Source organism: Pseudomonas sp. FSL W7-0098 (assembly GCF_005930585.1).
Classification (GTDB): domain Bacteria; phylum Pseudomonadota; class Gammaproteobacteria; order Pseudomonadales; family Pseudomonadaceae; genus Aquipseudomonas; species Aquipseudomonas bubulae.
Window position 1 is genome coordinate 171,255 of record NZ_RXHW01000010.1, and the last position, 56,258, is coordinate 227,512.

The following is a 56,258-nucleotide window of genomic DNA, read 5'->3' on the forward strand; positions in this document are numbered from 1 at the left end:
CACGGCTCGATCAAAAGCGCAGAACCGGTCAGACTTCAACCCCTGTAAGTTGTCCAATGATTCTAGAGGCGTTCTGTATGAGCACACTGGTTCCCTGCATCATCGCCGGTGGCGCTGGCACCCGGCTATGGCCAGTGTCGCGCGAGGCCATGCCCAAGCCCTTTATGTGCCTGCCCGATGGTCAGAGCCTGCTGCAAAAGACCTTTGCCCGCGCAACCGGCCTGCGTGACGTTGGCCCGTTGCTGACCGTAACCAACAGGGAGGTGTTTTTTCGCACGCTTGATGATTACCGCGCACAGAGCATGGACGACATCGAACTGGACTTTATCCTCGAGCCATTTGGCCGCAATACTGCCCCGGCGATTGCCGCAGCCGCCTTGCAGATTGCGCAGCGCTACGGCGGTGATACGCAGTTGCTGGTGCTCCCCGCCGACCATCTGATCACCGATATTGCCGCCTTCGGCCGGGCCGTCGACAACGCCCGCAAACTGGCCGACGAGGGCTGGCTGGTGACCTTTGGCATACTGCCAACCCGGGCCGAAATCGGCTTTGGTTATATAGAAAAAGGCCAGAAGCTGAACCAGGATGGCTTTGAAGTGGCGCAGTTTGTTGAAAAACCGGACGCCAAAACGGCCCAGGGCTACCTCGACGGCGGCCTGCATCTGTGGAACAGCGGCATGTTCTGCATGCGCGCCGACAGCGTACTGCAAGAATTCAGGGCCCATGCGCCTCTGGTACTGGATGCCGTGACCCACTGCCTTGATCACAGCCAGATGTTTGAGGGCAAACAACAACGCCACCTCGAACTGGACAGCCAGAGTTTCGCCCTGGTGCCCGATATCTCCATAGACTACGCCGTGATGGAGCGCTCGCAAAAAGTTGCCGTGGTGCCCTGCCAGCTGGGCTGGAGTGACATAGGCTCATGGCAGGCGGTGCGCGAGCTGACCCCGGCCGACGCCAATGGCAACCAGTGTACTGGCGAAAACGTACTGCACGATGTACACAACTGCTACATCGATTCGCCGAAACGGTTGGTGGGCGGGGTCGGACTAAACGACCTGATCATTATCGATACGCCGGATGCTCTGCTCGTGGCCGACGCCCGACGCAGCCAGGACGTCAGGCACATCGCCCGAACACTCAGACTCCAGGGCCACGACGCCTATCGCCTGCACCGCACTGTGACCCGCCCGTGGGGCACCTACACCGTGCTGGAGGAAGGTCCGGGGTTCAAGATCAAACGCATCGTGGTCAAGCCCGGAGCCGCGCTGTCCCTGCAGGTGCACCAACGGCGCAGCGAACACTGGATCGTGGTCAGTGGCAGGGCCGAAGTGAACAATGATGGCCTGGACTTCACCCTCGAAACCAACGAGTCCACCTTTATCAAACCCGGCAGCCCACACCGGCTGGGCAACACCGGGGAGGCTGAACTGGTCATGATCGAAGTGCAAAGCGGCGAGTATGTGGGCGAAGACGACATCGTGCGCCTGACTGATATCTATGGGCGCGCGCCTGCCTGAGATCATTGTGGGAGCGGGCTTGCTCGCGATGGCGATCACCACGATGGACCTGAAATACCGCAGCGACGCAATCGCGAGCAAGCCCGCTCCCACGGGTAACGCAACAGTGCTAGCCCAGCACTTCACTCAACGGGATAAACCCCACCCGGTCGCCTTCGGCCAGGGTGCAATCCTCAAGGACTTCCACCAGCCCTTCAGCCCATGCCGCGCTGCGCAACACGCCTGAACTCTGGTTTTTGTAAATCACCGCACGCCCTTGCTCCAAACGCCCGCGCAGGTACTCGCGACGATTGCCCGGCTTGGGCCAGACAAATCCTGCAGGCACCTGGAACTTCAGCGGTTCGACAGCCTGCACGCCTTGCAGGCGCAGCAGATAAGGCCGTGCCAGCAACGCGAACGTCACCAGAGTCGAGGCAGGGTTACCTGGCAGGCCGATCACCGGCACACCGCGAAAATGCCCGCAGGTCAGGGGTTTGCCCGGCTTGATTGCCAACTTCCACAGCGCCAGCTCGCCCTCTTCGCGCAACGCAATGCCCAAAAAGTCTGCCTCACCAACCGACACTCCGCCGGTGGATAAAATCAGGTCAACCGTTCCCAACTCACCCAACCGCTGGCGGGTGGCGGGCAAGTCATCAGGCAGAATCCCCCCATCGACCACTTCACAGCCCATGCGCGCTAACCAGCTGCACAGCACTATGCGGTTGCTGTTGTAGATTTTCCCCGGGCCCAACGGCTGCCCGGGCTCGATCAGTTCATCGCCAGTGGATAACACTGCCACCTTGACCCGTCGCATCACTCGCAGCTCGGCGCAGCCCAGGGATGCTGCCAGACCCTGCTCGATCGGCCCCAAGCGCGTCCCCGCAGTAAGGACTACCTCACCAATGGTGGTTTCCTGCCCTTTAGGACGAATGTTCTGACCTGCACGCAAGGCATGGGTAAATACCACTCGTCCGTCGACCTGCACCACGGCATTTTCCTGCATTTCGACGCAGTCCGCGCCCGCAGGTACCGGGGCACCAGTAAAAATGCGTGCACAGGTACCTGGCGCCAGTGGCTCCGGGGCAGTACCGGCAAAAATTCGCTGGCTAACGGTTAGCGGTTGCCCGGACCAGTCGCCCAGGTTCAACGCATAACCGTCCATTGCACTGTTGGGCCAAGGGGGAAGATCAAGGCTTGCAATCAAGTCGTGGGCCAGTACGCGGCCATCACCTGCACCCACCGGAACCGATTCGGTGTCAAGGATCGGCGCCGACTCAGCCAGTGCCAGCAAACGCTCAAGTGCCACCTCGACGGGCATCAGCGCGCCAGTTCGGCCCGGCTTATCCACGGGTTTCACAGGCCGGTGCCTGCTTCAAGTGGGCGACGAAGTTGCAGGGGCGATGACGGGAATCCAGTTGCTCGGCCAATATCCCGTCCCAACCGGTGCGTACAGCGTTGGTCGAACCCGGCAGGCAGCACACCAGCGTACCGTTGGCCAAGCCGGCAAGAGCCCGGGACTGCACGGTCGAAGTGCCGATATCGGCCACGGAGATCTGGCGGAACAGTTCACCAAAGCCATCTACTTGCTTGTCCAGCAGACAACTGACGGCTTCTGGCGTGCTGTCCCGTGCAGTAAAACCTGTGCCGCCGGTAATCAGCACCACCTGCACCCCATCGTCGGCGATCCAGGTCGCGACCTGGGCGCGGATTTTATACAGGTCATCCTTGAGCAACACCCGTGCCGCCAGGTTGTGCCCGGCATCACGCAGGCGATCGACAAAAACCTGACCCGAAGTGTCCGTTTCCAGGGTTCGAGTGTCACTGACGGTAAGAACGGCGATATTCAAAGGTACGAAAGGTGCATCAACCTTGGCTTTCATAGACGAGGTCCAGTTGTAGGAGAAACAGCCCGGTGTTATATCACAGCGCTTCTTTTGCCTGGTTGCGCGGAGTTCCATATGAACCGGTTTCAATGCTCCATCTTGCTGCTGGCAGGTGGCCGTGGCCAGCGCATGGGCGGTCAGGACAAGGGGCTGGTGAGATGGCAGGGTCAGCCGCTGATCGCGTATGCCCAGCGCGTCACCCGCCCGCTGACCGATGACCTGATCATTTCCTGCAATCGCAACCACGAACAGTACACCCGCCTGGCCGATCAACTGGTCAGTGATGGCAATGATGACTTTGCCGGGCCGTTGGCGGGGATCCGCGCCGGGCTGGCCGTGGCCCGCCACTCACACTTGCTGGTGTTGCCCTGCGATGTACCGAAAATCGACCGCGGGTTGCTCGATGCCCTGCTGGACGCAGCCGCTCAACATCCCGATCAGCCGCTGATGGTGCGCCACGGGGAGCACTGGGAACCGCTGTTGTGCGTGATCCCCACAGCCCTGAAAGATGCATTCGAGGCAGCCTGGCAGGCAGGTGAACGCAGCCCGCGCAAAATCATGCTCCAGCTCAATGCACGGGCCTGGCAATGCGCCGAAAATGACCCGCGGCTGGCCAATTTCAATACCCCGGACTGGCTGAAATAATCCGCGCCAGTGTCTGCCTGGGGCTAGCAATGGAACTTGCAGACGATGTATACGTCTCAAGGACAGTAATCATTAACAGCACATTCACTTGTTGGAGATACACAATGACTCACCGGACTCTCGCCGCCCTGATGCTCGCTGCTGGCATGGCCGCCCTTGCCGGCTGCTCCTCGCCTTCGGTGATCACCCTGAACGACGGTCGCGAAATCCAGACTGTCGACGCGCCAAAATACGATGACGACTCAGGCTTCTACCAGTTCAAGCAACTGGACGGTAAAGAAACCCGCATCAACAAAGACCAGATTCGTACCGTTAAAGAGCTGTAATACCGCTCTCTGGTCTTAAAACAAAACCCGCCTAGTGCGGGTTTTGTTTTACCAGTCCAGATGAATCCTGCTCTCGAAAAAGCGTGCTTCTCCCGTGAGCGGATCAACAAAGCGCAAACTCTGGGCCAGCAGTTTCAGCGGCTCGGCGTAGTCATCGACAGCGTCCCTGATCACGTCCGGGTAGAACGGGTCATTGCATATCCCTGCCCCCAGCGCCGCCATATGCACCCGCAACTGATGCTTTTTTCCGGTGACGGGGTACAACGCATAACGCCACAACTCACCGTTTTTCTCACAAACGTCGACCAGGGTCTCGGTATTGCTGACGCCCGGCCCTTCTTTCATGCGGAAAAAAGGCTCGCCCTCCACCAGGCGGCTTTTATGCACCAGCGGCAGCTCAAGTTCAGGCAATGCGCGAGCAATGGCCTCATAGCGTTTGTCGATCTTGCGCGCGGGAAACAACGACTGATACGCCGAACGAGTGTCCGGATTGGCAGAAAACAGCACGAGGCCCGCCGTGTGCCGGTCGATACGGTGCAGGGGCACCAGATGGGGGTTGCCCAGGGTGCGGATCAAGCGCCGCAGCAGTGTTTGCTCGACATACTCACCGCCCGGGGTCACCGGCAGGAAGTGCGGTTTGTCCGCCACCACCAGATGCTCATCGGCATACAGGATGGTTTCCTGCACCGGAATGGGCGTTTCGTTGGGCACTTCGCGAAAGTAATGAATGCGCAGGCCTTCCCGGTACGCCAGCTGCGGGCTGATAGGCGCACCGTCGGCATCCAGCACCCGGCCACGGGCGATACGGTCAAGCCACTGTTCGCGGCTGATGGCACTGAAGTGTTCACTCAGGCAGTCGAGCACCGTCAACCATCTGCCTGGCGGCAGGTGCAAGGTACTGGCTTGATGCTCGGCGGCGATGAAAGGCTGGGACGACATAAAGGGTCTCGAGCGGAAAATGCAGCCGGTGATTATGCAGGTTTATCCAAGAAAATTGACCACCTGCGCAGTATCAAACGGCCAGCCCAACTCCTGGCCCGTATCGACCCGGCGCAATACCGGAATACGCAAGCCGTAGCTTTCAAACAACGAGTCGCTGTCAGCAATATCGACCAGCTCGACCATCAACCCATGCTCGACCAAGGGCATTAAAACCGCTTCGGCCAGTTCACACAGGTGACAACCCAGGGTGCCGAACAATTGGCATTCGGGAGGCATAAATAACGACCTTAGAAATAAAGTGTTTATCTTAAGAGCCTGGCCCGGTGACGTCGACCCGTAGCAGATAGCCGCAGCCGTATGCCTGATTTGCCAATACAATCGCTCTATTCCCCTGCTTGCGACTACGCTTGACCCACATCAGCGACAGACCTTCGTATTTGCCGGATGCTCGCGACCTTTTTCCCGACCTGCCAAGGAAGCCTTTCGTGTTTGCCAATCTGTTAATCATCCTTGCCTCGTCACTGGTGGTCATTGCCCTGTTCCGGCGCCTGAAGCTGCCGCCGGTGCTGGGTTACCTGTGTGTCGGCCTGTTTGTAGGTCCCACCGCCCTCGACTGGATCAATGACAGCCCCGATCTGCCTGACCTGGCAGAGCTTGGAGTGGTGTTTTTGCTGTTTTCCCTGGGGCTGGAGTTCTCGCTGCCCAAGATGCTCAAGCTGCGTCGGGTGGTATTTGGCCTGGGCAGCCTGCAAGTGCTGTGTTCGGCAGTGGCGCTGGGCGGCCTGCTGTATGCCTTTGGCATGAGCCTTAACGGCGCGTTCCTGCTCGGTGCCGGACTCGCCCTGTCATCCACGGCGATCGTAAGTAAAGAGCTGACTAGCCTGGGGGAAATCTTCAGCCGTCACGGTCAGAATGCCATTGGCGTACTGCTGTTTCAGGACGTGGTCGCGGTACTGTTGCTGACCCTGGTGCCGGTGTTCGCCGGCAGCAGCGACCAGGCCTGGTATTGGGCCTTGCCGGTTACCTTGGGCAAGACTGTGATCCTGTTTCTGGGGCTGCTGTTTGCCAGTCGCTTCCTGCTGCCGCGCCTGTTCCACGAGGTGGCCGCGTCGCGCTCGGCAGAGCTGTTTGTGTTGCTGGCGCTGGTGATCGTGCTGCTCACCGCCTGGCTCACCCACCTGCTGGGCCTGTCCCCTGCGCTCGGCGCCTTCCTGGCCGGCATGCTACTGGGTGAAAGCCACTATCGACACCAGATTGAAGCCGATATCCGACCTTTCCGGGACATTCTGCTGGGTCTGTTTTTCGTCAGCATCGGCATGCTGATCGACCTGCAGCTTTTCATTCACCACGGTTTCCTGATTTTAGGCCTGACCCTGGTCCTGATGCTGATCAAGGGTGCCGTGGTCGCGATTCTGGTCAAGTTGCGTGGCAGCGACGGAGAAACCGCCTGGCGCAGTGGCCTGGCCCTGGCCCAGGGCGGTGAGTTCTGCTTTGCCCTGATGGCGCAGATGCAGAGCAACTCGCTGATCCCGGCGGATATGGCTGCCTATCTGCTGGCCGCCACGTTCTGCTCGATGCTGCTGACACCCCTGCTGCTGCGCGCCGCGCCACTTATCGCAGCCAGCCTGCACCGGCAATCCTATGAAGAGGCGGAGCTGGAAGAAATCGCCAGCCAAAACGCCGAACTGCACGGGCACGTGGTGATGTGCGGCTATGGCCGCGTGGGCCAGTCCATTGGCCGTTTCCTGCGCAGCGAACACAAGGACTTTGTCGCGCTGGACTACGACCCCGATCGCATTGAGGAAGCAGCTAAAGCGGACAGCTGCGTGCACTACGGCGACGCCCGCCGGGGTGATCTGCTGCGCGCTGTAGGCCTGGATCGTGCGCGACTGCTGGTGATTGCCGTGGACAACACCGAGGTGGCCATGAGCGTACTCAAGGAAGCCCGGCTGATTACCCTCGAAGTGCCTATCCTGGTCAGGACCCGCGATGACAGCCAGCTCACCGAGCTGAAGGCCGCCGGGGCAACTGAAGTGGTACCGGAATTGCTCGAGTCGAGCCTGATGCTCGCCTCCCATGCCTTGATTTTGCTGGGCCTGTCAGAAAAAATCGTGCAACGCCGGGTCGACCAGGTACGCCATGACCGCTATCACCTGCTCGAAGGCTGTTTTGAAAGCGAAGACGCGCGGGAAGCTGCAATCCCCCGCGAAAACGACTGATTTAAGGTAAGGTTTTGCCTCTGTACACAAAAGACATCTCTGGCATTGCCCATCCAACAGCGTAAGCAATGCCAAGGAAACGAGTGAACCTTCACCGAAGGCCTACACTCGAACGATTATCAAGCCACTAATGGAGTGAATCATGGCCCGTAAAACAGCAAAGAATGCTCAAGAAATCCTGATGGCCGATTTCCAGACGCTGGTACTCGATGCCGAAAAGTTGCTGGAACACACCGCGTCCCTGGCCGGTGACCAGGCTGAAGAACTGCGCGCCCAGATAAAGGACAGCCTGTTCAAGGCCCGCGCAACCCTGGAAGAAACCAAGGAATCGTTGAAAGACCGCAGTCAGGCGGCTGTGGTGGCCACCGAAGATTATGTGCAGGCAAACCCTTGGCAGTCTGTGGGCATCGCGGCCGGTATCGGCTTTGTTCTGGGCCTGCTGGCAACCCGGCGCTGATATGACAGACGAATCCGGTTCCCCCCGTTCCTCACCGCGGCGCTTGGGTGCCGCATTCCTGGGTCTGTTGCACAGCCATGTCGAATTGCTGGGCATCGAACTGCAAGAGCAGAAGGCACGCACCGTCAGCCTGTTGTTGTTTGCCGGGCTGGCACTGGTGTTCGCGCTGTTGCTGCTGATCGGACTGTCGGCGCTGGTGATGATCCTGCTCTGGGACAGCTACCGCATCCCCGGCATTATCGGGCTTTGTGTGTTTTATACACTGGCCGCGGTGTTCTGCGGGCTGCGCCTCAACGCCGCGATATTCGATGAATCCTCTCCTTTCAATGCCACGCTTGAAGAGCTGGCCAAAGACCGCGAGCGTTTGTTGCCATGAGCCTGCCTGAATTGCCGAAAAATGCTTCACGCCAGGAGTTGCGCAAAACCTTGATCCGCCTGCGCATGGAAATGCACCGTCAGGAGATTCGTCATGAGTCGCAACAACTACTGCAACCCCTGCAAAAAATGCGCGGGATGACCAGCAACTGGCAGGAAACCCTGGGGATCAAGCATGCACCCTTGTGGGGTGTGGGGATTGTCACCCTGCTCGGGTTCCTGACCGGCAGAGGCGCCAAAAGCAAAAACACCGGGGGCACGTCACGCTGGATCAGCTTGACCACTGGCTTGATACCACTGATCAAGATGGTGATCCAGGCCTCGCGCAAGCCCTGAACAGAAAGCCTCCCCCCCTCCTTCTGTGGGAGCGGGCTTGCTCGCGATGGCATCGACGCGGTTTGACTGAAACACCGCGCTGCCTGCATCGTGAGCAAGCCCGCTGCCACATATGGCGCCCCTGATCATGCCTCCACTTGCGTCATCCGTTCTGAAACGAGAAGCTGCTGGGGCGCAAAACACAGGTCCATCCGGTCAACAGCAACGACCATATCCACACCCGCCTCACCCACTCCCTCGAAGTCAGTTGCGTCGGCCGCTCCCTGGGTGACAAGAAGCACCGGTTCGGCTGCTACCGAGCGAACTGTATTTAGGCTCCGCAGCCAGAAACGACCTTATTACAGTGTCAACAGCCAACTAGTTACAAATAAGAATATATAAGAACAAGAAGACGAAATTGTACCACTTAGGAATAACCTCTGTTTTTGTCAGGACAATTATAGAGCCGATACACCACCCTTCGAACAGCCCGTTCGAACTGACTAGGGATTTACGGTTGTTTGCATCACCAGCAAAACAAAGACACTAGCCATCGCCTGCCTATAAGTCACCTGCTCTACGCCTCTGGCGCAGCAGCGAAACCCTATCCTGTTAGCCTCTAACGAACGCATAAAAGAATGAAGCCTCTACAGCCGCTTGATCAGGCTTTGGAAATTTGATAAGTTCCTGGCCCTCATCAAATAATGGCATTATGCCAGCCTCCCGCTTAATTTTTTGAGTTAGTCGTTTTTATTGTTAGCAAGCTAAGGAATAGCCATGAGTAGAAGGCCCGCGTTCGATTGTGCAGCAGTCATTTTAAGGGACAAAACAGTCACCTCCCACACAAGCGGCTCAGTTACAACCACTAAGCAAGGCAACAACGTTTCAGTTAGTAACAATATAGGAACTCATGTCAAGCTTGAGGCATTGCTTGAGTTTCAGAACGGTGACTTGCTGCCAGCGATCCTCATTGACGAGAGTTTACATGCTCCTGTTGGCAAAAAAATTCTAATGGCTTTTAAAAGTGGTGAACCAGTCGCCTATCAAGTGACCCCGAATGGAGAGATTTACACACTCGGGTATATTAGCGAAAGAGAAACTTTTACTTTTCAAGACTTTATAATGTTTGCATTGCCGGGCGTAGGCACATTTTTTAGCCTGGCCTCACTTGCAGTTACGCAAACGTATTACGAGCACGGGGAATTCAAAACCTATAACGGCAACAAAATTGTTGTCGCCGCCGGACTCGCAGTGACTGCCCTTAGCGTATACATTGCCAAAGGATGGTTTGGCTATGTAGTAGGAACAGCCCTTACTGCCGTTGGATTTTCCATCTCTGCCATTATTGGAAACTCCAAAGCAAATGAGGGACGCAAGTTAATGCTTCGTGAAATAAAAAATGAATTCGACAAATTAAAAGCTGAATTGTGATACAAAAGGCCACTTAGGTGGCCTTTTCAATGAGAAGCACATTTGCAATCACATAATAAAACAGCTGCCTAATATGTACACGCAGGCTCAACGCTCCCCGCCCATACCATTAAACTGTCGAGCCAAGTGCATGGCATAGTTATCGGTCATGCCACTCACGTAATCCAGAACCTGCATCATTGCACCGTACTCCTTGGAAACACCCCCACTGGCGTCTAAATTATTCAAGTCCAGCCCAAGAAGCTCTACCACCCTTCTCGTCTTCGAATCAGCTACACCGCCCTTTCTGACATATTCCAAAGCAGCAGAGCAGCTAACGTTTAGCAGCGTAGATATAGTGCTATAAGCCCCTATTTCTAACTCAACCTTCCTGGGATGCTGGAAGATTTCATCGCGAGCAAGACCTTTGGCGGCGGCTACACACTCACGGACATTCTTATCACAAAGTTCTAAAATACCTAGAACCTTGCCAGTCATGATTTCATTATGGTTATTCATGAAAGCAGTCGCTCCAGCGTCTACAAAAGCTGAAATAACTTTCCCACGAATCATAGAGAGCCTACGGCCAACCTTCATGCCTTGAATTTCTTTGACTAACTGATTCTTCTGGTGATCATCAAGGACAAGGCACAGTATTTCAAAGACCTTATCCCACTCAAGGATACCCATCTCTACACCATCTTCTAAATCAAGAATGGCGTAGCAAAAATCATCAGACACCTCCATCAAGTTAGCCAGTGGATGGCGACACCGCCAACCATCACCCAGCTTTAACAAGCCAGTAGCGTCCGCCACTTCATTGAACAAACCCAATTCAGAACAGTAAATACCATATTTGTTCTGAATAGGTCTTTGCCCATTAACAGCATCACCAGCAAGCCAAGGATACTTAATGAAAGCGCCAAGCGACGCATAAGTAAGACGCATCCCCCCTTCATAGGGATGATATTCCGAGGTCGTTAAAACCCTAAACCCTTGTGCATTGCCTTCAAATCTACGTAAATCAGTAGCTTCATTAAAAGGCAATTGTTCTATTATCTTCGCCCCAACATCATTGGTGAACCAGTGACGAATAGCTTCTTCACCTGTATGCCCAAAGGGAGGGTTGCCAATGTCATGAGCGAGACAAGCAGTCTGGACAATATCACCAATATCAGAAGCTGAATGTTGCTCAGGAATAAGTCTTTCATTCAGAAGTTCCTGGCCTACTCTCACCCCCAGGGTACGGCCTACACAAGCCACTTCCAAGCTATGTGTGAGACGGTTATGAACGTGGTCATTAGTGGCAAGAGGATGAACCTGAGTCTTTCTGGCAAGGCGTCTGAAAGCTCCGGAGAAAATAACCTTGTCGTGGTCTGAGTGGAAAGGTGAACGGCCTAGCTCAGATTTAGGAGGACGACCGCCAAGACGGGTATTATTCAGCAACTTGTCCCAACTCATGCTTTCCATGCGTGCTCCCCAGTAATTGATATAACACCTAAGACCGTTGATTTATACCACGGTTCAAAACACACTTTAAGCTGATCAATTCAACCCTCCAACCTGGACCAAGCCCCCTACTTCAAAAAAACCCCAAACCATAAAAATAAAAAAGACCTCCAAGGCAGCCTTTTCTCTAGACGCCGTCACTAAAAAACAGTTCCATCATCAAGTGCAGACTTCAACTTGCTCTCATAGTTACTCTTATTAAATTGTTCAACCTTTTTATATTCCATTAACTTTTCCGGCCTACGATATTCGTCTGCACTTGAAAAAGCTTGGAATGCATTATCATCAGCCATCCTCACGTGCAATTGTAGCTCTCTTGATTCGTACCCGTAAAACTCAACAAAACCCGGAATCTCGCTTTGACGAGCAATCATCAGAGCCTCTTTAACTGGCTTATCATAAAGATAGAATGTGGCGGCCACCATGATTGCACCCCCCGTTTCAGTGTCATTTTTACCAAAATCAGGGTTTGCATACGGCTCAAAAACCACGCCACCATTCATGTCATCTGATTGACCAAGCCACTTATAACCTTCAAGCGATTTAGTGACTGACTTAATAGGGCCAGCGTACTGAACACTGGTACTATCTTTATCAAGCTCTACTCGCTCAAAGGTTTCTGCTGATGCTGCAAACGACGAAACCGCAATCAACGACGCAAATACAACACTTATAATTTTATCCATTTCTTCCTTTTCCATTTAATAGATTGCATAAACCAATCAACGCTAGAACGGACAAATCCTATCACAAAACGATTGATTGTAAAATGCCACTACCCCCTACACAAAAATAAGTTCACAACCTGCTAACAACTTCTCCACTGCTATACCTGACAGTCAATCAGCAACAGAAAATTTAACATCCCCTTACAGCTAGCATCCCCCCTGACTAAAGCGCAGATTACAAACACCCCAGCTCACTCGACAAGCTATAATAGGTAGAGAAAGATCACGACTTATAAACACCTTCCCTAATAGCCCAACCTGACCACACAAAAGGAACTGGGTATTTTGCCGCCTATAGCCAGTCAACAGGAAGCAAATAGAGTTCACCGCACATAAAAAACACTTATTACTTAAGGAAAACCTTACATAAACCAACCCATCAAACACATATATACTCTAAACCTGAAGACCCTCAACGGCAGATCATGCCCTCTTCAAAATATCCAAAACTGCAATGATGTAACTAGCCTTGTCCATTTATCACCAAGAGAGGTTCCCAAACGCAAACGCAGCTTCTCCATGTGTCGAGTCCCTGCTGCTGAACCTGGTGGGCGATGATTTGCCTGAAACTTTTCGCCTGCTTGGCCCCAACGACTCACGACGGCGAAAACGGGCAATACTGCGCGGCAAGGCCATCGAACATCTGACCAACGCCGCTGCCCGGGCTTTTGTCGAACAACAGCAAGCACTGCCGGCACCAGGGGATCTGGTCGAGCATATGCACGGCACGGCCACGTTGCGTGCTGGACAACAAAGACATGGCACGCAAAAAATCTTCCAGGACAAATGCAAAACCTTGCATGAAACGGGTGCCTATACGTCCCTGGAAATCCTCCTCAATGCATTCTGTGGCGCCGCACTTGGGCAGCATGGCGGTCGTACCCCATCGTTCAAAACCGTCGGATCCTCGATTTGCTGGGCAACAATGCTCCCGACCCACAGTGGCCATTACATCGATCGTTTATGCGCATCAACGACTTTATTGCCGGCATGACCGACAGTTATGCCACTGAAATGACCAGAGCAATGACAGGTCACTCCACCCCCCGCCTGACAACCGCTGCCCTCCCCTGCCAAACAGGGAGGGCACGCAGCTCCACTTGATCAAACACTATGTTTACAACATGAAGTAGCAAGTAAGACTTTTCCATACACAAGAAAGAAATATACTCGCGCGCCCAGCGTTAAACTCAAAAAATCTTTAAACGCGCATTTAAATACGCCTCTCCCCTTGTGTATTTAGTGAGCCATCGCCTTATTTTGCGTAGGATAATTCCCATACTACGTTTGTAGGCTCCCCGGTTCCTGCCCCAGCTCTTACATCTGAGCTAAGGTCGCGCTTTCTATTCAGCACCTTATGGGGAATCAATATGAACACCGTATTTATTGTCGACGACCATCCTGTAATCCGGCTCGCAATTCGCATGTTGTTAGAACATGAAGGTTATGAAATAGTCGGAGAAACCGACAATGGAGTAGACGCCATGCAGATGATCCGCGAGTGCACTCCTGATCTGGTAATTCTTGATATCAGCATCCCCAAACTCGATGGCCTGGAAGTGCTGTCACGCTTCAGCTCAATAAGCCCAGCCCTCAAGACGCTGGTTCTCACATCGCAGTCACCGACACTTTTCGCCATGCGCTGCATGCAATCCGGTGCAGCCGGGTATGTGTGCAAACAAGAAGAACTGAGTGAGCTTACCAGTGCAATAAAAGCGGTATTTTCTGGCTACAACTATTTTCCAAGCCAGGCATTGACTTCTGAAACAAACGATCACAACAACTCATCTGAAATCGAGTTATTCAAACTTGTCAACGACAGGGAACTTATGGTTCTGAAGCTGTTCGCACAAGGCAAAACAAACAAGGACATTGCAGCCGGCATGTTTTTAAGCAACAAAACCGTGAGCACTTACAAAAAGCGCCTCATGCAAAAACTGAAAGCCCATTCGCTGGTGGAACTTATCGAGCTGGCAAAACGTAATGGTCTTGTATGAAAAACAGGATGCCCGCACGATTAATCAAGTACCTGTCACTTTTTGCGGGGTTAGTTCTGTGCGTGCCCGTGCTGGCCGCCCCGGTCCGCAGTGAAACCCTTACGTTGCTCAGCCGCTCGAGTTCCGGCCACATTGAAGTCCCCCTGGACAACACTCAACGATACTGGCTGCAAAATAAGCGCGAACTCGTGATCGGCACCTCTGCTGCCGACTATCCACCGTTCGACATGACCGATAGCGGTCGGGACTACGAAGGCCTCACCGCAGATTACGCCGGCCTTCTGCGCAAAGCCCTCAAGCTGTCGATCAGGATCCAGCGCTTTGCCTCCAGAGAAGCAGCCATCAAGGCACTCGAGGACGGCCAGATTGACCTGCTGGGTACTTCCAACGGCTTTGAGGCCGCGAACCAGCACCTTGTACTTTCCATTCCCTATGCCATCGACCAACCCGTACTGGTGACCCGAGAGGGAGAAACACGCTCACTCTCCCAAGGCCTCGCCGGTTTGCGCTTGAGTATGGTGTACCACTATCTGCCCCAGGAGGAAGTAAAGGCGCTTTATCCCCAGGCAATCATCCAGTCTTATCCGTCCTATCAAAATGCCATTAATGCCGTGGCTTTCGATCAGGCGGATATTTTTCTGGGGGACACTGTGTCGACCCATTACATGATCAACAAGGGGTACCTGAAAAACATCAAGATGGCCAATTTTGGCAAACACGAAGCCCATGGATTCAGCTTTGCAGTGCGTCGGGACAACTCGCCCCTGCTAGGCATCATCAACGCCACACTCAAGGCCGTACCCAACAGTGAACAAGAAAGCATTGCCAAACGCTGGAGCGCTGGCAGTGACATTCTACTGTCCGATCAGAAGCTGCAGCTTACTCAGCGAGAAGCCCGTTGGCTGCTCAAGCATCCTGTGGTCAACGTAGTGGTCAACGAAACCATGGCACCCCTGACATTTTTTGATGCCAGCGGGGATTTCCGAGGCATTACTGCCGACCTGCTGGAGATGATCCGTCTGCGCACGGGGCTGCGCTTCGAAATACAACGCGCGAACAGCCTCGACACCATGACCCGAATGATCAGTCGGCACGAAACCGACATTATCTCGGCCATCAATCCTTCAGCCTCACGAGAAAGCGCCCTCAGTTTCACCCGTCCCTATCTGGTGAACTCCTTTGTCCTGCTTACGGCAAAAGGTGATGGGCAACCTGCGAGCCTTGAACAACTTGCGGGTAAAAAACTGGCCTTGACCCGAGGCAATCCCCTGACCGATTACCTGCGCAGTCAATACCCGCAGATAACACTGGTAGAAACCGGGGATATCTATCGCGCCACAGAACTGCTGGCCGAAGAGAAAGTGCAAGGTGCAGTCAGTACGCTGGTCATCGCCAACTACCTGCTGGCCTCGGGGTTGTTTCAGGACCGGTTACAAATCAGTGCCACCATCGGCACCCAACCCGCCATGTTTTCCCTCGCCACTGCCCGGGATGCCAGCGAGTTGTCCTCAATCCTCAACAAGGCGTTGTTGAGTATCGCGCCTGATGAGCTGGGCATTATCAACAGCCGCTGGCGGGGCTATGTGCCGGCATCTGATAGTTACTGGCACAATTACCATCGCCTGTTCTACCAGTTCATCATTGGCACCAGCCTTTTACTGTTGCTGTCCCTGATCTGGAATGCCTATATGCGGCGCCAGATCCGGCAACGAAAATCGGCCGAACGTGCACTCAGCGATCAGTTCGAGTTCATGCGTGCGCTCGTCAACGGTACGCCTCATCCTATTTATGTGCGTGATCGCGAAGGTGTTCTGAAAACCTGCAATGACAGCTACTTGAATGCCTTTTCAGCCAGGCGCGAAGAAGTCATCGGCAAGACCGTGATGCAAACCTGCGACCTCCTGAGCAACGAATGTGAAGCCCGTGACTATCAGGCCGACTACCTGCGTGTCATGCGTGAAGGTACTCCGCTGGTGACTGATCGCCCGCTGAGAATCGGCGAAAAAACGCTCACTATCTATCACTGGATTCTTCCCTATCGGGACTCCCTGGGCGAAGTACAGGGCATCATCGGTGGCTGGATTGATATCAGTGAACGTCATCAGCTACTGGATGAGCTGCGTACGGCCAAGGAGCTGGCAGATGATGCCAACCGGGCCAAAAGCACCTTCCTGGCAACCATGAGCCATGAAATCCGTACACCGATGAACGCAGTGATCGGTTTGCTTGAACTGACGCTCAAGCGCGCCGACCATGGGCATCTCGACCGCCCGTCCATTGAAGTTGCTTATAACTCGGCCAAAGACCTGCTGGAGCAGATAGGCGATATTCTTGATATTGCCCGTATAGAGTCCGGCCGCCTGAACCTGTCCCCGGAACGCGTCAATCTGCACCAACTGGCACACTCCGTGATGCGGATTTTTGATGGCCTGGCGCGGCAAAAAAACCTCACGCTCGACCTGCGTTTCGATGCAACAGACGATCTACCCGACGTACTGATCGATCCGCTTCGTCTCAAGCAAATCCTGACCAACCTGATCAGCAATGCGATCAAGTTCACCCAACAAGGCCGGGTGACGCTTGAAATCAACTTGCTGCCAGCCGGCACCCCTGAGCGGACTGAACTGCACTTGAGCGTCAAAGACACTGGCATCGGCATCAGCGAGCGTGATCAGGCACGCCTGTTTGAGCCCTTCGCCCAGGCACAGAACAGCGGGCAACTGGCGCTCAATGGTGCCGGTCTTGGCCTTGTCATCTGCCGTAGCCTGTGCGAAATGATGGGCGGCACCCTGGTACTGAGCAGCCAGGAAAGTGCAGGTACCCAGGTTCAGATAAAACTTGAAGTGCCAACCCTGACGCCGTCCCAGTGCCCCCCCGCACAAGAACCCTCAATCAACCCTGCCGCTCATCCGCTTAACGTACTGGTGGTGGATGATCACCCGGCCAACCGCTTGCTGATGTGCCAGCAACTTGGATTTTTAGGGCACAGGTTTACCACCGAGCACGACGGCGCCGCAGGTTTGAAAACCTGGAAGACAGGCAAATTCGACCTGGTCATTGCAGACTGCAACATGCCTGTCCTGAATGGCTATGAACTGACTCGAGCCATACGCAAGCATGAGCTGGCCTCCAGCCAACGGCCATGTACCGTGCTGGGGTTTACTGCAAATGCCCAACCGGAAGAGCGGCAACGCTGCAAGCAGGCAGGAATGGACGACTGCCTGTTCAAACCCATCAGCCTGACCCTGTTGAGTCAACGACTGGCCATGCTTGAGCCGCTATTCCACTGCCCGGAAGCCTTCAACGCCGACGCTCTCAGCCCGCTTACAGGAGGCGACAAGGAACGAACAAGACTCTTGCTGGAAGAACTGCTCCGCAGCAACTGCCAGGATCTCAAGACGCTGCTTGAGTTACCTGACAACGGCGAATTGCAGGCGTTTGTCGAAATTGCCCACAGGATAAAAGGCGCTGCCCGCATTGTGGGCGCCCAAAGCCTGATCAACAACTGCGAGGCACTGGAGCAAGCCACGCCCGCTAACCTCGTGCAGGCCCGCGAGCAAGTGCAGGTCTCCATGCGTGCACTGGGACAGGCGCTGGCCCTGCAACTTGAATCGTTGACGAAGCACACCTGAGCGCCAATCAAAGGCAGGTTGGCGCGGTTTTACTATGCTGATAGATACCAGCACGCCTACATCAGCGGAGAATCAGCCCATGCGCAACAGTGCGCTCTCCCATCGGCGCCAGTACCCGCTGCATGCTCACATAAGTGCGATGTTTACATTTTTGTTGCTATTGCTGGGCGTTGTACTGGGCGTATTCAATTACCAGCAAACCACCCGCATCATTCTCGACAGCAGCCAAAAGTTGTTCAGCTACATAGAACAGGATGTTCAGGATGACCTGCTGGATGCCTATCAACCCATACGGCATGCGCTCAACCTGCTAATTCTTGATTCTGCGGCCACAACCGACCAGGTCGAGCTTCGAACAGGCCTGCTGCAGCCCTTTGTACAAGCACTCGAAGACAACCACACACTGTCAGCTCTATACCTGGGCGATGACAACGGCAACTTTTTCCTGGTCCGGCCTTTACGCAATCAAGAGATCCGGCGCCAGTTAAAAGCCCCACCCCAAGCTAGCTTCGAAGTATGGTCGATAACACGTGCAGCCCGGCAAGGCACGGTTAATTCAAAAAAACTGTATCTGGATGCAAATCTGAAACAGCTCGAACAGCGCAACATCCCCAATGAGCTCTATGACCCCCGCGTGCGCAGCTGGTTTATTGCGCAGGATGCCGACAAAAATCAGACCACCACCAGCCCCTACCTGTTTTTTACCACCCACGAAGTTGGTACTACACTCGCCAAACGCAGTACTGCCAATACGGTGATGGGTGCCGATGTAACGCTGTCTCAACTGTCCGCCACCCTGGCCGACCATCAAACAACGCCTGGTACACAGATTGTTCTGTTCGGCGATGATGGCCGGGCCATCGCTTACCCGGACTTCAACAAATTATTGAACGCCATGGACCCCACCAAACTGCCCAAAGTCTCGGAGCTGAATCCGGCCCTTGGACTGCTGATCAATCAAGGGGCAGATGCTCAGCAGCGCCTGGACGACGGCCAGCGCCAATGGATCGTTTCGCGGTTCAAGGTGGACGATGGCAGTGCCAATGGCTTGCAATTGGCAATGATGGTCCCGCAAGACGAGCTGTTGGCCGATGCCTATCAGTTGCGCTGGCAAGGGGCCCTGGTGACATTGGGCGCCCTGGTGCTGTGCCTGCCCATGGGGTGGGTGACCTCCAGGTTGCTGGTGAGGCCCTTGCGCGAATTGGTGCGTGAAGCCGATGCGGTTCGACGGTTCGATTTCAACTATCCATTCACACGACAATCGCCCGTGCTCGAAATCGATCAGATGCAGGCATCCATGGGCCGCATGAAAGAAACCCTCGCCAGCTTTTTTGAAATCACCTCCAGCCTTTCGGCCCATACCCGATTTGAACCCTTGCTGCAGTCCGTACTGTTCGAGACTCTCAAGATTGCTCAGGCAGAGGCCGGGCTGATCTACCTGACAAAAAACGACAGTACTCAACTGGAGTTAAAAGGCCTGATCATCAACGGCCAGCCCCAGGAACTGGCAACCCAGCCCGCGCCCGTGTTGAACCCTGACGACAGCCAGAGCCCCGAGTGGTTACGGGCGCTTTTCGAAGGTCATGACAGTGTCGCCCGCTCACTCACCCTTGAACAGGCGGGTGGCTTGCAGTCTGTGATGGATGAACTGGGCAGCCAGAGTGTCCACCTGATCGGCATTCGCCTGCACAACCGCCAGGGGGAAACGGTGGGTATTCTTGTGCTGGTATTGAACGACAGTGGTTCGACTGACGATCAGGACCACTTGCGGGCCGACCGGATTGCCTTTATCCAGGCGGTGTCCGGTACAGCTGCCGTTGCTATTGAAAGCCAGCGCCTGCAGGCTCGGCAGAAACAGTTGCTGGATGCATTGATCCAATTGCTGGCGGGGGCTATAGACGCCAAAAGCCCGTACACCGCCAGCCATTGCCAACGGGTTCCAATCCTGACATTGATGCTGGCACAGGCGGCTGCTGCGAGCCGGCAGCCACCCTTTGAGCAGTACGCTCCCACGGATGAGCAATGGGAGGCGCTGCGTATCGCCGCCTGGCTGCACGACTGCGGCAAGGTCACAACACCGGAATATGTGGTCGACAAGGCCACCAAGCTTGAAACCCTGTACGACCGCATTCACGAAATCCGCACCCGCTTTGAAGTGCTCAAGCGCGATGCCTGGGTCAATTACTGGCAGGCACGGGCCCTGGGTGGCGACGATCAACAGCTGGCGCACCTGCGAGATGCCTGCCTGCTTGAGCTGGATGATGACTTCGCTTTTGTCGCCCAGTGCAATCTGGGCGGGGAAGCCATGATGGAGGCAGACCTGCAGCGTTTGAACGCCATTGCGCGCCGCACCTGGACCCGCACGCTGGATGATCGCCTGGGCGTTTCCTGGGAAGAAAACAAACGCCAGTCCACCCGCCAGGAGCAAGCCTTGCCGGTGACCGAGTCGCTGCTGGCCGACAAGCCCGAGCACCTGTTCACTCGCCCCGAGGCCGACCTGATTGACCCCGAAAACCCCTGGGGCTTCAAACTCGAAGTACCACCCTACAAATTCAACCGTGGCGAGCTGTACAACCTCAGTACCCGGCGCGGCACCTTGACCCGCGAAGAGCGCTACATCATCAATAACCACATCGTGCAAACCATCCTGATGCTCAGCAGCCTGCCGCTACCTGCCTACCTGAGCAACATTGCCGAAATTGCCGGGGGGCATCACGAAAAAATGGATGGCAGCGGTTATCCAAAACGCCTGAAACGCGAGGAAATGAGCCTGGAGGCACGGATGATGGCAATTGCCGATATTTTCGAGGCATTGACCGCGTCGGATCGCCCCTATAAACGCAGCAAAACCTTGAGTGAGGCGCTGAACATCATGGCCGCCATGTGCCATGACGCCCATATTGATCCGCAACTGTTCGCGCTGTTCATGCACGAACAGATTTACCTGCAATACGCCCGGCAGTTTCTTGACCCTCAACAAATCGATACGGTCGATATCCATGCGCTGATGCTCAAGGCCGGGCTGAAAAACTGATGCGGATCAGCACTCGCTCAAGCGCAAAAAGATGGCCGCCAGCGCTTCAATGCCCAACTGATCCTGCTCGCTGAAGCGCCCGATGCTCGGGCTGTCCAGATCCAGCACGCCGATCAGGCGACCATCCTTGATCAACGGCACGACCAACTCACTGTTGGAGGCACTGTCGCAAGCGATGTGCCCGGCAAATGCATGCACGTCTTCAACTCGCTGCGTTTGCCGGCTCGCCGCTGCAGCCCCGCAGACGCCACGCCCAAACGGGATACGAACACAGGCAATTTGCCCCTGAAACGGGCCCAGTACCAGCTCCTCATTACGATTGAGGTAAAACCCGGCCCAGTTCAGATCATCGAGCTGGTGATACAAAAACGCCGAGAACTGTGCAGCGTTGGCAATAAAGTCACGCTCATCTGCCAACAACGACTCCAACTGAGCCTGCAACAGGCCATAGCCGTTCAGGCCTGCACCTGTGGCGTTCAAATCAATCATTCACTTGCTCCAACAATTTCAAACCCACCCAATAACGCGCGAACTGATAGGCACAACGGCCGTTGCGGTTGCCACGCCCGGTTGCCCAGCGCACCGCCAGAATATCCAGTGCCTCGTCGCGCTGCCACTGCAAACCGGCTTTGGTGGCCAATACATCGATCCAGTGCTCAACCACGCTCAGGAAATGGTCCTGGGTGAACGGATAAAACGACAGCCACAGGCCGAAGCGATCAGACAAGGCGATCTTGTCTTCCACAGCTTCATTGGGATGCAACTCACCGTCGACATTCTTCCAGTTCTCGTTATCGCTTTCCTTTTCGGGCACCAGATGACGGCGGTTCGACGTGGCGTAAAGCAGGACGTTATCCGGCGCTTGCTCAAGGGAACCATCGAGCACGCTTTTGAGCACCCGGTAATCGCTTTCACCCGCCTCAAATGACAAGTCATCGCAAAACAGCACAAAGCGCTGGGGCAAACCTTGCAATTGCTCGACCACCCGCGGCAGGTCGGCCAGATGGTCACGCTCGATCTCGATCAGGCGCAGGCCCGCATTGCCATACTCGGCAAGCAGTGCACGGATGATCGAAGACTTGCCAGTACCGCGCGAGCCCCAAAGCAGAGCGTGGTTGGCCGGCAAACCATCAAGGAACTGTTTGGTATTGCGACCCAGCTGATCCCGCTGAATATCGACGCCGATCAGGTCCGAAAGGCGCATATCAAGGCTGACTTGCAATGGCATCAGGTAACCCGAACGCCCCTCCCGCTGCCAACGGGCCGCCAGGCATTGATGCCATTCGATCGGCTCACGCTGAGCCGGCAGCAAGGGTTCAAGACGTGCGAGGACCGCTTCGGCCCGTTGCAGAAAGGCATCCAGATTAGAATTCACAACATTTCCTCAGACTGATACACAATGATGGCATATTGATATGACCTACATTCAGCTCAAACCACATTACGACTCACATCGCCAGGTCGCAAATACCGCAGTAATGCCTGCCGGTTGACCCACGAATCGACTACTCTTGCACGCCGCAAGGAAATGGAAACAGGTGCAACACCCCCAATGGACATAAAACTCACCCACCGCCTGTCTTTCAAGCAAGCCAAACTGACTGTGCTGGTCGGTCTGATATTGGGGACCCTGCTTAGCCTGCTGCAAATCGGCATCGATTATGCCAGTGAAAACGCCGCCATCGATCGCGAAATCCAGTCGCTGCTGGAGATCAGTCACAACCCGGCATCACGCATTGCCTACAACCTTGATTCGGAGCTTGCCCAAGAGCTTTTGCAGGGGCTGGTGCGCTCACCGGCGATCACCGCCGCACAACTGCTCGACAACGACTATCTGGTGCTCTCGGCGGTGCAGGATCTGCCTGAAACCGGCCGTTATCGGGCGCTGAGCGACTCTCTGTTTGGTGCCAACCGCTCATTTGACCAGCGACTGTACTTCAATCACCTCCCCGAACAAAGCATGGGCGTCTTGCACCTTGAGGTGGATACCTACCCCTTCGGCAAGCGGTTTTTGCAGCGGGCGGAAGTCACACTGCTCAGCGGTTTTATTCGCAGCATCGTGCTCACCTTTATTCTTCTGGGCCTGTTTTACGTCATGCTGACCAAGCCGCTGGTGCGAGTGATTCGTGAGATCAGCGATGGCAAGCCCGCAGATCCGGGGCAGTCGAAAGTGCACTGCCCCAGCGGTCACGAAAACGATGAAATTGGCGTACTGGTGAACGCTGCCAATCAGCAGTTCGAGGCCATGGCCCGTGAAATGGAATACCGGCGCCGCGCCGAAAACACCCTGACCGAGTACCTGGCACAGCTGGAAACCATTGTTTCTGTGCGCACCCAGGAACTGGAGGCCAGCAACGAACAACTGCGCCACTCCAATGAAGAGCTTGAGGCTGCGCGCACTACTGCCCTGGAAATGGCCCAGGCACGCTCAGCGTTTCTGGCCAATATGAGCCATGAAATACGCACCCCGCTCAATGGTTTGCTCGGGATGCTGGCGCTGTGCCTGGACAGCCCGCTGAATGCCGAGCAACACCAGCAATTGTCGATTGCCCATGACTCCGGCAAGGTTCTGGTCGAGCTGCTCAATGACATTCTCGACCTGTCGAAATTCGACGCGGGCCAACTGGAGCTTGAACATATTGCCTTCGACCTGGGCACGCTGATCGAAGATACCGCCAACCTGCTGTCACAGAACGCCGCACCCAGCGTGGAACTGACCTGCCTGATCGATCCGCAGTTTCCGGCACTGGTCATGGGGGACCCGACCCGGGTCCGACAGATCGTCAGCAATTTGTTGTCCAACGCGCTGAAATTCACCCGATTCGGGCGGGTGGATGTACGGCTCAGCGCGCAAGGCGATCAGGTACGTATCGAGGTTTGCGACACCGGCATCGGCATCGCCCAGGAGGCCCAGGCAAGAATTTTCAGCCCCTTCACTCAGGCAGAGGCCGGCATCACCCGCCAGTATGGTGGCACCGGGCTTGGTCTGACCCTGACCAACAGTCTGTGCGCAGTCATGCACGGACGCCTGACCATCAGCTCGGAAGTCGGTTTTGGCAGCCAGTTCTGCGCCGAACTCCCCCTGCCCTGCCATACCCCCGCCATCCAGCCAAAGCCGTTGTCCGGCCGGGTTATTGTGGTGAGTGCAGCGAGCAGCGGGCTGAGCGAAATGCTTGGCAGTTTTTTGCCCCTGTGGGGGCTGGACTACACACGCTACTCCCAGGACGACTCACTGACCGACACCCATCCACAGTTACTGATTACCGACTGTGCCGAGTGCCTGTTTGGCCTGCGCCCGGCCATCAGTGCGCCGATCCTGCTGGTGACCGCGTATGGCAACTTTATGCCCGGTGACCAGGTCAATGCGCTGGCACCCCTGCAACAAAAAGCCCGGCCCCTGTCGCGTCAGGCACTGTACAAGACCTTGCAACATTTGCTGCTCAAGGACGACGGCGAGGTACAGGGCACTCAAACCGTGAATACTCCTGCGGTCCACCGCGCGCGAATCCTGCTGGTCGAAGACAATCCGGTCAACCAGCTGGTGGCCAAGGGCATGTTGAGCAAGCTGGGCTGTGAAGTGGTGGTTGCGAGCCACGGCGGCGAGGCGCTGAGTCGGCTGGAGCAGAAGACCTTTGACCTGGTGTTGATGGACTGCAACATGCCAGTCATGGATGGCTACGAAGCCACACGGCAAATCCGCCATCGCGGGCGCTGGCCCAAGTTGCCCATCGTCGCCCTGACCGCCAATGCCATGCCCGAAGAGCGTGAGCGCTGCCGTTCGGCGGGGATGAACGATTATCTGGCCAAGCCGTTTCGGCGCGAAGAGCTGGCGGCGTTGATTGAGGTATGGGTGCCGCAAAGGCGAGACAGAGACTCCAACCGTGTTGCCGCCGACGAGTAGAACGAGGCCGCGATCGAGCGCGAAGCGGTCGCAAAATGATGCACCAGGGTGCACCAGACAGGCACGGTTTGCAGGATTTGCGACGGCTGCGCCGCCGATCGCAGCCTCGTTCCACTCGTCAGCGGCTACAGATAGAGCGATTTTAACCCAGTAACGCTTCGATATCGGCCTTGAGCGCCTCAGGCTTGGTGGTCGGGGCATAGCGCTTTACGCTTTTGCCATCGCCACTGACCAGGAATTTGGTGAAGTTCCATTTGATTCCCTGCGAGCCCAACAGCCCCGGCGCACGCCTCTTGAGCTGGACAAACAACGGATGAGCCTGGGGGCCATTGACCTCGACCTTCTTGAACAGCGGGAAGCTCACACCAAAATTCAGCTCGCAAAACCCGGAAATGGCCGCTTCGTCGCCCGGCTCCTGCTTGCCAAACTGGTTACAGGGGAAGCCCAGAATCACCAGCCCCTGATCCCTGTACTGCTGCCACAACGCCTCCAGCCCTTTGTACTGCGGGGTAAAGCCGCACTTGCTGGCCGTATTGACCACCAGCAGCGCCTTGCCGCCGAAATCGCCAAGGGCCTTTTGCTCACCGACCAGCGTGGTACACGCAATATCGAGCAGGTTATCGTTCATGGCAACACCTCAAGAAGTCAGACGCGAGGGACCAGGTCCAGGCACACCGAGTTGATACAGTAGCGCAGCCCGGTCGGGGGCGGACCGTCAGGGAACACATGGCCCAGATGCGCATCACATTTGGCGCAGACCACTTCGGTACGCACCATGCCGTGGCTGACGTCACGGATCTCGACCATCGCACTGTCGCCAATGGGCCGGGAAAAGCTCGGCCAGCCGCAGCCAGAGTCAAACTTGGCGCTGGAGTCAAACAGCGGCGCGTTGCAGCAGATACAGTGATAGACACCGTCAGTTTTGGTGGCGTTGTATTTCCCCGAAAACGGCCGTTCGGTGCCTTTGAGGCGGCACACGTTGTATTGCTCCGGGTCGAGCATGGCCTTCCATTCGTCCAGGGTTTTGTTCAACTTTTCCATGGTTCTGCCTCTGTCACTGAAAAACCCCGACCGGTGGCTTTTCCAGGGATCGGGTGGCACGTATGATTGCGCCTCGTTAATCACCAGTCTGGCACCCGCCCTAGCTGCATTCAAACGGATTCTTGAAGCAAAGCGGTGTTAGCCACTGTGTGCAAACACAGAATTTCCCAGTGCAGTGGTCATCACATCGCCTGGATCGTTCATTTTCGGGATCACATCGCCATGCAGGTCAGCAAATCAAACAAGCTCGCCAACGTCTGTTATGACATTCGCGGCCCGGTGCTCAAGCACGCCAAGCGACTGGAGGAGGAAGGCCATCGCATCCTCAAGCTGAACATCGGCAACCCGGCACCTTTTGGTTTTGAAGCGCCGGACGAAATCCTCCAGGACGTGATCCGCAACCTGCCGACAGCCCAGGGCTACAGCGACTCCAAAGGCCTGTTCAGCGCCCGCAAGGCAGTCATGCAGTACTACCAGCAAAAGCAGGTGGAAGGTGTCGGCATCGAAGACATCTACCTGGGCAACGGCGTGTCCGAGCTGATCGTGATGTCGCTGCAGGCCCTGCTCAACAATGGCGACGAAGTTCTCGTACCAGCACCGGACTACCCGCTGTGGACCGCTGCCGTGACGTTGGCTGGCGGCCATCCGGTGCACTACCTGTGCGACGAGCAAGCCAACTGGTGGCCTGATCTTGAGGACATAAAAGCCAGGATCACTCCAAACACCAAAGCCATGGTCATCATCAACCCGAACAACCCGACGGGTGCGGTGTACTCCAAGGAAGTCCTGCTGGGCATGCTCGAGATTGCCCGCCAGCACAATCTGGTGGTGTTCTCGGACGAGATCTACGACAAGATCCTCTACGACGACGCGGTGCATATCTGCACCGCTTCACTGGCCCCTGACGTGTTGTGCCTGACCTTCAACGGCCTGTCCAAGTCGTACCGGGTTGCGGGTTTCCGCTCGGGCTGGATTGCCATCTCCGGGCCCAAGCAAAACGCTCAGGGCTATATCGAAGGCATCGACATGCTGGCCAACATGCGCCTGTGCGCCAACGTGCCCAGCCAGCACGCCATTCAAACCGCGTTGGGCGGCTACCAGAGCATCAATGATCTGGTACTGCCCAACGGACGCCTCCTTGAGCAACGGAACCGCACCTGGGAACTGCTCAACGCGATCCCCGGTGTCAGTTGCGTGAAACCGATGGGGGCGTTGTATGCGTTCCCGCGTATCGACCCGAAAGTGTGCCCGATCCTCAACGACGAGAAATTCGTGCTGGACCTCCTGCTCTCGGAAAAACTGCTGGTGGTACAAGGCACCGCCTTCAACTGGCCGTGGCCGGATCACTTCCGCGTCGTGACCCTGCCTCGTGTCGACGAGCTGGACATGGCCATTGGCCGGATCGGTAACTTTCTGAAGACTTATCGTCAGTAGTTTCTGAACATGTTGTGCGACCAATCAAAAGTCGCACAACATGTGTCTGATGAAACATTCTTCATTCTGCGTCTTTACGGACCTCCCCCGCCTTCAATAGCCTCATGAAAACCATAAAGCCCTTTATTTACTGGCGCTCAGTGGAACTTTTGGCCAAAAAAAACGCTCCTTCATATTAGGAAATTCCCAGCAAACTACTAAAATCAGGCTGCAGGACACAGTTTGAAATAGTCACCTGGTTGAATAGCCTGTGGCAGCACCTTATATACCCCGCATACGGCAACACCCTTAAGACGAGGAGATTCATACAACCATGATGCGCATTCTGCTGTTTTTGGCCACTAACCTGGCGGTCGTGCTGATTGCCAGCATCACCCTGAGCCTGTTCGGCTTTGACGGGTTCATGGCGGCCAACGGGGTTGATCTGAACCTCAGTCAGCTGTTGGTGTTCTGTGCGGTCTTTGGTTTTGCAGGGTCTCTGTTCTCGCTATTCATATCCAAATGGATGGCGAAGATGAGCACCAGCACCCAGGTGATTACACAACCTCGTACTCGTCATGAACAATGGTTGATGCAAACCGTTGAACAACTGTCCCGCGAAGCCGGGATCAAGATGCCTGAAGTGGGGATTTTCCCGGCATACGAGGCTAACGCCTTTGCCACGGGCTGGAATAAAAACGATGCACTGGTCGCAGTCAGCCAGGGCTTGCTCGAGCGTTTTTCGCCCGATGAAGTAAAAGCGGTACTGGCCCACGAAATCGGCCACGTTGCCAACGGCGACATGGTCACCCTGGCGCTGGTGCAGGGCGTGGTGAACACCTTTGTCATGTTCTTTGCCCGGATCATCGGCAACTTTGTCGACAAGGTGGTGTTCAAGAACGACGAGGGCCGCGGCATTGCCTACTACGTTGCGACCATCTTCGCCGAACTGGTCCTGGGTTTCCTCGCCAGCGCCATTGTGATGTGGTTCTCGCGTAAACGTGAATTCCGGGCTGACGAAGCCGGTGCACAGCTCGCCGGCACCTCGGCAATGATCAGCGCCCTGCAACGCTTGCGCTCCGAGCAGGGGCTGCCGGTTCACATGCCGGACACCATGGCGGCTTTCGGCATCAACGGCGGCCTCAAACAAGGCCTGGCGCGGATGTTCATGAGCCACCCGCCACTGGAAGAACGTATCGACGCACTGCGTCGCCGCGGCTAACCCCACGGCAAACATAAAAAGGGCGACCCAGGTCGCCCTTTTTTGTGCCCGGGTTTTGCTTCAGGCGATTTTGCTCAGGCGATACACCCGCTCCACCAGTCGCGTCACGCCGCCCTTGAGGAACTTCCACTCCTGATCGAGTACATCCGGCTGCTCGAGCACTTCCAGCGCCCAGGCAGGCGACAGCAGGCTTTGTACCTCGGCGTCCGGCACCGAGAACGGCGGGCCGTTCATTTGCGACTGATCGTAATCCAGGGTAATCAACAGCCCCCGACAGCCTGGCGGCAGAATCCGGCTCAGGTGCCGAGCATAGGCCGCACGCATCTCGGGAGGGAATGCGATGGTTGCAGCGCGGTCATACAACCCCACACAGGAGGCCACGTCAGCCTCAGTCAGGGCAAACACATCACCGCAGAGGATCTTCACAGGACCCGCCTCGTACACCTTGAAGGCGCCCTGCTGACGAACCTGTGGCTCGACCTGTTGTTCACTGAAAAACTGCTCCACGGCCGTCTGCGTCAGCTCCACGCCCAGCACTTCATGACCGTTGGCCGCCAGCCAGCTCATATCCAGGCTTTTGCCGCATAGCGGCACCAGCACACGACCACCCTCCTCCACCCCCAGTGCCGGCCAAAGGCGCTGAAGGTAAGGGTTGACCTGCGACAGGTGAAAGCCAATCTGATTGCGATCCCAGCGGTCGTGCCAAAATTCGGGCTGCATGATTCACCTTTAAATTCGATAGATAAGCACTAAAACTTATATTGGATTTAGATCAATGATCAGGATGAAGATGACGCATCTCAACTTCGAGGACCTCTTTCATGCTCCCCAGCCTGTTTATCTCCCACGGCTCCCCCATGCTAGCACTGGAACCGGGCGCCAGTGGCCCGGCGCTCAAACGCCTGGCGGCCGAACTGCCGCGCCCCAAGGCCATAGTGCTGGTGTCTGCGCACTGGGAAAGCCCCGACCTGCGGGTCGCCAGCCACCCGTCACCGGAAACCTGGCATGACTTTGGCGGCTTCCCGCCAGCACTGTTTGCCGTGCAATACCCTGCGCCCGGCGACCCGAAGTTGGCCGCGAACATTGTGGAATTGCTGGCAGACAACGGCTTGCCGGCGCGACTGGACGCCAGACGCCCTTTTGACCATGGCGCCTGGGTGCCACTGTCCTTGATGTACCCGGATGCGGATATCCCGGTGGTGCAGGTTTCGTTGCCCAGCCAGTTGGGCCCGGCGGGCCAGACCAGGGTAGGCCATGCACTGGCGGTCTTGCGCAGCGAGGGGATTCTGGTCATCGGCTCGGGCAGCATCACCCACAACCTGCGCGAACTGGACTGGCACGCAGGCCCTGAGAGCATTGAACCCTGGGCCAAGGCGTTTCGTGACTGGATGATCGACAAACTGGCGGCTGATGACGAAACGGCGCTGCATGCCTACCGCACACAGGCGCCTTTCGCCGCTAAAAACCACCCCAGCGACGAGCACCTGCTGCCGTTGTATTTTGCCCGTGCCGCGGGCGGCCAGTTCAGCATTGCCCACCAGGGCTGGACACTGGGTGCGTTGGGGATGGATATCTACCGGTTTGGCTAGCGCCCCGCTCCCACAAAGGCCAGCAAATACAAATCCCGGACAAAAAAAATCCCCGCACCAGGCGGGGATTTTTTTAGCGATCAATCACTGCAAGAGTGATTAATCTTCGCGGTAGCGACGCAGTTTCAACTGCTTGCCAGCAACGCGGGTGTCTTTCAGTTTGGCCAGCAAACCTTCCAGACCGGCTTCCGGCAGTTCTACCAGGCTGAAGCTGTCACGCACCTGGATGCGACCGATAGCTTCACGAGCCAGGCCACCCTCGTTGAGGATAGCGCCCAGCAGGTTCTTGGCAGCGATACCGTCACGCGCACCCAGCGCGGTACGGCAACGTGCACGGCCTTCAGCCAATGGAACCGGAGCACGACGCTCGCGATCACCACGATCAGGACGGTCACCCGAACGCTCGGAACGCTCACGCGGTGCACTGTTAGGCACCAGTGGACGTTCACGCTCGATGGCTGCCAGGGTCAGGGCCTGACCGTTGGTTGCCTTGCGCAGCAGAGCAGCGGCCAGGGCACGCGGGCTGCAGCCGATATCGGCAATCAGGCGATCCAGCAGATCACCGTGAGTCGATTCAGCGTCAGCGACCAGCGGCGTCAGGCTGTTGGTCAACTTCTTGATGCGGGCATCAAGAACAGCCTGGGCATCCGGCAGACGGACTTCCGCAACTTTCTGACCGGTTACACGCTCGATCACTTGCAGCATGCGGCGCTCACGAGGAGTCACCAGCAGCAGTGCGCGACCTTCGCGACCGGCACGGCCAGTACGGCCGATACGGTGAACGTAGGACTCTGGATCGTAAGGCATGTCAACGTTGAACACGTGAGTGATACGTGGAACATCAAGACCACGTGCCGCTACGTCCGTTGCCACAACGATGTCCAGACGGCCATCCTTGAGCGAGTCGATAACGCGCTCACGCTGGTTCTGGGCAATGTCACCGTTCAGCGCAGCAGCTTTGTAGCCTTTGGCTTCAAGGGCGCTGGCCAGATCCAGGGTCGCTTGCTTGGTGCGAACGAACATGATCAGGGCGTCGAAATCTTCAACTTCCAGCAGGCTCAATACAGCCGAGGTCTTCTGGTCAGCGTGAACCAACAGGTGAGCCTGTTCGATCGCGGTAACGGTCTGAGTCTTGGTCTGGATTTTCACGTGTTGCGGATCGCGCAGATGGCGTTCGGCAATGGCACGGATCGACTGCGGCAAGGTTGCCGAGAACAATACGGTCTGACGGGTTGGCGGAAGTGCCTTGAAGATAACTTCAAGATCGTCCATGAAACCCAGTTTCAACATTTCGTCAGCTTCGTCCAGAACCAGGTGGTTCACGGTCGACAGCACTTTTTCGTCACGACGCAGGTGGTCGCACAGACGGCCCGGAGTGGCGACAACGATCTGTGCGCCATTACGGATTGCTTTCAGTTGTGGACCCATAGGGGCGCCGCCGTAAACGGCCACAACGGTAACGCCCGGCATTTGCTTGGCGTAGGTTTCGAAAGCGGTTGCTACTTGCAGCGCCAACTCACGGGTTGGCGCCAGGATCAGGGCTTGCGGCTCGCGCTTAGCAGGATCGATGCGGTGCAGGATCGGCAGGGCGAACGCGGCGGTTTTACCCGTACCGGTTTGCGCCTGACCAATCATGTCGTGACCGGCCATGATGATCGGGATCGATTGCTGCTGAATAGCCGAAGGTTCTTCGTAGCCAGTCGCGATGACAGCAGAAAGAATGTTCGGATTAAGATTAAAAGCGGCGAAGCCGCCGGTTTCCTGGGTCATGGGTCTGCCTCTAAGTGCATCCGCAAAGACCCATGCTCCAAAGCTGCGCATGCCGTGTAAGACTCAAGAGTCGCCCTGGCTGCTTTGTCGGCGGGGATTTGCGAAAACGTTTAAATGAATGGAGCGTTCAGGGTTGTCCGCGAAACGGACGAGCAGCCGAAGCGTGCTTCGGGAAATGCGACACCTAAACGTGGCCCGGCTAAAGGCCGGCGCGCACTATACCGGATTTATCAAAAAAAAGAAGGGGTTTTTTGCCACAAAATCGTCTGTATCCCTCTATGGACCGGGCTTTAACGTTTTTTTTCGTCCTTGAAAAAGCTTTTCGTGCCGGGCCACTCTGGGTGAAACGCTAAAACGTTTCACCGCTTGGCATCAAGTCGCCGGGCGAATTGCCTTGATCAGGGACTCCAGCGAATAACCCAGACGCGGAGCCAGGACTTGTGCCCGGACTGTCAGCGCGTCGATATCGAGTGCCTGTTCCAGGTCAGCAGGCACCATCAGGATAACATTACCCTCCTTGACCGGCAGCTCCCAATAATGGCGGTGATACAGGCCGCGCAGCAACGCAGCCCCCAGCGGCTTGCCATCGTCGGTGGCCCACTGGTTGATGATCAGCCAGCCATTGGGGGCCAGCTTCTTTTGACAGTTTTCAAGGAATGTCCAGGCCAGGTGACCCGCTGCCGGTCCAAGATCGTTGTACAGATCGACAAAAATCAGGTCCGCGGGCTCGGCGCTGTCCAGCAGCTCCAGGGCATCACCGATACGAATATACAAACGCGGATCATCATCCAGGCCCAGGTATTCGATGGCCAGACGCGGCACATCCGGGCGCAGCTCGATGGCTTCGACATCTTCCAGGGGCAAAAACTTGAGACAGGCCTGGGTCAGGGTTCCGGCACCCAACCCCAGAAACAGTGCGCTTTCCGGAGCGTCATGGCACAACGCACCAATCAGCATGGCGCGGGTGTAGTCGTATTCCAGCCAGCTGGGGTCAGCAGTGAACACGCAGCTTTGCTCGATCGCATCGCCGAATTCGAGGAAACGGTAGTCAGCCACTTCCAGCACTCGAATCATGCCGAAGTCATCATGAACTTCGGCGAGCAGACGCTCTACGCGCTCCTCAGACATTTCCTCTCCTTGCCGCGCCCCGGTACTACCCGCGGCGCTGAAAAAACAGCCACTCGATATCGAGCGCAAAGGCGCGATTGTCGGCCATTGCGGCGCAACAGGTCACGCACTAATTGCTGCTAACATGGGCCATCTCCAACAAATACTAGAGTCTGCGATGAGCCCAATCTGGACCCCTGACAGCTGGCGCGCCCTGCCGATCCAGCAACAACCCCACTACCCTGACGCGGCGCACCTGCTGCGCGTCGAGCAAAGCCTGGCCAGTTACCCGCCACTGGTATTTGCCGGCGAAGCCCGGGAACTGCGCCGACAGTTTGCCGAGGTCACTCAAGGCAGGGCGTTTCTGCTTCAGGGCGGTGATTGTGCCGAGAGTTTTGCGGAGTTTTCGGCAGCCAAGATTCGCGACACGTTCAAGGTCCTGCTGCAAATGGCCATTGTCATGACCTTCGCGGCAGGGTGCCCGGTGGTCAAGGTCGGGCGCATGGCCGGGCAATTCGCCAAGCCGCGCTCGGCCAATGACGAAACCATCAACGGCGTGACCTTGCCTGCCTATCGAGGCGATATCGTCAACGGCATCGGCTTTGATGAAAAAAGCCGCGTGCCAGACCCTGAACGCCTGCTGCAGTCCTATCACCAGTCCACCGCCACCCTGAACCTGCTGCGCGCCTTTGCCCAGGGCGGCTTTGCCGACCTGCACCAGGTGCACAAGTGGAACCTGGACTTCATCGCCAACTCGGCCCTGGCAGAGAAATACAGCCAGCTGGCCGACCGTATCGATGAAACCCTCGCCTTTATGCGTGCCTGCGGCATGGACAGCTCGCCGCAACTGCGCGAAACCAGCTTCTTTACTGCCCACGAAGCGTTGCTGCTGAATTACGAAGAAGCCTTCGTACGCCGCGACAGCCTGACCAACGATTACTACGATTGCTCGGCACACATGCTCTGGATCGGCGACCGCACACGCCAGCTGGACGGCGCCCATGTCGAGTTCCTGCGCGGGGTCAACAACCCGATCGGGGTCAAGGTCGGCCCGAGCATGAACAACGAAGACCTGATCCGCCTGATCGATATCCTCAACCCGGACAACGACCCGGGCCGCCTCAACCTGATCGTGCGCATGGGTGCCGACAAAGTGGGCGATCACCTGCCGCAGCTGATCCGCGCGGTAGAAGGCGAAGGCAAGCAGGTGCTGTGGAGTTGCGACCCGATGCACGCCAACACCATCAAGGCCAGCAGCGGCTACAAGACCCGTGATTTCGCGCAAATACTGGGTGAAGTGAAACAGTTCTTCCAGGTTCACGATGCCGAAGGCAGTTACGCAGGTGGCATTCATATCGAAATGACCGGCCAGAACGTGACCGAATGCATCGGCGGTGCCAATCCGATTACCGAAGACGGCCTGTCGGACCGCTACCACACCCACTGCGACCCGCGGATGAATGCCGATCAGTCACTGGAGCTGGCGTTTTTGATTGCCGAGACGCTGAAGCAGGTCAAGCGCTGAAGAGCACCCTAACCCTCTCCCGGAGGGAGAGGGGACTGACCGCACGCGGTTTCAAGAACACCGACAATCAGCGCCCTCTCCCTCAGGGATAGGGCTGGGGTGAGGGGCAGCAAACACCGCGCCCTCACCTGTTAAACGGATCATCCCAAAAAGCCCGATGGCTTTCGGCCTCGATATCCGCCCTGCTCAACCCAAGGTCCTTGAGCGCCGCATCACTGATCTGCCGCAAGCACGCCCGCTCCCGCGACAGTTGATACCAGCGCGAAATCCGGGCAATCCACGCCACGCCTATTTGACCTTTCATCACTTGAGCCCTCCTGTGGTATGGCTCAAGTGTCTGCGCGGGCATAAGATCAATCCAACGAATGTTTCTTATGCGATACATCTGCGAGATTGATCAATGGCTGAATTTCCCAGCATCGACACCGACCTGCTGCGCACCTTTGCCGCCATCGCCGATCACGGCGGCTTCACCCGCGCCGCCGAAGCGGTCAATCGCACCCAGTCGGCGGTCAGCATGCAGATGAAACGCCTGGAAGAAGACGTGCTGCAATGTGCGCTGTTCCAGCGCGAAGGGCGCAGTGTCAGCATTACCCAGGAAGGCGTGGTGCTGCTCGGTTATGCCCGGCGTATCCTCAAGCTGCACAGCGAAGTGTTCAACACCCTGCGCCAACCACAGATGGTGGGCACGGTGAAGATAGGTTCGCCGGATGATTACGTGATGCGTTTTTTGCCCGGCGTATTGTCGCGCTTTGCCCAGGACTACCCGCTGATCAACGTCGAGGTACATTGCGAGCCGTCATCCCAGCTGTTGCAGCGTAATGATCTGGACCTGACGATCGTAACCCGCAAACCCGGTACCGAAATGGGCCAGATCCTGCGCCAGGAACGCTTTGTCTGGATGGTGGCCCAAGGCTTTTCGCCCCATGAACAAACACCCCTGCCCCTGGCAATGTTCAATACCGACTGTTTTTGCCGGACCTGGGCCTGTAATGCCCTGGATATTCAACAACGTGAATACCGGGTTGCCTACACCAGTGCCAGCCTCGCGGCGATCAACGCCGTGGTCAGCACCGGGCTCGCCGTCACCGCCCAGCTACAAAGCCTGCTGACGCCCGACCTGCGCATCATCGGCGCGGCCGAGAACCTGCCGGAGCTTCCCTCAGCCAGTATTGTGCTGTTACGCAAAGCCAACAGCGCGTCGTCACCGATCATTGAGTGCTTTGCCGAATACATCGTCGAAGGCTTCAAGCTTTGAGCGCCAGCAACCCCGCGCACAGCAGCAAGAAAGCACAATACAGGCCGCGCAACAGGCGCTCCGGCAAAGCGTGAGCCAGCCTGACACCCCAACTGATGCTTAACAGCCCACCAATGGCCATCGGCACGCCCATGGCCCAGTTGACCTCGTCATGCACTGCATACGTCAGCAAAGTCACCGCCGTACTTGGCGCAGCCAGGGCCAGTGACAGGCCCTGGGCCACAACTTGAGTGGTGCCGAACACACTGGTCAGCACGGGCGCCGCCACCACGGCGCCACCGACACCAAACAGCCCGCCGGTCGTGCCTGCCACGGCACCCAGCACCCCGAACCACGGCCAGCCATAGCGTGAACCGGCCACAGGCGGGGCTGGCGAGGTGTACATTTTGATCAGGTTATAGAGGGTGATCGCCAGCAAAAAGACGATAAAGCCCCAGCGAATGATCCGCGCATCCACGCCAACGGCGAGCATCGCGCCCAACCAGGCGAAGCAAAAACTCATCAGCACCAGCGGCAATGCCTGACGCAAATTGATCCTGTTGCGTTGCTGATAGCGGTACAACGCCAAGAACACATTGGGCACCGACATGGCCAGGGCCGTGCCTTGCGCCAATTGCTGGTCCAGACCGAACCACAACCCCAATACCGGGATCGCGATCAGACCGCCTCCAATTCCGAACAACCCGCCCAGCGCCCCCATGGCGATACCCAAGGCTGCATACATTACAAAATCGATCAGCATTACCACCCCTCGTTGTGAGCACCCATGCTAACCAGTCCCCGGCGCCGGGCAAAGCGCAGAACCGGGGCTTTTTCATCGAGCAAAAAAAAGCCCGGCATCAAGGCCGGGCTTTTTCATCGTGCGGTTAACGCAAGGTTTAAACCTTGGCGCGGCCCTTGTAGGAACCACCGTCACGGGTATCGATTTCGATCCAGTCACCGATTTCAACGAAATCAGCAACGCTCAGCTCGGTACCGTTTTTCAGTTTGGCAGGCTTCATCACCTTGCCCGAAGTGTCGCCGCGAGCGGAACCTTCGGTGTAGTCAACCTGACGCACGATAGTGGTCGGCAGCTCTACGGATACCAGACGGTCTTCGAAGAAGATCGCTTCGCAAACGTCGGTCATGCCTTCTTCAACGAATGGCAGAACGGCTTCGATGTCTTCAGCGTTCAGCTCGTACATGGTGTAGTCAGTGGTGTCCATGAACGTGTAGGTGTCGCCGCTGATGAAGGACAGGGTCGCTTCTTTGCGATCCAGGATCACGTCTTCCAGCTTGTCGTCAGCGCTGTATACGATTTCGGTCTTGTAGCCAGTCAGCAGGTTTTTCAGCTTGGTCTTCATGATCGCGCTGTTACGACCGGACTTGGTGAATTCAGCTTTCTGAACCAACCAAGGGTCGTTTTCGAGCTTGATGACTGTACCGGGTTTAAGCTCTTTACCAGTTTTCATTACGAATATCCGAATTTGGATTGAGATTTACAAAAATCTAGGTCGCGTATCATATCCAATTTCTATAAAACAGTACTAGCGCTTGCGCAAGATCAGCCTGTAATGACTGTTCCAGACACCACTGTTCAGCGTGTGCAGCGATTTCAGGCCAGCATTGGAGCACCCCATTCCAGCTTTCGCCCATCTCGGCGCCAGCATTCCAGGCATGCCAAAGCCCGGTAACCGCCCGGGCGGCCTGTGGCGAAAGGCCTTTGACGTAGAGGTCGAGGAATGCGTTGAGCTTGACCCAGTGCGCGTCTTCTTCCTGCTCATAGATATGCCACAGCAGGGGGCGCCCTGCCCATTGCGCCCGCACAAACGAGTCTTCACCGCGCACTGCGTTGAAATCACAGCTCCATAACAGGTGGTCGTAATCCTCTTGCCTGACGAACGGCAACGCCTGAACGGTCAACGCCCCGCGCTGTTCGACCGCACCCAGGGGTAACTGCTCAATACCCAGCCACTGCAGCAGATCACCCATGATCCGTCCTTGTGGCACCAGCAGGTGGGTCGGCCCGGCCCCCGCCGCCATTGCATCCAGCCAGCTGGCCAGGCCGGTATTTTCATAGGCAAATAATGAAATCAGCCGCGCATTGTGCGCCGGGCAAACCCCCAGCCCCTGCAAAAATACCTGCTTGGCCTGCGGGTCCTGCTCAAAGGCGTGGCGGCGCTGCAACAAGTCTGCCTCACGCAACAGCCCGCCAGTACCGGCATCAAACCCCGGAAAGAAAAACATCCGTTTCAAACCGTCAGGCCGCATCGATGGCAGGCCGTGGCAGCCGCTGACCCAGTCTTCGGCACTCAAGTATTCGAGATTGATCCACAACGCCGGTTTTTCGCGAGCCTTCATCGCCTGCAGATAGCCTTCAGGCAGTTTGCAGGCAAAGGCCTCGACCACCACGTCGGCAACCTCCGTCGCCGGCCACTGCGCCGGCCACTGGCAAACCTCAACCCCCTGCTGCCATTGCTGCGCAGCGCCGACATCCGCCTCGGGGCACAACGGCACAAACGCTCGCAAGTCATCGACCCACAACCGTACGCCCTGCTGATGCTCGGCCACCAACTGCCGGGCCAGACGCCAGGTCACCCCGATGTCGCCGTAATTATCGACCACGCTGCAAAAAATATCCCAGGAGGCTTTCATACCGGGCTCCAACATTCAAAAGGGGGGATTGTCCGCATAATTGGCTGCGTACAGAAGTCTTGAGGCGGATTAATCTGCGCGGCACTCGTGCGACAATCGGCGTTCGTCACTATCAAGCTGCGACCATGAACAAGACTGCTGTGCACCTGCTGATGCTGGAGAAACTCGAAATCGACCTCGATGTCCTCCAGCGCGCGGCGCAAACCGCCTATGAAGCGGCCACCCATGCGGAAAACATCGCCGAGAACAAATACGACACCCTCGGCCTGGAAGCGTCATATCTGGCCACAGGACAGGCACGCCGGGTTGAGGAAATTCGCCAGGCGTTGAAAAACTGCCGGGCCATGACCCTTGCGCCGTACAACCCGGCGCAGGGCATTCAGATCGGAGCGCTGGTCAGGCTGGAAGCCGAAAATGGCAGCGAACAGTGGCTGTTCCTCGCCCCCGATGCCGCCGGGCTCAAGCTCGACCACAGCGGGCAGACGGTCACCGTCATCACCCCGCGCTCACCCCTGGGGGCCGCCTTGCAGGGCAAACAGCTTGATGATGAAGTGCAGATCAATGTGGGCGGTGCGGTACAGGTGTTTAGCGTTTGCGAAACGCTCTAGACAACTGTGGGAACGGGCTTGCTCGCGATAGTATCGCCCCGGTAACGCAGATAAACCGCGGCAGCTGAATCGCGAGCAAGCCCGCTCCTACCAAAGTTTGATGCATGCCTTACTTGGCAGCAGCCACCATGCGGTTCAACTCACTGCGCACCATGTTGGCGTATTCCGGCGGTGACATGGCGTCCAGTTCCGAGCGTACCCATTCAGCCCACTTGCCCTTACGCTTGGCACGTTCACCAAACAAACGCGCCGCATCCCCTTTGGCCTTGCCCAGGTTGCTCTGCCAAAGGTCGTACAAACGGGATTTTTCATCTTCAAGCGCTGCACGCTCTGCGAGAGGCTTGTTGGCGAGGTTGAAGCTCATGTGAATTTCCTGCGGTGTTAATTAGGTGACATCTTACACCCTACAAAGAAGTGTCTCAGTCTGGTTTTTGACTACGCTGTCAGCTCAGGCGCAAATCAGATGCAACTTTTTAGCATTGGGTTGACTCCATTACATATCACCCCTTTAACCTGCAAGGAGTACCGCAATGGCTCGAAAAAATGCCGTACAAGCTGAAGATCAAATCAAGGATCAAGCGTTCAGCGAACTGCAAGACCTGATTGCCGAATCTGAAAAGCTGCTCAAGGACAGCGTGTCCCTGGTCGGTGAAGAAGGCGAAACCCTGCGTGCCCAGGTGAGCCTCAAGCTCAAGCAGGCACTGGATTCAGTGACCAACGTGCGCGAGCGCACCAAGCCTGTGGTCGACGCCACGGAAAGCTATATCGGTGGCCATCCATGGCAGACCGTGGCCATCTCGGCCGGTTTCGGTCTGGTCGTTGGCCTGCTGCTGGGGCGTCGCAACTAGCATCGGCTACCACTGTTGCCTGCACAGCCCCTGGTGTTTATTGCCTGGGGCTGTGCGGTTTAAAATTTAAAACCGCCGACATATTCAGTGACATTCTCCGCTGACATTCTGATACTTCGTCGCATTCCCCATGCCAACGAGACAGTCAATGTCCACGTCTACTGCTGCAACAAAACCTCTTAGCACCGCCCTGATTCTGCTGATGGCCACCGCCACCGGCCTGGCTGTTGCCAGCAACTATTACGCCCAACCCCTGCTGCACACCATCGCCCAGCAACTGGGCTTGAGCATGGGCAGCGCCGGTACCGTGGTTATCACTGCCCAGCTCAGCTATGGCGCTGGCCTGTTACTGCTGGTGCCGCTGGGTGATCTGTTCGAACAACGCCGACTGATCGTCACCATGACCGTGCTCAGCGCCCTGGGCCTTCTGCTAAGCGCATTTGCCCCTTCGTTGACGTGGCTGTTGATCGGCACGGCACTGACCGGACTGTTTTCGGTATCGGCCCAGGTGCTGGTGCCCATGGCGGCCAGCCTGACCGACCCGCAAAGCCGTGGTCGGGTCGTTGGGACACTGATGAGTGGCCTGTTGCTGGGCATTTTGCTGGCCCGCACCGTAGCGGGCGCGCTGTCATCGGCAGGTGACTGGCGCACCATTTACCTGGTGGCTGCCGCCTTGATGCTGATCAGCGCCATCTCGCTGTATTGCGCCCTGCCCAACCACCATCAAAGCGCCGGGCTGAGCTACCCAAAACTGCTGAAGTCGGTGTTCACTCTGTTTATCGAAGAACCCGTACTGCGCCTGCGCGCCCTGCTGGGCCTGCTGACCTTCTCGCTGTTCGCCCTGTTCTGGACCCCCCTGGCCTTTTTGCTGGCGGTACCACCCTACAGCTACTCGGACGCGGTGATCGGTCTGTTCGGCCTGGCCGGCGCCGTCGGTGCGGTAGCGGCCAACTGGGCCGGACGCATGGCTGATCGCGGCAAGGGGCAACAGGCCACCACCGCTGGCCTGCTGGTGCTACTGGCCTGCTGGCTGCCCATGGCATTTGCCGGGCATTCATTGGTGGCTTTGCTGATCGGTGTGCTGGCCCTGGATTTTGCCGTGCAACTGGTCCATGTGAGCAACCAGAACGCGGTGTTCAAAGTCCGCCCGGCAGCCCGCAACCGCCTGAATGCTGGCTACATCACCTGTTATTTCATTGGCGGCGCACTGGGTTCACTGGTAGGTGCGCAGACCTACCCGGCCTATGGCTGGGACGGTATTGTCGTGGTCGGCGCCGTGGTCGCGACACTGGCATTGGCGGTATGGGGCTACAGCCTGCAGCGCGAAAGCAAGCTGCAACCGGTGGGCTAAGCAGCTATATGGCACTTTTCATCGTAATGCGAACTCGCTAGCATGCGAAAAATGCCCTGACCATCCGAGACGCCATATGATCCCTAAAGAATCCCGTAACGAACTGGCCCTGGATACTTTTATCAAGGCGCACCCTGAACTGATCGAAGAAATGAAAGAGCTGAGCGCCGAGGACCGCCAGCAACAGATTTTGTGGGCCTTTGAGGACGAAGCCGAAAGCCGCGGCCTGGAAGCCTGGGAACTGGCCCTGGAACTGATCGCCCGCTCCCCCGAAGAACTCAAGAGCATGCGCCTTGAAGTGCATCAGGAAGTCGCCGAAGCCCTGGACATGAGCTGGGAAGAGTACTGCGGGTTCAACGAAATCGCGGTCTGAGCCACGCCACGTTGCATAAAACGCCCGGTCGATCACTCACCGGGCGTTTTTGCACTTAAAGGATCAGGACTTGTGGTGGGCATCCACCAGTTTTTGCGCCATCAGCAGATGCATTTCCAGCTTGGGCAGATACTTTTCGGCAAACGCCTGCAACTCCGGTGACTCGGGATTTTGCGCCTGCTCCTTGTACAACTCGATGGCCTGTTCATGGGCCTTGACCTGATTGGCCGCATAGGCCGCGTCGAACGAATCGCCCTCCTGCACTTGCAGCATCAGCTTTTTCGCCTTGTCGAGTATCTGCTCATCGCTGGACACCTGCAGGCCCAGTCGGCTGGCAAGATCCTTCAAATCCCGATTGGCATTGGTATGGTCCTTGATGGCTTCCACGGCATAGCTTTCTATGTCCGTCGAAGAGGTTTTACTGATCGCCATACGGCTGGTCTCGATCTCCGCAATCCCTGCTGCATGAGCCTCATCAACAAAGTCTGCCGGACTGGCTGCGACTGCTGTGGCCGCCACGATCAGGGAGCAGACCAGGGCACAACCTGCCACAAAGCGTTTGGGGCCAATCAGGTGTTTCATAACGTCCTCCAGAAAAAGGCAGGTTTATTCCCTGCACAGAATCTGAAGGCACGTGATGGCAAAGGTTTAAATCAAAGCTGTTTTTTCTGACGGATGGCAACTGAAGGCACTTCAGCGAACCCTGAGCCATACTGTCCAGCAACACTTTGCGCCAAACAGGAGAAGCCATATGGACGCCTTCAGGGCCATGCTCGACAACTGGGAGTCCAGATCTCAGGAGTCCAGTGAGCGGGTTGAATACAACCTTTCACTACACAAGCGTGATTTGGTCAAAATCAAGGCTTTCGCCCAAGCCTACGGGCTGGATGAAGCCACCATTACCCAAAGCCTGATTCATTGCGCGCTTGAGCAAGCAGAGCAGGCCATGCCCTATGTGAAGGGCTCTGAGGTCATCAGGATTGAAGAAGGTGAAGAGATTTATGCCGATGCCGGCAAAACCCCAGCATTCGTGAAAGCGGAACAAGCAATTTCCAGAGAACTGGACCTGAACAGTCCGCCTTCCTGAATCAAGTCTTGGGCCGTGACCGGGTAGCGCTGCGCCCGGGGGCACCGGCAGGTGGCGTGTACTGCCGGGCCTGCGCGCAGCCCGCATTCAGCAACAGCACGCCAAAGGGGGAGCAGCCTTATCATCGTCTAAATCCATTTGAGCTCGAATGGGAGCGTTCAATGGCACTACCGGGTAGTAATCCTTCAATCCCGGCGCCACACGACCGAGCATTCGCAACAATTCGGTTCAGGCCAGTTACATAATATCAAACGTTAGTTTTCAGGCCGATATTTAACCCGACGCAAAAGTTAACCCCGCGCCACAAAGTTATTGTCCGACAATATAACGATATATATCCGCTCGTCCGACCAAACCGCCATAAAAACATTAAAACTTGCCCAATAAAATAAATGTGCTTTTCTAGTGAAGCGATCCCAACCCATCGTCTTCAAAGGATGAAGTGATGAACACTGACTCTCGAGCACCCAGTACGACTTTGCCAAAAACCGAGCAGGATTTAATTAACGACGTTACTCAAAAAATCACACAGCACAGTAATGAGCTACGTAAACGCTATCGCGTACTGGGTTTCCAGAATGCCATAGGCGCCAGCGTGATGGCTGTTTCTGTAACTGGCATGATAATAACGGGCACACTGTATATAAAAGGGCTTATTCCCGGCTGGCTTTGTATTGTAATCAATGCGTTGTTGACGTCATTTATTCATGAACTTGAACACGACTTGATTCATCGCCTGTATTTCAGAAAACACCCCGTGGCGCACAACCTGATGATGCTGCTGTGCTGGATAGCCCGCCCCGGTATGCCCAGCCCCTGGTTACGGCGTGAACTGCACTTTCATCATCACAAAGAATCCGGCACCCACACCGATGTTGAAGCCTGGATTACCACCAGCGGCAGCAAGTGGGGGGCCAAGCGCTTTTTAAAACTCATCGACGGTTTTGTCTTTGGCATTGTCAATGCCCTGTTCGCACCGACCTGGCAAGAAAAAATCAGGTTGACCGTCAAGGTGCTTCGGTTGAATGCGCCCATGGGGCTTCTGTACTGGGGCTGCTGGTATATATTCCTGGGTTACCACCTCTACACATGGGTGAACTCGCTGATGGGCCTCACCGTTGAGCTCTCTGCTGCCGCATCACTGCTGATACAGGTGGTCAATGCTGCAGTGGTGATTATCGTCGCGCCCAATATCATCCGTCAGTTCTGCCTGTTTTTTATCAGCTCTAACATTCACTATTTCGGCGACGTCATGCCACGCAATCCCTTGCAGCAAACCCAGGTCATGAACCGGTGGTGGCTGTGGCCATTCCAGTTGTTTTGCTTCAACTTCGGGAGCACCCATTGCATTCATCACTTTGTGGTCAAGGACCCGTTCTACCTGCGCCAAATGACCGCGCCCTTCGCCCATAAAGTTTTAGCGGACGCCGGTGTCAGGTTTAATGACTTCGGCACCTATAAGCGCTCAAACCGTTACAGCTTTACGCAACCGGAAGCTTAAGCTATCAACCCGCTTCTATTTGTTTGATCTCGCCCTATAAATATCACCCTGGCCAGTGACCTTCAGAACTGGCTAAGCCTTTATCAACCGCACATCCTGCAGGAAATCAGGGGGCTGTGTTTACTTAATGTGGCGGTTAAGGAGGGGTTCGAAACCGTCCATACCCGTTTTTTTCAAATCACGGCCCCCGGCTTATAACGACTGTAGAGAATCTGCTGACTAACAAGCGGCCCCATGGCAGCCCCATGGGGTTGTGTGTCAACTTGTGGATCTGCTGCCTGATAGGGCATGTGTATTCTTTGCGTTTAGCCCTCGAAAAAAGGCAAGAACAGTAAGCACCTTGCTCATGAACAATTAAAAATAGCTCGGCGGTTTTTTTAAGAAATACTCAGCTTCCTGATTATTCCGTTCATTTATTCTGAGCAGCAAGCTCGGGTGAGCTCCTGTATAGCCTATTGATTCTGCTGCAACAAAACCAGCTGATCTGTAGATGTTGGTTTGTACGTCTTGAAAAAGCATAAAACCTGTAGTTGCTTGTTGTTTCTCATATCCTTCTAGCAGCATTGACAGGCAGCTTAGGCCATATCCTTTCTTGCGGCTGTTTACCTCTGTAGCTAATGAGCCTATGCCTATCCATGAACTGTTGTTATGCCCCGGAATCACATAGGAAATGGCAGATGATATGGGCGCCCCGCTGCTATTCCTTAAGATAAACCAGTTGCCTAATCTGTATTTTTCCGATGCGCAGCATATATCAAGGTATTCTTCCGTTTGGAATTCCGCACCCCACGCATCCTTTCCCATCAAAAAAACCTGGGTCATATTATTTTCTTCCGCCAGGCTTAACGTCATATTACCCCTGTATAGGGGTTTAAGTGGCAGCGGCTTACTCAGCTTCATATGGATTGCATCCCTCCTTTTTATGATGCAATGGCCAACCTGTTAAATGTCGACTTCAGACTTGAAATCCATACTAGTATTTGTTCTGCATAGGTCAAGAAGGCTGGCGCTAATAGTTGCGCGCTTGAATTTTTCGAATTTCATTGCACTTAATGCTATCGCGCTAATTTGGTGCGGATTTTCGTAGTGTGTAATCGTGCGATTGGTTAGGGTGCAGGCAGGGAACTTATACTTGCGGGAGCACTATAAGAGTGCGTTTTAATTGTGCGCTTACTAGGTGTAAGGTTCCGACATGAGAAGCTGCGGACTCATTGCGAAACAGGCTGGGTTTTCAGTCTAAGCCTCACAGAACACCTTGAGCGGAGTTCAGCCGTGCAAAGCCTTGAGATGCCTGGCAAAGTTGGAAGCCATCACGAAAGCCAAAACGTGGGCTTTCAGCGCATCAAAACCCAGGTAATGAAACGTCTTGACCGTAGTTCCTATAATCGTACGATTCATTCGCTAGACTTGGCCGCCATTCCAAGAATGGTAAGGCTTGGATAGCCGGTGCTTGATGTTGCTCTTGTAGGGCTTACCGGGCGAGTGACGCGGACTGCATGGATAGGATTCACGCCCGATCAGCACCGGTTTCAAATCAACAGAAACATCTTTATATCTAGCAACGCTGACATCGCCATTGATCATGGCATTGCTGGATCACTAGTCAGCCCCGCACGCAGGCACCCAGCACAAATGGCATGATCTTCCTTCATTGCTGGCACATATCCTTCGTGTCGAACATCCTGAAAACGCCCAGATATCCGTCAGCACTCTGGGACGCGGATCAATGAAGACGACCCGGACGTCGTCAGCATCCTGCAACACGCTCTGAATCTACAGCCAGCGCCCTCCACAATTCAGGGATAAGCACGGGCAAAATTCAGCCGGTATTCCCATACCACCATTTTCCAGACGCCAGAAACCACAAACCCCCGACTTTCTCTAGGAAAATCAGGGGTTTGTGTTTACTTAATGTGGCGGTGAAGGAGAGATTCGAACTCTCGATACAATTTCTTGTATACACACTTTCCAGGCGTGCTCCTTAAGCCACTCGGACACTTCACCGTATCTCTTCAAACAAGTTCTGTCTGTCGAGGCGCGCTAATGTAGTCGAAAGCTTTCGATATGACAAATGTTTTTTTCAGAATTTTCATGTGCTTACGAAAATAGTCCTTTTGGCGGTATGCCACGGGGGGGCGTTTCTGCCAAATTCCGGCACCGCAGCTTTGCCCGTTCAGGCAAAAACCCTGCTCCGCTGCCCTCTATATAGAAGGTGCAGGCCAATTGCATGACTCACCGGTCAGTCATGGCCCTTTACCTGGGCCACGGGGCTGGGTAACGTCTGCCCCACTTCATAACAAGGATTTGCGCCATGAGTGACTTGATTGCCTATCACCTGGAAGACGGTATCGCCACGCTGACCTTGAGCAATGGCAAGGTCAATGCCATCTCCCCGGATGTGATCACTGCGTTTAATGCCGCCCTGGACCAGGCCGAGCAGGATCGCGCTGTAGTCATCATTACCGGGCAACCAGGCATTCTCTCTGGCGGCTATGACTTGAAGGTGATGACCGCCAGCCCCGAGCAAGCCATTGAGCTGGTCAGACAGGGCTCGACCCTCGCTCGTCGCCTGTTGGCGCATCCGTTCCCGGTGGTGATTGCCTGTTCCGGCCACGCGGTGGCCAAGGGCGCATTTCTGCTGTTGTCGGTGGATTACCGTATCGGCGTGGAAGGCCCGTTCAGCATCGGCCTGAACGAAGTGCAGATAGGCATGACCATGCACCATGCCGGTATTGAGCTGGCCCGCGACCGGCTGCGCAAATCGGCATTCCACCGCTCGGTTATCAACGGTGAGATGTTCACCCCGCTCACCGCAGTTGACGCAGGTTTCCTCGACAAGGTGGTCAAGCCTGATGAGCTGCAAGCCGCAGCCCTGGAAGCCGCCCGCCAGTTGAAGAAGATCAATATGAGGGCCCACAGGAACACCAAGCTCAAGGTGCGCAAGGAGCTGCTGGAAACGCTGGACAAGGCAATTGAAGAAGACCAGCACCACCCGCTCTGACCCTCCCCCCCTGAAATACCGGTCCCGACCGCAACCTGCGGTCGGGATTGTGCCTGCCTGACGTCCCCCTGCAATCATTCTCAAACTGCTCTGGCCCGCCTCTTACAAAGCTCGTTGAAACAAATGCTAAAACTTCAGCTATCTCCTACTTGTATCGGGGTAATTGCTGAAGACAGTGCACATCCGTACACTGCGCCGACTTTTGTTTTGGCGAGCCTGTAAATGCTACTTTCGATGCGTATGTTGTTGATGTGTCTGCATTTTATGCTTGCAGGCGTACTGGGTGTAATACTGGGCATGTGCCGTCCCTTCAATCCGGACAACAGCCGCCTGTGCGCGCGCCTGTATGCCTGGCCGTCCCGCTGGATCCTGGGCTACAGACTCAAGGCCGAGGTCGGACCGCTGATGGACAAGCCGCAAAGCTGTGTGGTGATTGCCAATCATCAGTCCAACTACGACCTGTTTATATTCGGCAACGTGGTACCGCGCCGCACTGTGTGCATCGGCAAAAAAAGCCTTAAGTGGGTGCCTCTGTTCGGCCAGCTGTTCTGGTTGGCGGGCAATGTGCTGATCGATCGGGGCAATGCCCAGAAAGCCCGCAAGTCGATGCTGACGACTACCCGCACCCTGCAAGAGAAAGACACGTCCATCTGGGTATTCCCGGAAGGCACGCGCAATTTCGGCAAAACCCTGCTGCCTTTCAAGAAGGGCGCATTCCAGATGGCAATCACTGCCGGGGTGCCGATCGTACCGGTGTGCGTTAGCACTTATAGCCAGCACCTGCAGCTCAACCGCTGGCACAGTGCCGATATCCAGATCCGTTCACTGCCTGCCATCCCGACAGCCGGCCTGACCCTGAATGACATCCCGCAGTTGATGGAACAGTGCCACGAGCAGATGCGTGAATGCATTGAAGCCATGGACCGGGAACTGCTGAGCCAGAAAAACATTCACTTGCCACCCCTGTCCAAGGGCAACTCGACAGTATCCAACCCGAACCACTGAACCTTTGTCGTCTCAAAGTGGCCAATAGCACGCTAAGCTGCATCTTCGTGCCATAACCCTTTGAAGAAGAAGCGATTAGAACTATGGGGAGAGTTGTTGCTGCTGCGGTTTATAACGCAGGCAAGAAAGTCACCAATATCACGCTGGACGAAGGCATTGAGTGGGCGAAAAAGCCTGGTCACTTCGTCTGGATTGGTCTGGAGCAACCCGACGCGCAAGAGCTGGCCAACTTGCAACGCCAGTTCAACCTGCATGAACTGGCCATCGAAGACGCCCTTGAGCAACACAGCCGTCCCAAGCTCGAGACCTTTGGCGATGCGCTGTTTATCGTGATCTATTCGCCGGTTCGCCATGAAGGCAAACTGGAGTTTGTCGAAACCCATATCTTTGCCGGCAACGGCTATATCATCACCAGCCGCAATGGCCATTCAGCCTCTTACAAATCCGTGCGCCAGCGTTGCGAAGCACGGCCGCTGCTGCTGGAGCATGGTGAAGACTTTGTGCTGTATGCCCTGCTCGACTTCGTTACCGAGAGTTATCAGCCTGTCAGCGAAGCCATCCATGCCGAAATCGAGCAGCTCGAACAAAGCATCATGGGCAATGCCCTGAATGAGGCGGACATCGTCCACCTGCATGGCCTGCGCCGCGATGTACTGCGTCTGCGCCGCTATGTGGCGCCCATGGTGGAGATCAGCGAAGAGCTGCAGCGCCTGACCTTCCCCTTTATCGACAAGAACATGCGTCCGTATTTTCGTGATGTGCAGATTCACGTCACGCGGCAGATGGAAGACCTCACCAACCTGCGCGATGCCGCTACCCAGACCATTGAGATCGTTGTGCTACTGGAGTCTTCACGCCAGAGCAATGTACAGCGCAAGTTCGCCGCCTGGGCGGCCATCCTGGCGTTCCCCACTGCCGTGGCGGGGATTTACGGGATGAACTTCCAGAACATGCCGGAATTGACCTGGCACTACGGCTATTTCGGTGTGCTGGGGTTTATTGCGGTGGGCGTCACCGGCCTGTGGACCAGCTTCAAACGGTCTGGCTGGCTCTAACCCTCTCACCCTGTGGGAGCGGGCTTGCTCGCGATTCAGACAGCGCGATTGTTCAGCCAAACCGCATCGTTCCAATCGCGAGCAAGCCCGCTCCCACCTATATCGAGCCGGATATCAGACGATCTGCGGCTTGTGCGACACAAAACGCATCATCCACTCGGCAACGGTGCGGCCATGATGATCCTGGCCCAGGCTGGCGATACCGCTGCTGTAGACCTGCTCGCCCAGATGTTCCTGGCGCAGGTCAAGCAAGGCCCGCGAATAGTCGTGGATAAACTCGGGGTGGCCCTGGAAGCACAGCACCTGATCATTGATGTGGTAGGCGGCAAACGGGCAGAAATCACTGGAAGCAATGACCGTGGCGTTCTCCGGCAAGGCCGTAACCTGGTCCTGATGGCTGATCAACAGCGTCAAGTCCTCGACCACCGGGTTCATCCACGGTGCCTTGGCAGCCAGTTTGTACTGGTGGGTGCCCACGCCCCAGCCTTGAGTGGCGCGCTCGCTCTTGCCACCCAGCAGCAGCGCCAGCAATTGATGGCCAAAGCAAACGCCCAGCAACTTGTCACCGCGCTCGTAGCGGGTCAACAAGTAGGTTTTGAGGGTTTGAATCCACGGATCGGTGCCAAATGAGTCCGCCTTGCTGCCGGTAACCAGGTAAGCATCGAACGTCTGGTCATCAGACGGATATTCGCCATGCATGACATTGAAAACAGTGAACTGTGCCGCGATTGGCTGCGTGGAGAACAGGCGCACAAACATTTGCCCGTAGCCCTGATATTGGTCAACAAACTCTGGACGCAGAATGTCGGTTTCCAGAATGCAGATGCGTAGCGACATAAAAGTACCTGGCACGATAAAGGCGAAAGTAATGATGACAACAGATCCGAGCCTGCCCTGAAAGGGTATTTGATGGCAAGTACTGAACGTAGTAATCACCCTGCAACCCCTGAAAACGGGGGCCTTTTGTAGGACAAAACAGGGCTGCACTGCACTCCCTGACGAACGGTAGGGGGCTAAGAATATGGACACCAAACGGGCCCGTTGCGTCTAGATACGGGTCGGCAGGTCAGGGGTAAAAGACTTAATAGCGTTTTAGAAACTTACTGCACTTGGATGATGTTAAAGGGTTCTAAGCCATGTCTTATGGGGGCTCTAAGGTTAACCCTGTTGCCAGGGCCGCTTTCTTTTCGAGGCATTAATCTCTTGGCGCAGGCATTGTCGTTCAGGAAAAACAAAAAAAGGCAGATAGCCATGTTCAAACATACGAAAGTACGTCAAGCCGGTCTTATCCTCTTTGCTACCACCTTGCTGCTGATCTTGCCGAACCTGACAAAGGTTATCGGTTAGACATGCCAATATGCCGAAGACGTGCGCCCCTGCGCGTCTTCGCGAGCTAAAGTTGCTGGCTATAAAACAGAACGGCCGGCCCTGAGGCCAGCCGAGAAACGATCAAACACCTTTCAATTGAGCAGGCCACGCACCTCCTGCTTCACGCCCCAACCTTCGATAATTCCTCCCAGCGGCACGACTACTGCTTCAAAGTCCTGCTCGAAATCGCCGATGCCCCCATAGGTGGCATACATCACCTTACTCAACTCCAGATGCCATGCACCGTCATCTCGCACATTGATCTGCGCATTCAAGGACTCACCACAAAATTTTTGTGCAGCTCTGCGCGCCCGCTCCTCGTCCGGGAAGATCGCGTAAAACTCGATGGGATGGATACGTGAAAAATCAAAACCGCCTTCTTTCATGCGGCGCAGCACATAGCTGCTGAGGTCTTCTTGATGGGCTGTGCTCATGAAACGTCCTCCTCGCAATGGATAGACATTCAGCGCTCCCCTTCGGCAACAGTCGGGCCGTGACAAGGGAAGAAATAAGCATGTAGCAAACAAGATCAGAGCCAGTCGATTACTTCGCTGGTCTGGTTGCAGAGTAGCTCCAGGGTGCGGGATCTGCCAAGGGGGCAAGCCATGAATTTCAACAGGTTTTTTCGTTTGTCGGAAAAAACCGCGCCCGGTACCCGGACAGATGCGCTGTCCAGGACCCGGCTTGCGCTGCTGTGAGTTACGGCTTTTCAGCGCGCTCTTTCAGCCCTTTGAGGGTATTGAAAGGCGCATCGACCACAAACTTGTTGGCCAACCAGGAAGGCACGCTGCCGCCCGGCTCGGTGTGTACCTGATAGGTCACTTCGGTCAGGTTGTCACCTTTGGGCACCAGCTTCCAGAAGCCGTTGACCTGGGCAACCCGTACAAAGCCCTTTTCTTCCGGGATATAGGTCGGCAGGCCTTTGAGCGTGCGGGTCAGGCTGCCATCTGCGCCTTGGGTAGACGTTACCAGCAGCACCGAATCTCTCGGGGTAACCGGCCACGGTGTTTTGAACTGGGTGTAAGTCCAGCTCTGGTCGCCCTCATGCTTGAGCAGCTTTTGCGACTGGCACTCATGGATCCAGGCACAAGCGCTGGCCACGTCTTCCTGCAACTTGCTGATTTTGGCCAGAGGCGCCTTGATGGTCGTCACGCCCTGGTACGCCTTGTACTGGGAGCCGGCCACCTCACTCAGCGACACCTTGATGCCGTCCTGATCCTTGGCAACCTTCCAGTCTTCAGCCTGAGCCACACCCGCCAGCAGAGCGCTCAAACCACAGATCAATGCCACTTTATGCAACGAACCCATTGTCTTGTTCCTTATTGTTGAAGGTTTGTTCACTGGACACGAACACACTATGCAGCGGTCACCTGCTCCCACCAGCCAATCAGGTTGATGGCTTCTTCCCGATTGCTGCCGCACACCTCGATATCTGCCTTGAAATCACCACACACCGCAGGGCGTTGCGGCTGGCCGAACAAACCGCACAAGTAGTCGACAGAAAGATGCAGGCAGCGTTCCCCGGCAGGCTTGCCATTGGGCATACCGGGCAGCGGTGTACTGATGGAAGGGGCTATGCAGCATGCGCCACAGCCTTCACGGCAATTCATGACGTCAGCTCCTCGTTCGGGGCAAAGTGTGTTGATGACAAGGGATAGTACTCGCTGGAACAGGTGTTTGAAATTGACCGTTCAGCAGAATGTGCCGATAAATGACGGTGACTGATCAGTCAGTTTAGAAGGCTGTTTTACAGCGCTCGACACTTATTGTTTGAACTCGAAATCCAGTGCCGCACCTTCGATTTCATTGTGTCGATATTCATTGCGCAATTGCAGGTCCATTTCATTACTGAGCAAACGCCCATTGAGCTGAAAAGGACTTTCTTCGACAGACTTTTCGCCAAACATATTGGGCAGTAACGGTTTGTGCGCAGGCATGGCTACCGTGCCCAAGGGCCGCAGTTGCTTGACCATCTCGGGCGGCAGGCGCAGGTCGAGCTTGGCAGCAGGCAAGGGCTTTTTGGCGATTTCATGGGCCGACCGGGATTTTGTGGCGATTGGCTTACGCTTTTTGACCGGCGCTTTTTTCTCGCTGGCGGCAGGTTTTGCCGATGAATGGACAGATTGCGTCTGCGCAGAAGTGGATGCGGGGAGCACCGGATCTGCTGTTGCAACGACTGCATTGAGCGCACTCAAAACACCCATCAACACAAGACTCGCACAATATGTCGCTTTCATAACTCCCACAGCTTTAACGGTTCAGGTGCGTATGCTCGCGCTTTACGCACAGGGGAACAAGGTAATTATAGTCAAAATGCCATACCGGCTATTGCCGAGCCACCATATAGACCTGCAGTTTCCTGGCAGAGCTGGTTGGCAAGCATGCCAAGCGTCATCAGGGCCCGCTCGGCTTCCCGATTCCAGGGCGTGCCGCAGTTTAACCGGATGCAATGATTGAACTGCTCGGTGTTACTGAAAATCAGCCCCGGCGCAATACTGATGCCTTGTTGCAGCGCCCGCACATGCAGCTCCTGGGTATTGACCCGGCCCGGCAAACTGACCCACAGGATAAAACCACCGCTGGGGCGGGACATCTGCGTCCCTTCCGGGAAATGCTGTTGCACCGCCAACTGAAAAGCACTGAGGTTTTTTCTGTATTCCTGGCGGATATAGCGTAAATGGCGGTCGTAACCGCCATTTTCAAGGTAAGCCGCCACCCCCATTTGGGTCACGCTGCAGGCCGAATGGGTGGTAAAGGTTTGCAGGCGCTGGATTTCCTGCTGAAACTTGCCCGCAATCATCCAGCCGATTCGCACACCGGGTGACAGGGTTTTGGAAAAGCTCGAACAGTAGATCACCCGATCCAGGCGATCAAAGGCCTTCAAGGCCTTGGTGCGCCCGACCTCGAACATCAGTTCGCCATAGATATCATCTTCCACAATCTGGATATCAAAGTCCGAGGCCAGGCGTAGCAGCTGCTTTTGCCGCTCTTCAGGCATGGTCCCACCCAGGGGGTTGCTCAGGCGCGTGGTCAGCACCAATGCCTTGATCGACCATTGGTTGGCGGCCAGTTGCAGGGCTTCAAGGCTCATGCCGGTGGCCGGATCACTGGGGATTTCAATGACTTTCAAACCCAGCAGGTCAGCCAGTTGCAACAAGCCGTAGTACGTTGGCGACTCCGCCGCGATCAGGTCTCCGGGGCGGGTCAGCACCCGTAATGACATTTGCAGGGCATCGACACAGCCGTGGGTGATGATCACTTCAGACGGATCGACCACCACGCCAGCATCGCGCATGCGTATTGCCACCTGGCGGCGCAGGGGTTCGAAGCCGGGGCTGAACATATAGCTGAACGCCCGCGGGCTGTGAAAGCGGGTGACCTTGGCCAGTTGCTGGTGCAAAGCGCGTACAGGCAGGTAATCGACACTGGGCACAGCCGCTCCCAGCGGGAACACACCTTCGCGGCGGGACTCGACCAGGACTTGCTGGATAATGCTGCTGCGGGTGACCAGCCCCGGACGCTCGACACGGGCGATATCCGGAGTGGGTGCGGTAAGTGCCGGGGTCTGGTGCACATAATATCCGGACTGCGGCCGTGCCCGGATCAACCCCTGGTCTTCAAGATTGGCGTAGGCCTGCAACACCGTGGCATGACTGACGTTGAGCTGCGAGCTCATCTTGCGCACCGAAGGCACACGCTCGCCCGGCTGATAAACGCCACGCCGGATATCTTCAGCCAGCTGCTGAGCGATACGTTGGTAAAGCAAAAGGTTGGTCATGGCGCTGCACTCGATGTTCAGGCTTTGTTTTTATGGGGAACAATACCGGAACAGTTTAGAAGTGTACGGGCACAGTTGTCACTTATCTAAGCCGTACAGCGCGAGTGCGGGGGTAACTGTATGGGTGCGGACAATGCAGCTGTGGGAGCGAGATTTGCCCGCGATGGCAGCACCGCGGTACGCCTGGCACACCGAGCCGCTCCAATCGCGAGCAAGCCCGCTCCCACAGTCCAGGCAAATCCCGGTTTTAGCGAGCGGCGCCCAACTGGCCTTTTTCGTCCGAGAAGACGATTTCAACACGACGGTTCTGGGCCCGGCCGCGCTCACTGGCGTTCACATCCACCGGGTACTGGTCGCCATAACCTTCCACCTGGATACGTTTCTCGTCGATACCCAGGTCGATCAGCACATCCGCCACTGCCTGGGCACGGGCCATGGACAGCTTGAGGTTATCCTCCGTGCCGCCCGTGCTGTCGGTGTAACCCTCAATCCGCACAATGCGCTTGGGGTTGAGTTGCAGAAACTGCACCAGTTTGAGCACCGTGCGGTTGGCCGAATTTTTCAAATCGGCTTCGCCTGTATCAAACAACACGTCACCCAGGGTCATGACCAGGCCACGATCGGTCTGGGTCGTGGCCAGGCTGACGATTTGCTCTTCCAGCCATTGGCCCTGCTGCTGAACGCTTAACAGCTTGGCCTCCCGCAAGGCCAGTTGCAGTCGCTGACGCTCCAGCTCGAGCTTGGCCGCGCGCTCTTCATTCAGCACCTGCTGGGTGTGCTCACGGGCGATTTCGCTGTAACGCTGGCTCAAGTAGGCGTAATGCGCAACGTCATCACCGCTGCCCCAATAGCTGGACAACCGGTCAGCACGCGCCAGGGACTCACCGGAGCGGATCACGTCCTTGGGAGCGATGCGCAATACATTGGTATCTTCCTTGACGGCCTGGAAGTCGGTACCGGCCTGCTGCAAGGCCTGCTGGCTGTTGTGATGGCCGGTGCAACCGCTCAGGCCGATAGCCAGCGCCCCCATGTAAGCTGCGGACTTGAGGCTCATTGCGCCTCCGCCAGTTGTTTGCGCAAGCGCGCGATACGGGTATTGAGCACGTTCAATTGTTCCTGGCTTTTTTGCGTCAGCACACGAGCTTCAGCCAAGCGGGCGTCAAGCTCCGCCTGTTCGGCCTGCATGCGCGCGTCCTTGTAAGATTCATCTGCCATATCGGCCAGCGCTTGGGCCAACTTGTCTTCGGCTTGTTTAAGCTCGGCCAGGTCATCGGCTTTTGCACCCACCGCCTTGGCTTGCTCCAGGGCCTGCTCGGTCAAACGCAATTGTTCATTCGGCGCAGGATCGGCTGCACACCCCGCCAGAGCCACAACGGCCAGGGCAGCGAAAAGAGGTCGAATTGTCACTAGGGATTCCTACTGTTTTGGGGCGCTGAGCGGTTGTTGCAGCTGGGTTTTCCACCGCTCCAGATTGCGTTGCACTACCGCCTCGGTCAGGCCGGAGGCGGGCAATTCTGTCATCTTTTTGGCGAGCTGTCCGCGCAACCACGGCTCATTACAGGCTGAGTCATGGGAAACAGCCAAAAACAGCCCTGGCTGATCGACAGGTTGCGGATGTGCCAGCAAATCATCGGCGATGCCCAGGGTTTGCGCAGTGACCATACCGGCATAACGACCGGCCAGTACATACTCGGCCTGCCCCAGCAGCAGCTTCTGAAAAGCCTGGGTCAACCCGGGCTGGGGCTCCAGGGTCAGTTGATGACGGGCAAACTCATTGAAGGTTTCGCTTAAACGGGCCTTTTCCGAGACCGCGCCCTTGTGCCCATGCAAGTCTGCGGGCGTTTCGTAGATC

Annotated in this window: 56 protein-coding genes, 1 tRNA gene and 2 pseudogenes (1 of these 59 only partly in view); 28 read left to right on the forward strand and 31 right to left on the reverse strand. The window is 56.1% G+C overall.

Annotated elements, in window-relative coordinates; all coding sequences use genetic code 11:
* The first annotated feature begins 77 nt into the window (after positions 1–77).
* Positions 78–1,520 (forward strand): mannose-1-phosphate guanylyltransferase/mannose-6-phosphate isomerase, encoded by a 1,443-nt coding sequence (locus tag FHL07_RS18810; protein WP_138738778.1) that lies wholly within the window; start codon positions 78–80, stop codon positions 1,518–1,520.
* Between the two features lie 109 nt (positions 1,521–1,629).
* Here the strand turns inward: FHL07_RS18810 and FHL07_RS18820 are convergent, their stop codons facing one another.
* Together FHL07_RS18820 and moaB are read right to left on the reverse strand one after the other, a co-directional pair.
* Positions 1,630–2,856, reverse strand: a complete 1,227-nt coding sequence (locus FHL07_RS18820) for a molybdopterin molybdotransferase MoeA (protein WP_138738780.1) — start codon at positions 2,854–2,856, stop codon at positions 1,630–1,632.
* On the reverse strand, positions 2,840–3,379 hold the full coding sequence (moaB, locus tag FHL07_RS18825; RefSeq protein ID WP_095002222.1) for a molybdenum cofactor biosynthesis protein B: 540 nt from the start codon (positions 3,377–3,379) through the stop codon (positions 2,840–2,842). Before moaB ends, FHL07_RS18820 begins: the two co-directional genes overlap by 17 nt.
* A gap of 78 nt (positions 3,380–3,457) precedes the next feature.
* On the opposite strand from moaB, the gene mobA reads away from it, so the two are divergent.
* Positions 3,458–4,027 (forward strand): molybdenum cofactor guanylyltransferase MobA, encoded by a 570-nt coding sequence (mobA, locus tag FHL07_RS18830; RefSeq protein ID WP_095032171.1) that lies wholly within the window; start codon positions 3,458–3,460, stop codon positions 4,025–4,027.
* Positions 4,028–4,131: 104 nt separating this feature from the next.
* On the forward strand, positions 4,132–4,353 hold the full coding sequence (locus tag FHL07_RS18835; RefSeq protein WP_095002224.1) for a YgdI/YgdR family lipoprotein: 222 nt from the start codon (positions 4,132–4,134) through the stop codon (positions 4,351–4,353).
* 48 nt (positions 4,354–4,401) lie between these two features.
* Here the strand turns inward: FHL07_RS18835 and FHL07_RS18840 are convergent, their stop codons facing one another.
* Entirely contained in the window at positions 4,402–5,292 is an 891-nt protein-coding gene (locus FHL07_RS18840) for a pseudouridine synthase (protein WP_138738781.1), read from the reverse strand.
* A gap of 42 nt (positions 5,293–5,334) precedes the next feature.
* Complete coding sequence (locus tag FHL07_RS18845; protein WP_095002226.1) at positions 5,335–5,571, reverse strand: glutaredoxin family protein; 237 nt, start codon at positions 5,569–5,571, stop codon at positions 5,335–5,337.
* 209 nt (positions 5,572–5,780) lie between these two features.
* On the opposite strand from FHL07_RS18845, the gene FHL07_RS18850 reads away from it, so the two are divergent.
* From FHL07_RS18850 to FHL07_RS18875, 6 genes and pseudogenes are all read left to right on the forward strand, one after another.
* Positions 5,781–7,514, forward strand: coding sequence for a cation:proton antiporter (locus FHL07_RS18850; RefSeq protein WP_095002227.1), 1,734 nt, complete (start codon positions 5,781–5,783; stop codon positions 7,512–7,514).
* A 142-nt stretch (positions 7,515–7,656) separates the two neighbouring features.
* Positions 7,657–7,971 carry a DUF883 family protein gene (locus FHL07_RS18855; RefSeq protein ID WP_095002228.1) on the forward strand — a complete coding sequence of 105 codons (315 nt, stop codon included), beginning with the start codon at positions 7,657–7,659 and terminating at the stop codon, positions 7,969–7,971.
* A gap of 1 nt (position 7,972) precedes the next feature.
* A complete protein-coding gene (locus tag FHL07_RS18860; protein WP_095002229.1) occupies positions 7,973–8,347 on the forward strand; it encodes a phage holin family protein in 375 nt (124 codons plus the stop codon).
* Positions 8,344–8,682 carry a hypothetical protein gene (locus FHL07_RS18865; protein ID WP_095002230.1) on the forward strand — a complete coding sequence of 113 codons (339 nt, stop codon included), beginning with the start codon at positions 8,344–8,346 and terminating at the stop codon, positions 8,680–8,682. The genes FHL07_RS18860 and FHL07_RS18865 overlap by 4 nt, the downstream gene beginning before the upstream one ends.
* Before the next feature lie 167 nt (positions 8,683–8,849).
* Positions 8,850–8,951, forward strand: a pseudogene (locus tag FHL07_RS24075) (hypothetical protein); the annotation flags it as partial.
* Between the two features lie 487 nt (positions 8,952–9,438).
* Positions 9,439–10,092: a hypothetical protein gene (locus FHL07_RS18875; protein ID WP_095002231.1), complete on the forward strand. Its 654-nt coding sequence runs from the start codon at positions 9,439–9,441 to the stop codon at positions 10,090–10,092.
* 87 nt (positions 10,093–10,179) lie between these two features.
* On the opposite strand, the gene FHL07_RS18880 is transcribed toward FHL07_RS18875, so the two are convergent.
* Positions 10,180–11,541, reverse strand: coding sequence for a deoxyguanosinetriphosphate triphosphohydrolase (locus FHL07_RS18880; protein ID WP_306108787.1), 1,362 nt, complete (start codon positions 11,539–11,541; stop codon positions 10,180–10,182).
* Positions 11,542–11,720: 179 nt separating this feature from the next.
* Positions 11,721–12,281, reverse strand: coding sequence for a hypothetical protein (locus FHL07_RS18885; RefSeq protein ID WP_138738783.1), 561 nt, complete (start codon positions 12,279–12,281; stop codon positions 11,721–11,723).
* A 550-nt stretch (positions 12,282–12,831) separates the two neighbouring features.
* Here FHL07_RS18885 and FHL07_RS18890 point away from each other — a divergent pair.
* From FHL07_RS18890 to FHL07_RS18905, 4 genes and pseudogenes are all read left to right on the forward strand, one after another.
* Positions 12,832–13,412: pseudogene (locus tag FHL07_RS18890) on the forward strand (deoxyguanosinetriphosphate triphosphohydrolase); the annotation flags it as partial.
* A gap of 266 nt (positions 13,413–13,678) precedes the next feature.
* Positions 13,679–14,305, forward strand: a complete 627-nt coding sequence (locus FHL07_RS18895; RefSeq protein ID WP_095002233.1) for a response regulator transcription factor — start codon at positions 13,679–13,681, stop codon at positions 14,303–14,305.
* 8 nt (positions 14,306–14,313) lie between these two features.
* A complete protein-coding gene (locus FHL07_RS18900; RefSeq protein WP_138738784.1) occupies positions 14,314–17,937 on the forward strand; it encodes a transporter substrate-binding domain-containing protein in 3,624 nt (1,207 codons plus the stop codon).
* Positions 17,938–18,016: 79 nt separating this feature from the next.
* Positions 18,017–20,971, forward strand: coding sequence for an HD domain-containing phosphohydrolase (locus FHL07_RS18905; RefSeq protein ID WP_138738785.1), 2,955 nt, complete (start codon positions 18,017–18,019; stop codon positions 20,969–20,971).
* A gap of 6 nt (positions 20,972–20,977) precedes the next feature.
* On the opposite strand, the gene FHL07_RS18910 is transcribed toward FHL07_RS18905, so the two are convergent.
* Together FHL07_RS18910 and FHL07_RS18915 are read right to left on the reverse strand one after the other, a co-directional pair.
* Positions 20,978–21,460 carry a GAF domain-containing protein gene (locus FHL07_RS18910; RefSeq protein WP_095002236.1) on the reverse strand — a complete coding sequence of 161 codons (483 nt, stop codon included), beginning with the start codon at positions 21,458–21,460 and terminating at the stop codon, positions 20,978–20,980.
* Positions 21,453–22,346, reverse strand: a complete 894-nt coding sequence (locus FHL07_RS18915) for an ATP-binding protein (protein WP_095025151.1) — start codon at positions 22,344–22,346, stop codon at positions 21,453–21,455. Before FHL07_RS18915 ends, FHL07_RS18910 begins: the two co-directional genes overlap by 8 nt.
* Positions 22,347–22,523: 177 nt before the next feature.
* Between FHL07_RS18915 and FHL07_RS18920 the strand changes: the two genes are divergently transcribed.
* Positions 22,524–24,872, forward strand: a complete 2,349-nt coding sequence (locus tag FHL07_RS18920; protein WP_095020304.1) for a hybrid sensor histidine kinase/response regulator — start codon at positions 22,524–22,526, stop codon at positions 24,870–24,872.
* A 142-nt stretch (positions 24,873–25,014) separates the two neighbouring features.
* Here the strand turns inward: FHL07_RS18920 and FHL07_RS18925 are convergent, their stop codons facing one another.
* Both FHL07_RS18925 and msrB read right to left on the reverse strand, forming a co-directional pair.
* Positions 25,015–25,500: a glutathione peroxidase gene (locus tag FHL07_RS18925; protein ID WP_095002239.1), complete on the reverse strand. Its 486-nt coding sequence runs from the start codon at positions 25,498–25,500 to the stop codon at positions 25,015–25,017.
* Positions 25,501–25,517: 17 nt separating this feature from the next.
* Positions 25,518–25,913 carry a peptide-methionine (R)-S-oxide reductase MsrB gene (gene msrB, locus FHL07_RS18930; protein ID WP_095002240.1) on the reverse strand — a complete coding sequence of 132 codons (396 nt, stop codon included), beginning with the start codon at positions 25,911–25,913 and terminating at the stop codon, positions 25,518–25,520.
* A 222-nt stretch (positions 25,914–26,135) separates the two neighbouring features.
* Between msrB and FHL07_RS18935 the strand changes: the two genes are divergently transcribed.
* Together FHL07_RS18935 and htpX are read left to right on the forward strand one after the other, a co-directional pair.
* Entirely contained in the window at positions 26,136–27,347 is a 1,212-nt protein-coding gene (locus tag FHL07_RS18935) for a pyridoxal phosphate-dependent aminotransferase (RefSeq protein ID WP_095002241.1), read from the forward strand.
* Positions 27,348–27,660: 313 nt separating this feature from the next.
* Positions 27,661–28,548 carry a protease HtpX gene (gene htpX, locus FHL07_RS18940; protein WP_088379295.1) on the forward strand — a complete coding sequence of 296 codons (888 nt, stop codon included), beginning with the start codon at positions 27,661–27,663 and terminating at the stop codon, positions 28,546–28,548.
* A 60-nt stretch (positions 28,549–28,608) separates the two neighbouring features.
* On the opposite strand, the gene FHL07_RS18945 is transcribed toward htpX, so the two are convergent.
* Complete coding sequence (locus FHL07_RS18945; protein WP_095002242.1) at positions 28,609–29,268, reverse strand: thiopurine S-methyltransferase; 660 nt, start codon at positions 29,266–29,268, stop codon at positions 28,609–28,611.
* Positions 29,269–29,369: 101 nt separating this feature from the next.
* Between FHL07_RS18945 and FHL07_RS18950 the strand changes: the two genes are divergently transcribed.
* A complete protein-coding gene (locus tag FHL07_RS18950; RefSeq protein ID WP_095019382.1) occupies positions 29,370–30,137 on the forward strand; it encodes a DODA-type extradiol aromatic ring-opening family dioxygenase in 768 nt (255 codons plus the stop codon).
* 99 nt (positions 30,138–30,236) lie between these two features.
* On the opposite strand, the gene FHL07_RS18955 is transcribed toward FHL07_RS18950, so the two are convergent.
* Together FHL07_RS18955 and FHL07_RS18965 are read right to left on the reverse strand one after the other, a co-directional pair.
* Positions 30,237–31,907, reverse strand: a complete 1,671-nt coding sequence (locus FHL07_RS18955) for a DEAD/DEAH box helicase (protein WP_095002244.1) — start codon at positions 31,905–31,907, stop codon at positions 30,237–30,239.
* Positions 31,908–32,279: 372 nt separating this feature from the next.
* Positions 32,280–33,035: a spermidine synthase gene (locus tag FHL07_RS18965; RefSeq protein ID WP_095002245.1), complete on the reverse strand. Its 756-nt coding sequence runs from the start codon at positions 33,033–33,035 to the stop codon at positions 32,280–32,282.
* Positions 33,036–33,192: 157 nt separating this feature from the next.
* Here FHL07_RS18965 and FHL07_RS18970 point away from each other — a divergent pair, with 157 nt between their 5' ends.
* A complete protein-coding gene (locus FHL07_RS18970) occupies positions 33,193–34,539 on the forward strand; it encodes a class II 3-deoxy-7-phosphoheptulonate synthase (protein WP_095020307.1) in 1,347 nt (448 codons plus the stop codon).
* Between the two features lie 124 nt (positions 34,540–34,663).
* Here the strand turns inward: FHL07_RS18970 and FHL07_RS18975 are convergent, their stop codons facing one another.
* On the reverse strand, positions 34,664–34,843 hold the full coding sequence (locus FHL07_RS18975; protein ID WP_138738786.1) for a DUF1127 domain-containing protein: 180 nt from the start codon (positions 34,841–34,843) through the stop codon (positions 34,664–34,666).
* A gap of 96 nt (positions 34,844–34,939) precedes the next feature.
* Here FHL07_RS18975 and FHL07_RS18980 point away from each other — a divergent pair, with 96 nt between their 5' ends.
* Positions 34,940–35,797, forward strand: coding sequence for a LysR substrate-binding domain-containing protein (locus tag FHL07_RS18980; RefSeq protein ID WP_138738787.1), 858 nt, complete (start codon positions 34,940–34,942; stop codon positions 35,795–35,797).
* On the opposite strand, the gene FHL07_RS18985 is transcribed toward FHL07_RS18980, so the two are convergent.
* The 3 genes from FHL07_RS18985 to earP all read right to left on the reverse strand — a co-directional run bounded on the left by FHL07_RS18985 (position 35,787) and on the right by earP (position 38,431).
* The gene (locus tag FHL07_RS18985; RefSeq protein ID WP_176465201.1) at positions 35,787–36,536 is read right to left on the reverse strand and encodes a sulfite exporter TauE/SafE family protein; all 750 of its coding nucleotides are present in this window, start codon (positions 36,534–36,536) and stop codon (positions 35,787–35,789) included. The two genes, FHL07_RS18980 and FHL07_RS18985, sit on opposite strands and share 11 nt — an antisense overlap.
* A gap of 139 nt (positions 36,537–36,675) precedes the next feature.
* Positions 36,676–37,248: an elongation factor P gene (locus FHL07_RS18990; protein WP_016780001.1), complete on the reverse strand. Its 573-nt coding sequence runs from the start codon at positions 37,246–37,248 to the stop codon at positions 36,676–36,678.
* 49 nt (positions 37,249–37,297) lie between these two features.
* Positions 37,298–38,431 carry an elongation factor P maturation arginine rhamnosyltransferase EarP gene (earP, locus tag FHL07_RS18995; protein WP_095019386.1) on the reverse strand — a complete coding sequence of 378 codons (1,134 nt, stop codon included), beginning with the start codon at positions 38,429–38,431 and terminating at the stop codon, positions 37,298–37,300.
* Between the two features lie 125 nt (positions 38,432–38,556).
* Here earP and FHL07_RS19000 point away from each other — a divergent pair, with 125 nt between their 5' ends.
* Complete coding sequence (locus FHL07_RS19000) at positions 38,557–39,039, forward strand: GreA/GreB family elongation factor (protein ID WP_095002250.1); 483 nt, start codon at positions 38,557–38,559, stop codon at positions 39,037–39,039.
* Positions 39,040–39,148: 109 nt separating this feature from the next.
* Here the strand turns inward: FHL07_RS19000 and FHL07_RS19005 are convergent, their stop codons facing one another.
* Positions 39,149–39,403 (reverse strand): hypothetical protein, encoded by a 255-nt coding sequence (locus FHL07_RS19005; protein WP_095002251.1) that lies wholly within the window; start codon positions 39,401–39,403, stop codon positions 39,149–39,151.
* A 166-nt stretch (positions 39,404–39,569) separates the two neighbouring features.
* Here FHL07_RS19005 and FHL07_RS19010 point away from each other — a divergent pair, with 166 nt between their 5' ends.
* From FHL07_RS19010 to FHL07_RS19020, 3 genes are all read left to right on the forward strand, one after another.
* Positions 39,570–39,887 carry a DUF883 family protein gene (locus tag FHL07_RS19010; RefSeq protein WP_095002252.1) on the forward strand — a complete coding sequence of 106 codons (318 nt, stop codon included), beginning with the start codon at positions 39,570–39,572 and terminating at the stop codon, positions 39,885–39,887.
* A 148-nt stretch (positions 39,888–40,035) separates the two neighbouring features.
* Positions 40,036–41,238 carry an MFS transporter gene (locus tag FHL07_RS19015; protein ID WP_095002253.1) on the forward strand — a complete coding sequence of 401 codons (1,203 nt, stop codon included), beginning with the start codon at positions 40,036–40,038 and terminating at the stop codon, positions 41,236–41,238.
* A gap of 76 nt (positions 41,239–41,314) precedes the next feature.
* Positions 41,315–41,611, forward strand: a complete 297-nt coding sequence (locus FHL07_RS19020; RefSeq protein WP_016779995.1) for a DUF6388 family protein — start codon at positions 41,315–41,317, stop codon at positions 41,609–41,611.
* Positions 41,612–41,674: 63 nt separating this feature from the next.
* On the opposite strand, the gene FHL07_RS19025 is transcribed toward FHL07_RS19020, so the two are convergent.
* Entirely contained in the window at positions 41,675–42,193 is a 519-nt protein-coding gene (locus FHL07_RS19025) for a DUF4142 domain-containing protein (RefSeq protein ID WP_095002254.1), read from the reverse strand.
* Between the two features lie 169 nt (positions 42,194–42,362).
* On the opposite strand from FHL07_RS19025, the gene FHL07_RS19030 reads away from it, so the two are divergent.
* Together FHL07_RS19030 and FHL07_RS19035 are read left to right on the forward strand one after the other, a co-directional pair.
* Positions 42,363–42,698 (forward strand): hypothetical protein, encoded by a 336-nt coding sequence (locus tag FHL07_RS19030; protein ID WP_130872522.1) that lies wholly within the window; start codon positions 42,363–42,365, stop codon positions 42,696–42,698.
* A gap of 445 nt (positions 42,699–43,143) precedes the next feature.
* On the forward strand, positions 43,144–44,199 hold the full coding sequence (locus FHL07_RS19035) for a fatty acid desaturase (RefSeq protein WP_095002256.1): 1,056 nt from the start codon (positions 43,144–43,146) through the stop codon (positions 44,197–44,199).
* Between the two features lie 354 nt (positions 44,200–44,553).
* On the opposite strand, the gene FHL07_RS19040 is transcribed toward FHL07_RS19035, so the two are convergent.
* From FHL07_RS19040 to FHL07_RS19050, 3 genes are all read right to left on the reverse strand, one after another.
* Positions 44,554–45,099: a hypothetical protein gene (locus FHL07_RS19040; RefSeq protein ID WP_138738788.1), complete on the reverse strand. Its 546-nt coding sequence runs from the start codon at positions 45,097–45,099 to the stop codon at positions 44,554–44,556.
* A 366-nt stretch (positions 45,100–45,465) separates the two neighbouring features.
* Entirely contained in the window at positions 45,466–45,597 is a 132-nt protein-coding gene (locus FHL07_RS23940; protein ID WP_274595699.1) for a hypothetical protein, read from the reverse strand.
* Between the two features lie 516 nt (positions 45,598–46,113).
* Positions 46,114–46,203: transfer RNA gene (locus tag FHL07_RS19050), tRNA-Ser, on the reverse strand.
* Positions 46,204–46,510: 307 nt separating this feature from the next.
* On the opposite strand from FHL07_RS19050, the gene FHL07_RS19055 reads away from it, so the two are divergent.
* From FHL07_RS19055 to FHL07_RS19065, 3 genes are all read left to right on the forward strand, one after another.
* Complete coding sequence (locus FHL07_RS19055; RefSeq protein ID WP_095019389.1) at positions 46,511–47,200, forward strand: crotonase/enoyl-CoA hydratase family protein; 690 nt, start codon at positions 46,511–46,513, stop codon at positions 47,198–47,200.
* A 222-nt stretch (positions 47,201–47,422) separates the two neighbouring features.
* Positions 47,423–48,205 carry a lysophospholipid acyltransferase family protein gene (locus FHL07_RS19060; RefSeq protein WP_095002261.1) on the forward strand — a complete coding sequence of 261 codons (783 nt, stop codon included), beginning with the start codon at positions 47,423–47,425 and terminating at the stop codon, positions 48,203–48,205.
* An 83-nt stretch (positions 48,206–48,288) separates the two neighbouring features.
* Positions 48,289–49,260 carry a magnesium and cobalt transport protein CorA gene (locus FHL07_RS19065; protein WP_095002262.1) on the forward strand — a complete coding sequence of 324 codons (972 nt, stop codon included), beginning with the start codon at positions 48,289–48,291 and terminating at the stop codon, positions 49,258–49,260.
* A gap of 114 nt (positions 49,261–49,374) precedes the next feature.
* On the opposite strand, the gene FHL07_RS19070 is transcribed toward FHL07_RS19065, so the two are convergent.
* From FHL07_RS19070 to FHL07_RS19110, 9 genes are all read right to left on the reverse strand, one after another.
* Positions 49,375–50,097 (reverse strand): amidotransferase, encoded by a 723-nt coding sequence (locus FHL07_RS19070; RefSeq protein ID WP_095025161.1) that lies wholly within the window; start codon positions 50,095–50,097, stop codon positions 49,375–49,377.
* Between the two features lie 623 nt (positions 50,098–50,720).
* Positions 50,721–51,062, reverse strand: coding sequence for a ribonuclease E inhibitor RraB (locus tag FHL07_RS19075; protein WP_016779973.1), 342 nt, complete (start codon positions 51,060–51,062; stop codon positions 50,721–50,723).
* Between the two features lie 265 nt (positions 51,063–51,327).
* Positions 51,328–51,936 (reverse strand): START domain-containing protein, encoded by a 609-nt coding sequence (locus FHL07_RS19080; protein ID WP_095020313.1) that lies wholly within the window; start codon positions 51,934–51,936, stop codon positions 51,328–51,330.
* Positions 51,937–51,983: 47 nt separating this feature from the next.
* The gene (locus FHL07_RS19085; RefSeq protein WP_016779971.1) at positions 51,984–52,238 is read right to left on the reverse strand and encodes a YkgJ family cysteine cluster protein; all 255 of its coding nucleotides are present in this window, start codon (positions 52,236–52,238) and stop codon (positions 51,984–51,986) included.
* Between the two features lie 153 nt (positions 52,239–52,391).
* Entirely contained in the window at positions 52,392–52,865 is a 474-nt protein-coding gene (locus FHL07_RS19090) for a translation initiation factor 2 (protein ID WP_169916725.1), read from the reverse strand.
* A 71-nt stretch (positions 52,866–52,936) separates the two neighbouring features.
* Positions 52,937–54,406 carry an aminotransferase-like domain-containing protein gene (locus tag FHL07_RS19095; RefSeq protein ID WP_095002266.1) on the reverse strand — a complete coding sequence of 490 codons (1,470 nt, stop codon included), beginning with the start codon at positions 54,404–54,406 and terminating at the stop codon, positions 52,937–52,939.
* Between the two features lie 247 nt (positions 54,407–54,653).
* Entirely contained in the window at positions 54,654–55,460 is an 807-nt protein-coding gene (locus tag FHL07_RS19100; RefSeq protein ID WP_095002267.1) for an OmpA family protein, read from the reverse strand.
* A complete protein-coding gene (locus FHL07_RS19105; RefSeq protein ID WP_095002268.1) occupies positions 55,457–55,813 on the reverse strand; it encodes a DUF4398 domain-containing protein in 357 nt (118 codons plus the stop codon). The genes FHL07_RS19100 and FHL07_RS19105 overlap by 4 nt, the downstream gene beginning before the upstream one ends.
* Positions 55,814–55,822: 9 nt before the next feature.
* Positions 55,823–56,258, reverse strand: the 3' portion of a protein-coding gene (locus tag FHL07_RS19110) for a substrate-binding periplasmic protein (RefSeq protein WP_095002269.1). The gene runs 383 nt beyond the window's last position; 436 of the gene's 819 nt are visible here — the last part of the coding sequence; the start codon falls outside the window, past its right edge — the gene reads right to left on this strand; it ends in the stop codon at positions 55,823–55,825.

Bases quoted from the DNA above. Each gene is read 5' to 3' on its own strand.
- FHL07_RS18840 (WP_138738781.1), bottom strand. From the start codon at position 5,292: ATGTCGTCCCAGCCTTTCATCGCCGCCGAGCATCAAGCCAGTACCTTG.
- FHL07_RS19060 (WP_095002261.1), top strand. From the start codon at position 47,423: ATGCTACTTTCGATGCGTATGTTGTTGATGTGTCTGCATTTTATGCTT.
- FHL07_RS18975 (WP_138738786.1), bottom strand. From the start codon at position 34,843: ATGAAAGGTCAAATAGGCGTGGCGTGGATTGCCCGGATTTCGCGCTGG.
- FHL07_RS18925 (WP_095002239.1), bottom strand. From the start codon at position 25,500: ATGAACGATAACCTGCTCGATATTGCGTGTACCACGCTGGTCGGTGAG.
- FHL07_RS18990 (WP_016780001.1), bottom strand. From the start codon at position 37,248: ATGAAAACTGGTAAAGAGCTTAAACCCGGTACAGTCATCAAGCTCGAA.
- mobA (WP_095032171.1), top strand. From the start codon at position 3,458: ATGAACCGGTTTCAATGCTCCATCTTGCTGCTGGCAGGTGGCCGTGGC.
- FHL07_RS18880 (WP_306108787.1), bottom strand. From the start codon at position 11,541: ATGGAAAGCATGAGTTGGGACAAGTTGCTGAATAATACCCGTCTTGGC.
- FHL07_RS18885 (WP_138738783.1), bottom strand. From the start codon at position 12,281: ATGGAAAAGGAAGAAATGGATAAAATTATAAGTGTTGTATTTGCGTCG.
- FHL07_RS19005 (WP_095002251.1), bottom strand. From the start codon at position 39,403: ATGAGCTTCAACCTCGCCAACAAGCCTCTCGCAGAGCGTGCAGCGCTT.
- FHL07_RS18950 (WP_095019382.1), top strand. From the start codon at position 29,370: ATGCTCCCCAGCCTGTTTATCTCCCACGGCTCCCCCATGCTAGCACTG.
- FHL07_RS18955 (WP_095002244.1), bottom strand. From the start codon at position 31,907: ATGACCCAGGAAACCGGCGGCTTCGCCGCTTTTAATCTTAATCCGAAC.
- FHL07_RS18810 (WP_138738778.1), top strand. From the start codon at position 78: ATGAGCACACTGGTTCCCTGCATCATCGCCGGTGGCGCTGGCACCCGG.
- FHL07_RS19075 (WP_016779973.1), bottom strand. From the start codon at position 51,062: ATGAGCACAGCCCATCAAGAAGACCTCAGCAGCTATGTGCTGCGCCGC.
- FHL07_RS18905 (WP_138738785.1), top strand. From the start codon at position 18,017: ATGCGCAACAGTGCGCTCTCCCATCGGCGCCAGTACCCGCTGCATGCT.
- FHL07_RS18965 (WP_095002245.1), bottom strand. From the start codon at position 33,035: ATGTCTGAGGAGCGCGTAGAGCGTCTGCTCGCCGAAGTTCATGATGAC.
- FHL07_RS18845 (WP_095002226.1), bottom strand. From the start codon at position 5,571: ATGCCTCCCGAATGCCAATTGTTCGGCACCCTGGGTTGTCACCTGTGT.
- FHL07_RS18835 (WP_095002224.1), top strand. From the start codon at position 4,132: ATGACTCACCGGACTCTCGCCGCCCTGATGCTCGCTGCTGGCATGGCC.
- FHL07_RS18855 (WP_095002228.1), top strand. From the start codon at position 7,657: ATGGCCCGTAAAACAGCAAAGAATGCTCAAGAAATCCTGATGGCCGAT.
- FHL07_RS18875 (WP_095002231.1), top strand. From the start codon at position 9,439: ATGAGTAGAAGGCCCGCGTTCGATTGTGCAGCAGTCATTTTAAGGGAC.
- FHL07_RS19085 (WP_016779971.1), bottom strand. From the start codon at position 52,238: ATGAATTGCCGTGAAGGCTGTGGCGCATGCTGCATAGCCCCTTCCATC.
- FHL07_RS19020 (WP_016779995.1), top strand. From the start codon at position 41,315: ATGATCCCTAAAGAATCCCGTAACGAACTGGCCCTGGATACTTTTATC.
- FHL07_RS19040 (WP_138738788.1), bottom strand. From the start codon at position 45,099: ATGAAGCTGAGTAAGCCGCTGCCACTTAAACCCCTATACAGGGGTAAT.
- FHL07_RS19035 (WP_095002256.1), top strand. From the start codon at position 43,144: ATGAACACTGACTCTCGAGCACCCAGTACGACTTTGCCAAAAACCGAG.
- FHL07_RS19100 (WP_095002267.1), bottom strand. From the start codon at position 55,460: ATGAGCCTCAAGTCCGCAGCTTACATGGGGGCGCTGGCTATCGGCCTG.
- FHL07_RS19015 (WP_095002253.1), top strand. From the start codon at position 40,036: ATGTCCACGTCTACTGCTGCAACAAAACCTCTTAGCACCGCCCTGATT.
- FHL07_RS19065 (WP_095002262.1), top strand. From the start codon at position 48,289: ATGGGGAGAGTTGTTGCTGCTGCGGTTTATAACGCAGGCAAGAAAGTC.
- FHL07_RS18895 (WP_095002233.1), top strand. From the start codon at position 13,679: ATGAACACCGTATTTATTGTCGACGACCATCCTGTAATCCGGCTCGCA.
- earP (WP_095019386.1), bottom strand. From the start codon at position 38,431: ATGAAAGCCTCCTGGGATATTTTTTGCAGCGTGGTCGATAATTACGGC.
- FHL07_RS19055 (WP_095019389.1), top strand. From the start codon at position 46,511: ATGAGTGACTTGATTGCCTATCACCTGGAAGACGGTATCGCCACGCTG.
- FHL07_RS19095 (WP_095002266.1), bottom strand. From the start codon at position 54,406: ATGACCAACCTTTTGCTTTACCAACGTATCGCTCAGCAGCTGGCTGAA.
- FHL07_RS18920 (WP_095020304.1), top strand. From the start codon at position 22,524: ATGGACATAAAACTCACCCACCGCCTGTCTTTCAAGCAAGCCAAACTG.
- FHL07_RS18860 (WP_095002229.1), top strand. From the start codon at position 7,973: ATGACAGACGAATCCGGTTCCCCCCGTTCCTCACCGCGGCGCTTGGGT.
- FHL07_RS19025 (WP_095002254.1), bottom strand. From the start codon at position 42,193: ATGAAACACCTGATTGGCCCCAAACGCTTTGTGGCAGGTTGTGCCCTG.
- FHL07_RS18900 (WP_138738784.1), top strand. From the start codon at position 14,314: ATGCCCGCACGATTAATCAAGTACCTGTCACTTTTTGCGGGGTTAGTT.
- FHL07_RS19030 (WP_130872522.1), top strand. From the start codon at position 42,363: ATGGACGCCTTCAGGGCCATGCTCGACAACTGGGAGTCCAGATCTCAG.
- FHL07_RS23940 (WP_274595699.1), bottom strand. From the start codon at position 45,597: ATGAATCGTACGATTATAGGAACTACGGTCAAGACGTTTCATTACCTG.
- FHL07_RS19010 (WP_095002252.1), top strand. From the start codon at position 39,570: ATGGCTCGAAAAAATGCCGTACAAGCTGAAGATCAAATCAAGGATCAA.
- htpX (WP_088379295.1), top strand. From the start codon at position 27,661: ATGATGCGCATTCTGCTGTTTTTGGCCACTAACCTGGCGGTCGTGCTG.
- FHL07_RS19000 (WP_095002250.1), top strand. From the start codon at position 38,557: ATGAACAAGACTGCTGTGCACCTGCTGATGCTGGAGAAACTCGAAATC.
- FHL07_RS19080 (WP_095020313.1), bottom strand. From the start codon at position 51,936: ATGGGTTCGTTGCATAAAGTGGCATTGATCTGTGGTTTGAGCGCTCTG.
- FHL07_RS18865 (WP_095002230.1), top strand. From the start codon at position 8,344: ATGAGCCTGCCTGAATTGCCGAAAAATGCTTCACGCCAGGAGTTGCGC.
- FHL07_RS18935 (WP_095002241.1), top strand. From the start codon at position 26,136: ATGCAGGTCAGCAAATCAAACAAGCTCGCCAACGTCTGTTATGACATT.
- FHL07_RS18945 (WP_095002242.1), bottom strand. From the start codon at position 29,268: ATGCAGCCCGAATTTTGGCACGACCGCTGGGATCGCAATCAGATTGGC.
- FHL07_RS18910 (WP_095002236.1), bottom strand. From the start codon at position 21,460: ATGATTGATTTGAACGCCACAGGTGCAGGCCTGAACGGCTATGGCCTG.
- FHL07_RS18980 (WP_138738787.1), top strand. From the start codon at position 34,940: ATGGCTGAATTTCCCAGCATCGACACCGACCTGCTGCGCACCTTTGCC.
- FHL07_RS19070 (WP_095025161.1), bottom strand. From the start codon at position 50,097: ATGTCGCTACGCATCTGCATTCTGGAAACCGACATTCTGCGTCCAGAG.
- FHL07_RS18970 (WP_095020307.1), top strand. From the start codon at position 33,193: ATGAGCCCAATCTGGACCCCTGACAGCTGGCGCGCCCTGCCGATCCAG.
- moaB (WP_095002222.1), bottom strand. From the start codon at position 3,379: ATGAAAGCCAAGGTTGATGCACCTTTCGTACCTTTGAATATCGCCGTT.
- msrB (WP_095002240.1), bottom strand. From the start codon at position 25,913: ATGGAAAAGTTGAACAAAACCCTGGACGAATGGAAGGCCATGCTCGAC.
- FHL07_RS19090 (WP_169916725.1), bottom strand. From the start codon at position 52,865: ATGAAAGCGACATATTGTGCGAGTCTTGTGTTGATGGGTGTTTTGAGT.